This window comes from Peribacillus sp. NPDC097284, from assembly GCF_044761765.1.
GTDB lineage: Bacteria > Bacillota > Bacilli > Bacillales > DSM-1321 > Peribacillus.
Genome location: NZ_JBIWCZ010000001.1, coordinates 115343 through 173013 on the forward strand (window position 1 = coordinate 115343; position 57671 = coordinate 173013).

General features: G+C 40.8%; 53 protein-coding genes (2 of these 53 running past the window's edge). 8 read left to right on the forward strand and 45 right to left on the reverse strand.

Annotated features, from left to right (window positions below):
• Positions 1-363 carry the 3' portion of a C40 family peptidase gene (locus ACIQXU_RS00630; RefSeq protein ID WP_402986141.1) on the forward strand. 297 nt of this gene lie to the left of the window's left edge, so only the last 363 of its 660 coding nucleotides appear in the window; its start codon lies beyond the left edge, outside the window; its stop codon occupies positions 361-363.
• A 55-nt stretch (positions 364-418) separates the two neighbouring features.
• On the opposite strand, the gene ACIQXU_RS00635 is transcribed toward ACIQXU_RS00630, so the two are convergent.
• The 3 genes from ACIQXU_RS00635 to ACIQXU_RS00645 all read right to left on the reverse strand — a co-directional run bounded on the left by ACIQXU_RS00635 (position 419) and on the right by ACIQXU_RS00645 (position 2891).
• Positions 419-952 carry a DUF3221 domain-containing protein gene (locus tag ACIQXU_RS00635; protein ID WP_402869330.1) on the reverse strand — a complete coding sequence of 178 codons (534 nt, stop codon included), beginning with the start codon at positions 950-952 and terminating at the stop codon, positions 419-421.
• A 155-nt stretch (positions 953-1107) separates the two neighbouring features.
• Positions 1108-1899 carry an SDR family NAD(P)-dependent oxidoreductase gene (locus tag ACIQXU_RS00640; RefSeq protein WP_402986143.1) on the reverse strand — a complete coding sequence of 264 codons (792 nt, stop codon included), beginning with the start codon at positions 1897-1899 and terminating at the stop codon, positions 1108-1110.
• Positions 1896-2891: an MBL fold metallo-hydrolase gene (locus ACIQXU_RS00645; RefSeq protein WP_402869333.1), complete on the reverse strand. Its 996-nt coding sequence runs from the start codon at positions 2889-2891 to the stop codon at positions 1896-1898. The genes ACIQXU_RS00640 and ACIQXU_RS00645 overlap by 4 nt, the downstream gene beginning before the upstream one ends.
• A 521-nt stretch (positions 2892-3412) precedes the next feature.
• Between ACIQXU_RS00645 and proC the strand changes: the two genes are divergently transcribed.
• Complete coding sequence (proC, locus tag ACIQXU_RS00650) at positions 3413-4258, forward strand: pyrroline-5-carboxylate reductase (protein WP_402986145.1); 846 nt, start codon at positions 3413-3415, stop codon at positions 4256-4258.
• A 36-nt stretch (positions 4259-4294) separates the two neighbouring features.
• Here proC and ACIQXU_RS00655 read toward each other — a convergent pair whose 3' ends face one another.
• Positions 4295-4432 carry a hypothetical protein gene (locus ACIQXU_RS00655; protein ID WP_402986147.1) on the reverse strand — a complete coding sequence of 46 codons (138 nt, stop codon included), beginning with the start codon at positions 4430-4432 and terminating at the stop codon, positions 4295-4297.
• A 203-nt stretch (positions 4433-4635) separates the two neighbouring features.
• On the opposite strand from ACIQXU_RS00655, the gene ACIQXU_RS00660 reads away from it, so the two are divergent.
• Positions 4636-5187: a MerR family transcriptional regulator gene (locus ACIQXU_RS00660; RefSeq protein ID WP_402869337.1), complete on the forward strand. Its 552-nt coding sequence runs from the start codon at positions 4636-4638 to the stop codon at positions 5185-5187.
• A 172-nt stretch (positions 5188-5359) separates the two neighbouring features.
• On the opposite strand, the gene ACIQXU_RS00665 is transcribed toward ACIQXU_RS00660, so the two are convergent.
• The 5 genes from ACIQXU_RS00665 to rnz all read right to left on the reverse strand — a co-directional run bounded on the left by ACIQXU_RS00665 (position 5360) and on the right by rnz (position 10196).
• A complete protein-coding gene (locus ACIQXU_RS00665) occupies positions 5360-6154 on the reverse strand; it encodes an ABC transporter ATP-binding protein (protein WP_402986149.1) in 795 nt (264 codons plus the stop codon).
• On the reverse strand, positions 6129-7157 hold the full coding sequence (locus tag ACIQXU_RS00670; protein WP_402956603.1) for an ABC transporter permease: 1029 nt from the start codon (positions 7155-7157) through the stop codon (positions 6129-6131). The genes ACIQXU_RS00665 and ACIQXU_RS00670 overlap by 26 nt, the downstream gene beginning before the upstream one ends.
• Positions 7158-7190: 33 nt before the next feature.
• Complete coding sequence (locus ACIQXU_RS00675; protein ID WP_402986151.1) at positions 7191-8186, reverse strand: ABC transporter substrate-binding protein; 996 nt, start codon at positions 8184-8186, stop codon at positions 7191-7193.
• 194 nt (positions 8187-8380) lie between these two features.
• On the reverse strand, positions 8381-9199 hold the full coding sequence (locus tag ACIQXU_RS00680) for a squalene/phytoene synthase family protein (RefSeq protein WP_402869344.1): 819 nt from the start codon (positions 9197-9199) through the stop codon (positions 8381-8383).
• 64 nt (positions 9200-9263) lie between these two features.
• The gene (gene rnz / locus ACIQXU_RS00685; protein WP_402986153.1) at positions 9264-10196 is read right to left on the reverse strand and encodes a ribonuclease Z; all 933 of its coding nucleotides are present in this window, start codon (positions 10194-10196) and stop codon (positions 9264-9266) included.
• 215 nt (positions 10197-10411) lie between these two features.
• Between rnz and zwf the strand changes: the two genes are divergently transcribed.
• Positions 10412-11908, forward strand: a complete 1497-nt coding sequence (zwf, locus tag ACIQXU_RS00690) for a glucose-6-phosphate dehydrogenase (protein WP_402986155.1) — start codon at positions 10412-10414, stop codon at positions 11906-11908.
• Between the two features lie 42 nt (positions 11909-11950).
• Here the strand turns inward: zwf and ACIQXU_RS00695 are convergent, their stop codons facing one another.
• Positions 11951-12106, reverse strand: a complete 156-nt coding sequence (locus tag ACIQXU_RS00695) for a hypothetical protein (protein ID WP_402986157.1) — start codon at positions 12104-12106, stop codon at positions 11951-11953.
• Between the two features lie 271 nt (positions 12107-12377).
• Here ACIQXU_RS00695 and ACIQXU_RS00700 point away from each other — a divergent pair, with 271 nt between their 5' ends.
• Entirely contained in the window at positions 12378-12551 is a 174-nt protein-coding gene (locus ACIQXU_RS00700; protein WP_402869352.1) for an asparagine synthase, read from the forward strand.
• A 16-nt stretch (positions 12552-12567) separates the two neighbouring features.
• Here the strand turns inward: ACIQXU_RS00700 and ACIQXU_RS00705 are convergent, their stop codons facing one another.
• The 3 genes from ACIQXU_RS00705 to ACIQXU_RS00715 form a co-directional block, all read right to left on the reverse strand.
• Positions 12568-13245, reverse strand: coding sequence for a transposase (locus ACIQXU_RS00705; RefSeq protein ID WP_483878349.1), 678 nt, complete (start codon positions 13243-13245; stop codon positions 12568-12570).
• Between the two features lie 187 nt (positions 13246-13432).
• Entirely contained in the window at positions 13433-13981 is a 549-nt protein-coding gene (locus ACIQXU_RS00710) for a transposase (protein WP_402986159.1), read from the reverse strand.
• 660 nt (positions 13982-14641) lie between these two features.
• A complete protein-coding gene (locus tag ACIQXU_RS00715; protein WP_402986162.1) occupies positions 14642-15685 on the reverse strand; it encodes a YheC/YheD family endospore coat-associated protein in 1044 nt (347 codons plus the stop codon).
• 162 nt (positions 15686-15847) lie between these two features.
• Here ACIQXU_RS00715 and ACIQXU_RS00720 point away from each other — a divergent pair, with 162 nt between their 5' ends.
• Positions 15848-17068: an ATP-grasp domain-containing protein gene (locus tag ACIQXU_RS00720; protein ID WP_402986164.1), complete on the forward strand. Its 1221-nt coding sequence runs from the start codon at positions 15848-15850 to the stop codon at positions 17066-17068.
• An 812-nt stretch (positions 17069-17880) separates the two neighbouring features.
• Here the strand turns inward: ACIQXU_RS00720 and gndA are convergent.
• The 5 genes from gndA to mce form a co-directional block, all read right to left on the reverse strand.
• A complete protein-coding gene (gene gndA / locus ACIQXU_RS00725; protein WP_402986166.1) occupies positions 17881-19290 on the reverse strand; it encodes an NADP-dependent phosphogluconate dehydrogenase in 1410 nt (469 codons plus the stop codon).
• Between the two features lie 28 nt (positions 19291-19318).
• Positions 19319-20584 (reverse strand): DNA polymerase IV, encoded by a 1266-nt coding sequence (locus ACIQXU_RS00730; RefSeq protein WP_402986169.1) that lies wholly within the window; start codon positions 20582-20584, stop codon positions 19319-19321.
• Between the two features lie 328 nt (positions 20585-20912).
• On the reverse strand, positions 20913-22034 hold the full coding sequence (locus ACIQXU_RS00735) for a tripeptidase T (protein WP_402956969.1): 1122 nt from the start codon (positions 22032-22034) through the stop codon (positions 20913-20915).
• Between the two features lie 147 nt (positions 22035-22181).
• Entirely contained in the window at positions 22182-23732 is a 1551-nt protein-coding gene (locus ACIQXU_RS00740; RefSeq protein WP_402869359.1) for an acyl-CoA carboxylase subunit beta, read from the reverse strand.
• The gene (mce, locus tag ACIQXU_RS00745; RefSeq protein ID WP_402869361.1) at positions 23729-24151 is read right to left on the reverse strand and encodes a methylmalonyl-CoA epimerase; all 423 of its coding nucleotides are present in this window, start codon (positions 24149-24151) and stop codon (positions 23729-23731) included. Before mce ends, ACIQXU_RS00740 begins: the two co-directional genes overlap by 4 nt.
• Positions 24152-24320: 169 nt before the next feature.
• Between mce and prli42 the strand changes: the two genes are divergently transcribed.
• On the forward strand, positions 24321-24416 hold the full coding sequence (prli42, locus tag ACIQXU_RS00750; RefSeq protein ID WP_402869363.1) for a stressosome-associated protein Prli42: 96 nt from the start codon (positions 24321-24323) through the stop codon (positions 24414-24416).
• A 37-nt stretch (positions 24417-24453) separates the two neighbouring features.
• Here the strand turns inward: prli42 and ACIQXU_RS00755 are convergent, their stop codons facing one another.
• The 15 genes from ACIQXU_RS00755 to ACIQXU_RS00825 all read right to left on the reverse strand — a co-directional run bounded on the left by ACIQXU_RS00755 (position 24454) and on the right by ACIQXU_RS00825 (position 43299).
• Positions 24454-24969 carry a L,D-transpeptidase gene (locus ACIQXU_RS00755; protein ID WP_402869365.1) on the reverse strand — a complete coding sequence of 172 codons (516 nt, stop codon included), beginning with the start codon at positions 24967-24969 and terminating at the stop codon, positions 24454-24456.
• Between the two features lie 31 nt (positions 24970-25000).
• Positions 25001-25990, reverse strand: a complete 990-nt coding sequence (locus ACIQXU_RS00760) for an aromatic acid exporter family protein (RefSeq protein ID WP_402986171.1) — start codon at positions 25988-25990, stop codon at positions 25001-25003.
• Positions 25991-26177: 187 nt separating this feature from the next.
• Positions 26178-26900: an amino acid ABC transporter ATP-binding protein gene (locus ACIQXU_RS00765; RefSeq protein WP_402986173.1), complete on the reverse strand. Its 723-nt coding sequence runs from the start codon at positions 26898-26900 to the stop codon at positions 26178-26180.
• A complete protein-coding gene (locus tag ACIQXU_RS00770; protein ID WP_402869370.1) occupies positions 26893-27552 on the reverse strand; it encodes an amino acid ABC transporter permease in 660 nt (219 codons plus the stop codon). The genes ACIQXU_RS00765 and ACIQXU_RS00770 overlap by 8 nt, the downstream gene beginning before the upstream one ends.
• Positions 27553-27677: 125 nt before the next feature.
• A complete protein-coding gene (locus ACIQXU_RS00775; RefSeq protein WP_402956967.1) occupies positions 27678-28481 on the reverse strand; it encodes a transporter substrate-binding domain-containing protein in 804 nt (267 codons plus the stop codon).
• 337 nt (positions 28482-28818) lie between these two features.
• Complete coding sequence (locus ACIQXU_RS00780) at positions 28819-29256, reverse strand: BrxA/BrxB family bacilliredoxin (RefSeq protein ID WP_402869372.1); 438 nt, start codon at positions 29254-29256, stop codon at positions 28819-28821.
• Between the two features lie 127 nt (positions 29257-29383).
• Entirely contained in the window at positions 29384-30541 is a 1158-nt protein-coding gene (meaB, locus tag ACIQXU_RS00785; RefSeq protein WP_402956589.1) for a methylmalonyl Co-A mutase-associated GTPase MeaB, read from the reverse strand.
• Positions 30541-32733, reverse strand: a complete 2193-nt coding sequence (gene scpA / locus ACIQXU_RS00790) for a methylmalonyl-CoA mutase (protein WP_402956587.1) — start codon at positions 32731-32733, stop codon at positions 30541-30543. The genes meaB and scpA overlap by 1 nt, the downstream gene beginning before the upstream one ends.
• Positions 32730-34613: a methylmalonyl-CoA mutase family protein gene (locus tag ACIQXU_RS00795; RefSeq protein WP_402986175.1), complete on the reverse strand. Its 1884-nt coding sequence runs from the start codon at positions 34611-34613 to the stop codon at positions 32730-32732. Before ACIQXU_RS00795 ends, scpA begins: the two co-directional genes overlap by 4 nt.
• 333 nt (positions 34614-34946) lie before the next feature.
• Positions 34947-36221, reverse strand: coding sequence for a dihydrolipoamide acetyltransferase family protein (locus ACIQXU_RS00800; protein WP_402986177.1), 1275 nt, complete (start codon positions 36219-36221; stop codon positions 34947-34949).
• Between the two features lie 23 nt (positions 36222-36244).
• Positions 36245-37228, reverse strand: a complete 984-nt coding sequence (locus ACIQXU_RS00805; RefSeq protein ID WP_402869381.1) for an alpha-ketoacid dehydrogenase subunit beta — start codon at positions 37226-37228, stop codon at positions 36245-36247.
• Between the two features lie 12 nt (positions 37229-37240).
• A complete protein-coding gene (locus tag ACIQXU_RS00810) occupies positions 37241-38236 on the reverse strand; it encodes a thiamine pyrophosphate-dependent dehydrogenase E1 component subunit alpha (protein ID WP_402869882.1) in 996 nt (331 codons plus the stop codon).
• Between the two features lie 22 nt (positions 38237-38258).
• Positions 38259-39680, reverse strand: a complete 1422-nt coding sequence (gene lpdA, locus ACIQXU_RS00815; RefSeq protein WP_402869383.1) for a dihydrolipoyl dehydrogenase — start codon at positions 39678-39680, stop codon at positions 38259-38261.
• Between the two features lie 69 nt (positions 39681-39749).
• The gene (gene bcd, locus ACIQXU_RS00820) at positions 39750-40847 is read right to left on the reverse strand and encodes a branched-chain amino acid dehydrogenase (protein WP_402869385.1); all 1098 of its coding nucleotides are present in this window, start codon (positions 40845-40847) and stop codon (positions 39750-39752) included.
• 385 nt (positions 40848-41232) lie between these two features.
• On the reverse strand, positions 41233-43299 hold the full coding sequence (locus ACIQXU_RS00825; RefSeq protein WP_402986179.1) for a sigma 54-interacting transcriptional regulator: 2067 nt from the start codon (positions 43297-43299) through the stop codon (positions 41233-41235).
• Between the two features lie 173 nt (positions 43300-43472).
• Here ACIQXU_RS00825 and ACIQXU_RS00830 point away from each other — a divergent pair, with 173 nt between their 5' ends.
• Positions 43473-43709 carry a DUF2627 domain-containing protein gene (locus tag ACIQXU_RS00830; protein WP_402986182.1) on the forward strand — a complete coding sequence of 79 codons (237 nt, stop codon included), beginning with the start codon at positions 43473-43475 and terminating at the stop codon, positions 43707-43709.
• A gap of 45 nt (positions 43710-43754) precedes the next feature.
• Here ACIQXU_RS00830 and ACIQXU_RS00835 read toward each other — a convergent pair whose 3' ends face one another.
• The 12 genes from ACIQXU_RS00835 to folD all read right to left on the reverse strand — a co-directional run.
• Positions 43755-44486, reverse strand: a complete 732-nt coding sequence (locus tag ACIQXU_RS00835; RefSeq protein ID WP_402986185.1) for a glycerophosphodiester phosphodiesterase — start codon at positions 44484-44486, stop codon at positions 43755-43757.
• 74 nt (positions 44487-44560) lie between these two features.
• Complete coding sequence (locus ACIQXU_RS00840; protein WP_402986187.1) at positions 44561-46138, reverse strand: flagellar assembly protein A; 1578 nt, start codon at positions 46136-46138, stop codon at positions 44561-44563.
• A 355-nt stretch (positions 46139-46493) separates the two neighbouring features.
• Entirely contained in the window at positions 46494-47285 is a 792-nt protein-coding gene (spo0A, locus tag ACIQXU_RS00845; protein ID WP_402869392.1) for a sporulation transcription factor Spo0A, read from the reverse strand.
• A gap of 311 nt (positions 47286-47596) precedes the next feature.
• Complete coding sequence (gene spoIVB, locus ACIQXU_RS00850; RefSeq protein ID WP_402986189.1) at positions 47597-48898, reverse strand: SpoIVB peptidase; 1302 nt, start codon at positions 48896-48898, stop codon at positions 47597-47599.
• A 143-nt stretch (positions 48899-49041) separates the two neighbouring features.
• Positions 49042-50757, reverse strand: coding sequence for a DNA repair protein RecN (recN, locus tag ACIQXU_RS00855; RefSeq protein WP_402986190.1), 1716 nt, complete (start codon positions 50755-50757; stop codon positions 49042-49044).
• Between the two features lie 22 nt (positions 50758-50779).
• Complete coding sequence (gene ahrC / locus ACIQXU_RS00860; RefSeq protein ID WP_402869397.1) at positions 50780-51229, reverse strand: transcriptional regulator AhrC/ArgR; 450 nt, start codon at positions 51227-51229, stop codon at positions 50780-50782.
• Between the two features lie 334 nt (positions 51230-51563).
• Positions 51564-52391 (reverse strand): TlyA family RNA methyltransferase, encoded by an 828-nt coding sequence (locus ACIQXU_RS00865; RefSeq protein ID WP_402869399.1) that lies wholly within the window; start codon positions 52389-52391, stop codon positions 51564-51566.
• Positions 52392-52395: 4 nt separating this feature from the next.
• A complete protein-coding gene (gene dxs, locus ACIQXU_RS00870; RefSeq protein WP_402869401.1) occupies positions 52396-54288 on the reverse strand; it encodes a 1-deoxy-D-xylulose-5-phosphate synthase in 1893 nt (630 codons plus the stop codon).
• 247 nt (positions 54289-54535) lie between these two features.
• Positions 54536-55429: a polyprenyl synthetase family protein gene (locus ACIQXU_RS00875; protein WP_402869403.1), complete on the reverse strand. Its 894-nt coding sequence runs from the start codon at positions 55427-55429 to the stop codon at positions 54536-54538.
• A 1-nt stretch (position 55430) separates the two neighbouring features.
• On the reverse strand, positions 55431-55664 hold the full coding sequence (locus ACIQXU_RS00880) for an exodeoxyribonuclease VII small subunit (RefSeq protein WP_402869405.1): 234 nt from the start codon (positions 55662-55664) through the stop codon (positions 55431-55433).
• Positions 55661-57013, reverse strand: a complete 1353-nt coding sequence (xseA, locus tag ACIQXU_RS00885) for an exodeoxyribonuclease VII large subunit (protein WP_402986192.1) — start codon at positions 57011-57013, stop codon at positions 55661-55663. Before xseA ends, ACIQXU_RS00880 begins: the two co-directional genes overlap by 4 nt.
• A gap of 149 nt (positions 57014-57162) precedes the next feature.
• Positions 57163-57671 carry the 3' portion of a bifunctional methylenetetrahydrofolate dehydrogenase/methenyltetrahydrofolate cyclohydrolase FolD gene (gene folD / locus ACIQXU_RS00890; protein ID WP_402986194.1) on the reverse strand. It continues 367 nt past the right edge of the window, so the window shows 509 of its 876 coding nt (coding positions 368-876); its start codon lies beyond the right edge, outside the window; it ends in the stop codon at positions 57163-57165.

The following is a 57671-nucleotide window of genomic DNA, read 5'->3' on the forward strand; positions in this document are numbered from 1 at the left end:
AATACAAGCATGATTAATTATGCAAAAACATTGATAGGCTCACCATACAAATGGGCTGGCACGACACCAGCAGGATTTGACTGTTCGGGGTTCATCTATTATGTATTCCAAAAATCACAAGGAATTACCCTACCACGGACAACATCCCAGCTTTATGCGAATACCGGATTGAAAGTATCATCGCCATCAAAAGGCGATCTTGTATTCTTTGATACTTCTTCTGGAAAGACGGGTGTTTCCCATGCTGGAATCTACATTGGAAACAATCAGTTCATTCATGCTTCCTCTTCTAAAGGAATTACCATCACCGATATGAATAACTCCTATTGGGCGCCAAAATACCTGGGTGCAAAAACTTTATAAAAAAACATAAGACTAAAACGAAGCAGGGCAGAATCTATTTGATTCTGCCCTGTTATTATTTTAGATATAAGATTTCTTCAGTAGAATCGTCTACGGTCACAGTAAATGATGCGTCCAAGTTGGAGCGATTCATCATTTCAATATTGTATACATGCTCGGAAGGAAAATGAATGATTTCAAGAACCATGAAACGCTGACTAGGAGCTTTAGTCACATGCTCAAGTGCAGCAGTTACGGCCTTTTGCTCTTCTAGACTCTCTTCATCCTTTAAAATCCGTATCAATTCTGCATCCGCTTTCGAAGGAAATGATTCTTCGACCTCTCCACCGTACCATGGTTTAACTTTCATCCCGATTGCCAAGTCTGAATAACTGAGCTTTGCCCCATGTTCATCTTGTATATACGTATGATTTTTCACCTTGTAATACGTCCCTTTTATCAGAATCCGCTTATCATCTAAATCTGTAATGAATCCTTCTTCTCCCTTGCCAATGGACTTATGGGGTTGCTCTTCAGAGAAGGATTGACAGCTTCCCAGAATGAAAAAAAGGAATAAAAAGATAAAAGACTTTCCCATAACGAGCTTCATACAAAATCCCTCCTATAAAACAGACGAATTTACCAATGAAATGGTTACATAAAATGGAAAGTTGATCCAAATAAATTCAAAAAAAAGGGAATGTCAGATGACACTCCCCTTAATTTCTTATTAAAATAGTAATCTTCACTTATATTTAGAAGTATCTATTTTTTAAAAAATGCTTTTTTCCCAACGGTCTCAGTGATTCTTGGAAACAAGGTATAAAACTTACTCACCATATTCATCCAGGCGGGCAGATTGACTTCCCGTTTATTAGTTAGCATGGCAGCAACGATTTTGGCTGCTACATCCTCAGGCTTAAGCATGAATTTCTTAATGCCCTTCATATATGTCCCGGATTCATCCGCTATAGTAAAAAAGTTGGTTTCGATTGGCCCAGGATTGACGGTGGTCACATGAATGTTGTCTTCCATCAATTCAAGCCGGAGAGCATTCGAATAACCAAGCACCGCGAATTTAGTGGCTGAATAAAGTGTGGACTTAGGTGTTGCAATTTTCCCTGCCTGTGACGCAATATTAATGATGTGGCCCGCTTGTTTGCGCTTCATATGTGGAAGCACAAACTTCGTACAGGCCATCAAGCCGATTACATTGACAGCAAACATCCCTTTACTCTCTTCTAAATCCGTATCAAGGACTTCTTTAAACGTGCCGTGCCCGGCATTATTGACCAACACATCCACGGTGCCGACCTGGTCGTGGATGTCAACGAAGACCCTTTCCACTTGTTCTGTATCGGAAACATCCAACTTCCATACAAAAACATCGACCCCGTATTGGCTGGTCAGGCTCTCCTTCAGAGTCTGCAATTTATCCAGGCTCCTTGCCAAAAGAACGAGTCTTGCCCCAAGTCGGGCAGATTGAATCGCAATTTCCTTTCCAATTCCTCCCGAAGCCCCGGTAATGACAATGACTTTCCTGCTTAATTTACTCAATAGATTATCCCCTTAGAAACTGTCGTCGCACTTGAATATAAAATGACACCCGATTGCATTTCCAATTCGATTTCACCCAAATCCTCCAGATAATCCAACTGACCGACCGTTTCCGAGAGTGTCAAGTCGACTTCCTGACGATAAACTTTTGGGAAGAGACGCTGACACACTTCAAATCCCGTTAAAGGTTTTTCTTGGAGCATGCTTTTCACCTGCATGGCCCGATTATGCTGTCGTTCAAATCTATATCGAATCAAATCGGACACTTTCTCTCCATCAATTTCTCCCCCATGTCCTGAATAAACCTTAGAAATCGGAAAGTCTAATAGTTTTTGAAGGGAGGCATTGTATTGAAGCAATGGCCGTTGACGAACGCCACCCACAATCAAGGGTGGCTCCATTAATGGATTAGGCGAAATTCTTGCAAGTAAGTGGTCTCCTGCAATCATTAAGCCGTCACTCTCCCGATAAAAGGAAACATGGCTTTGCGCATGACCAGGAGTCTCGATCACTCGCCATCCTGGAAGGCCCGGAAGTTCGTCACCCTCAGCCAAATGTGCTTGCATGTTCCTTTTACTAAGGAATTGGATTTCTTCTTTGTCATGGGTCAATCTATGTTTCAATTCTTCAGCCACGCCCAATTTCCCTGCAAAGTCTAGAAAGAAAGAATTATGGGTGTCAAGGAACTCATCGCTTAGAGTCAGCCACCGCTGATTGTTTTTATGACCATACACCGGGACTTTCTTATCGAAGAAATCGAGTGCACCAGCATGGTCTGGATGATGATGCGTCAAGATTATTTGTTCAATATCAGATAGTTGCAGCCCTAATTCCCCAAGTCCAGCATTCAGTGCCTCTTTTGATTGTACGGTTTTAACCCCCGTATCAATTAAAGTTAAGGCATCTCCTTTAACTATGTAAACATTTACATCGCCCACTGCAAACGGCGTCGGCAGAGAAAGCTTTGCGATATCCCCATTCCAATTCACCATGTCTATTTCCACCTTAATATTATATTTAAATAAGCTTATATATCCGTAAAATTTGGTATTTCCTTATTTTATTAGAAAACTGTGTATGTAATCACTATTTTACATATAATCCTGAACATTGTCATTATTTTCACATAATTAACGACTATATTTTAAGGCTCAGCATATATTACTATTGACAGAGTACTCATGCATCCTTCATAATCACAAGTAATTAAAGACGGCACGGCTATGATTGAGGCCAAGTAAATAATGGATGGCGTAAAGAGAGTGAAGTTCTTAAATGTGCTGAAAAGCTTCACCGTCCTCTCTATTATTGAACCTACCTTATGAGCCTTCAGTAAAACTGACGTTCATCCCACGTTAGCGGATTCAAGTGCAACTTCCTTTTTATTTTGTAGGAGTTGAACAAAGGTGGTACCACGGAAGCCAGACCTTTCGTCCTTTATTGGATGAGGGGTCTTTTTTATTTTATTTGGGAAAACTGACCGTTACTAGTATGCATTAAAGGAGTGAGTGAAATGAAAAAAATAGCTTTTATCGGGGCTGGATCAATGGCCGAAGCAATCATTTCCGGTTTGGTCACTCAGCAAGTAATAAACCCGGCTGACATTTTTGTGACCAACAAGAAAAATGATGAACGATTCACTTATCTAACAGAACAATATGGGGTTACCCCAACACGGTCTCTTCCGCAACTACTAGAGAATGCGAACATAGTAGTACTTGCAGTAAAGCCAAAAGATATTTTAACCACGATGCAATCCATAAAGGAATACATCCGGGAAGATATGCTAATCATTTCCGTTGTGGCAGGGGTCCATACGGTAAGCCTTGAAGGGATTGCAGCCAAACCGGTCGCCATCGTAAGGGCTATGCCTAATACATCGGCAGCCGTCGGACAGTCAGCCACTGCCCTGTCGGCCAATGCACATACAACTGAATCGCAATTGCAGACGGCCATCACACTATTCGAAACGGTGGGCTCGGTTGCCATCGTCGAAGAAACACAGCTTGATGCCGTAACGGGCTTATCCGGAAGCGGTCCCGCTTATATTTATTATCTGGTCGAGGCTCTGGAAAGATCCGCGGAATCCATTGGCCTTGATGCCGTAACAGCAAAGCAATTAATCCTTCAGACATTAACCGGTGCAGCCGAAATGCTGCAGAAATCGCCAAAAACACCAGCGGTACTGCGAAAAGAAGTCACTTCACCGGGAGGGACCACGGAAGCTGGCCTGAAAGCACTTCAAGCCCATCAGGTACAAGAAGCATTTATCTCCTGTGTTCAAGATGCCACCGAGCAATCCAAGCGAATGGGAGATCAAATCAGTAAAGAGCTGGCTAAATATGTAGTTCCCCAATAATAATAAGTAAACAGGCTGTTGACTCCCAAATGGGAGTTAACAGCCTATTGTGTCTAAATGGCCATGACTAAGATAACGAAGAGAAGCTGTCATCCATTCTTCCTGATTAATTAACCCATATTTCAAATGGAATATTTCTAAATCGCCTTCCCGCTTATCCAGCTTACTTGGCAAATACGTTTTCCCCATCAAAATGATTATATTACGTCGGGAAGAACACCCACTGGAAATACGACGGTACCGGTAAATAAAATCGACATGGCAGCAAAAACAGGTAGGAAATCCACTATCTTTGGCGAATCAGTACTTGTTTTGTCAACGGCAAAGGAATCGCTTCTTTTATCTAGAATTCTACAACCAAAAGGAGGGGAATCTAGATGAATACAAGTGCAGTTGCCAAGTTATTGAACGTTTCTCATAGTACCATTCAACGCTGGGTTACTCAATTGAACATGGAAGTAGAACGGAATCAGCTAGGTCATTACCAGTTTTCGGAGGAAGATATTGACTTATTGAGGAAAATCCAAGACCAGCTGAACGAGGGAGTGGTCTTACAAAAGGTGAGCATTTCAGAAAAGAAGACCAGAAAGGCCACTGTTAAACAACCTATTGAGTCGGAAAAAGGACAAGATCACCTAAACGAAAGAGTCTCCAGGCTAGAAAAAAGTCTGAAAACAAAAGCGGATGACGTTGTTTCCTATCAACTATTACAGCATAGAAGTGAAATGGAAGACATGCATAAGCTCGTCACTAAACTTGAAGCCCGTATTGAAGCATTAGAAGCTGCCACCATTCCACCAGCAGATTTTTATCTCGCTACCGAAGAAGCTGCCGCCGCTAAAAAAACAAAGAAAAAGTCCTTCATGAAAAACTTTTTTGGAACCAAAAAAGATGACAATTCTCCTTGGAGCACTGCTGATAGCGATTAAGCAGGAGGACCTTGCATTCTCTCCGAACGTCCACTGTCCTCTGCAGTCAACCCGTTCTCTTGGCCTTCCGTAAGGCGAGACTCAGTCACTCGATAGTAAACCCTTCCTATTCCGCCGAAAAAAGAGGCCTCGGTCCAAGGTCATTCACCTTGAGCGCTAGGCCTCTTTCACTTTATATCAACACCGCACGGTCATTTAGCATTTTTTCACCCTTGATACGCTGGAATTCATTCAAGAGCTTATCAACAGTCAGTGCCTGTTTTCTCGGGCCTCTTGCCTCGAAAATGATTTGGCCTTTATCCATCATGATTAAAGAATCACCAAGATCGATGGCCTGCTGCATATTGTGAGTCACCATCAATGTAGTTAACCGGTTCTTTTCAACAATTTCCTTCGTCAGGCTTGTAACAAGCTCTGCCCTGGATGGATCGAGAGCAGCTGTATGTTCATCGAGAAGCAGGATTTTCGGATTGGTGAAGGTCGCCATCAATAACGATAACGCCTGACGCTCCCCTCCCGATAATAACCCCACTTTTGCATTCATGCGATTTTCCAATCCTAAATGGAGTGTACTCAGGCTATCGTTAAAAAGCTCTTTCCGTCTTTTCGTTACCCCAAAACCAAGACCCCTTCGATTCGTCCTGCCATACGCGATGGCCATATTTTCTTCGATGGTCATGTGCGGGGCCGTTCCGAGCATGGGATCCTGGAAAACCCGCCCAATCATTTTAGCCCGCTTATGTTCTTCAATCGATGATACATTTTGGCCATCAATGATGACATCACCAGCATCGGGAAGGGTCTTACCGGAAATCATATTCATCAACGTGGACTTCCCAGCACCATTACTGCCAATGACCGTTACAAATTCACCCTTTGACAGCTGTAAATCCAGATTGCCAAGGGCAAGCTTTTCATCCGGAGTCCCTTCATTGAAGACCTTATAAATCTGATTTAGCTGCAGCAAATTCCTCTTCCCCCTTTGTAGGCTCGATACGGTGCAGTTGCAATTCTTTGAGTCTTTTTTTCTTACGACCTTTTTCTTTTTGTTTTTCGGAAATTTGCGGGATGACTAAGGCACCGATTACAATAAGCGCAGTGATTAATTTCACATCACCCGTATCAAGGAATTTTACACGTAGCGCCAATGTAACGACGATACGATATATGATGGCTCCCCCAATGACAGCTAGCGTGGCGCGTACAATCGTTTTTGCGCCAAATAACGCTTCCCCGATGATGACGGAGGCCAGACCGATTACGATGATCCCGATTCCCATCCCAATATCGCTAAAACCATTGTACTGGGCAACTAAAGCACCAGAGAAAGCAACTAAGGCATTCCCGATGGCAAGGCCTAATATCTTCATATTCCCTGTATGAGCCGAAAAACTCTTGACCATCGCTTCATTGTCACCAGTTGCCCGAAGCGCAAGGCCTACATCCGTTTTTAAAAAGGCGGACATCCCCAGTTGAATCATTACTACTACAATAAACATGACAATGAGAATGCCCCATGTTTTTGGCAAACTTTCACCAAGGCCAATGATTGAAAAAATCCCATTAAACATTTGATCCAAACCAGTATGAGACCATGCTTCTGAGATGTTCGTGATAATCGTCGTTTGAGAAAGCAAGGGAATGTTCGAAGCCCCCATGATCCTTAAGTTAATGGAAAAGAGCGCAATCATCATTAAAATACCGGCAAGAAGCGGATTTATCTTCCCTTTTGTATGCAGCAGCCCTGTCATCGTCCCTGCCACAAATCCGGCAAGCATGGCGCAAAACGTGGCCATAATCGGCGAGAAACCATTGACGATCATAATAGCGGCGACAGAAGCTCCTGTCACGAAGCTACCTTCGACCGTCATGTCCGGGAAATCGAGAATTCTGAATGTCAAATAGACTCCAAGTGCCATGATCGCATAGATCATTCCAGATTCAAAAGAGTTAAATATGGCTGTTGGCATTTTTATCTTCCTTCCCTGGAATAACGCAAAAGCTTATTTAACAAACTCAGCATTTGCTTTCCATTCTTCTTTTATTTCAACACCCATTTCCTTTGCAGCTGTTTCATTAATCACCAATTTTAGTTTTTGAGGATATTGAACCGCGATATCACCTGGTTTTTTATCATCTTTTAATATTTCTACCGCTTTCTGGCCTGCTTCGTAGCCAATATCATAGTAACTGAAGCCATATGCTGCGAAACCGCCTGCATTCACGGAATCAAGTTCCCCGACAAATAAGGGGATATCCTGGTCATTCGCTACCGAAATCACCGATTCTAACGCTGAAACTACTGTATTATCCGTAATGATATAGAAAGCATCCGCTTTTCCAATCAACGATTCCGTTGCCTGCTTAACTTCGGCTGAAGTCGAGACGGATGCTTCCACGACTTTCAAGCCCGCTTTTTTTGCCTCCGCTTTCACATTTTTAATTTGAACGACTGAATTTTGTTCGCCCGTATTGTAAACCGTCCCTATTGTTTTCGCTCCAAGCTCTTCTGCCAGGAACTTCATGGAATTTTTGATGGCATCCGGATGAGAATCGGTCGTACCTGTCACATTTCCACCTGGTTTCTCCATGGACGTAACAAGTTCCGCAGCTACTGGATCAGTTACAGAAGTGAAGACGATTGGAATATCTTTAGTCGCATTCAATGAACTTAAAGCGCTTGGCGTCGAGTTAGCAAAAATCAAATCCACTTTATCCCCGACAAAGTTATTCGCTATCGTTTGGCTGTTGTTTTGATCGCCCTGAGCAATTTGGAGATCATATTTTGCTTTAATGTCACTATCCTTCAAAGCAGCCTGAAACCCTTCATATGCTTGATCCAAAGAATCATGCTGAACGATTTGTGTCACTCCGACTTTGAAAACATCCTTATCACTTTCGTTTTTTGCCGAGTCTTTCTCGTTTTCATTTCCACACCCTGCAAGTAAAATTCCAGTAATCAAGGTCAAGGCTGCCGTTGAATATAATCTCTTTTTCATAATGTTCCTCCGCTTTTCTCTTTTTTAAAATTCTGTCTCTCTAACGAAGTCAACTTTTCCGCTTTTATGTACTAAATTATAATCGTTTACTGCCACTATTCCAATATATTTTTTAAATTTTTAGAATTTTACAATTACATTTATGAAGTAATAAAAAAGCTACTGTATAAACTTTATACAGTAGCTGGCTCTTCTTAATTATCGACGACCTGGTTTACGATAGTGGTAACCGTTGACCGATCGATTTTTTCTTTTCCTTCTTTTAACGCCTTCAAAGTAGCTTTAGCCAATTCCAAAGGAATTTTACAGAAATGGACAATATCCTTTGTCTCAATGTCTTCAATGTACCTATCCGCCAATTCAAGATTATATTCTGTATGGCTCAGCATCTCTTTGAAGCCCCATCCATTCGGATAAAAATTCACGCCGCGTTCTGCATCTTCTTCACGGTTCCGTAGGATGTTGACCGTTTGAAGGCCCTGTCCAAATGCAATGGCAAGATTGCGATCCGTATCTGTTCCATCATACCATTTCCAAATATCAGAGAGCATCACCCCAACTAAACCAGCGACATAATAGGTATACTCATCAAGCTCTTCCTTATCATGTATTTGCCAATTCTTCGAAACCCACTTCGCCATGCCTTCAGCCATTTCCTTGGTAGACTCAAGGACCTTACCAAGCACACCTGGAGGACAATAATCCATCCAATCTCCAAGTTGCAAGGTCACTTCCGGAAGCACATCCTTATATGGTTCAAAAACAGCCTGGATGTCCTCTTTACGATAATCGGTTTTCAATAGGCTGCTAACAGCCTGCAATAGGGCGATTTTATCTTCGGCACCTAGATTCGGGTGGTCTTCAATTTCATCAATGGCCCGCATGCAAAGATATGCCGAACCAATGGCTTCCTGTAATCCTGATGGCAAGTAACTAATAGGGATAAAAAAAGTACGACTTGTTTTCAAAAGAAAATCCATCGCCTTGTTATGTAAATTATTTTGTTCAGTCATTTTTTCACCCTCCTATATCCAATAAGCAATTGAACTATTATACCAAATAATCGTAATGATTTCCCTATTCTTGTACATATAAAGGGATTTTAATCGACAATAAATCTTCTGCCATGGTTGTATTCGAAAGGATTGCACTACTTTCCTCTTTTAACCGTTCTGCATCCTCAAGAGTATAGCGTGAGGAGATATGTGTTAAAACAAGGTGCTTAACCCCCGCCTTTTTGGCAGTTTCAGCCGCTTGTATAGTAGTTGAATGGAAATAGGCCGTTGCCAATTCCGTTTCTTCCGCAGAAAAGGTTGCTTCATGGATGAGATAATCAGCTGAGTCGGCAAGGACGAGGGCATTGTCGCAAACCCTAGTATCACCAAGTACCGTAATAATCCTGCCTTTCTGCGGCGCACTAAGATAGTCTTTCCCATTAATGGTCCGACCATCTTCAAGACGGACCGATTCCCCATTTTTCAATGCTTTATAAAGGGGACCCGGTTGCACTCCTTGTTTACGCAACTGGTCAACCAGTAAACTCCCCTGCCGATCTTTTTCCACGATTCGGTAACCGACACTATAAATGCCATGATCAAGTTCCAGGGCGGTCACGGTAAACTGGTCATCTTCGAATATGACGCCTTCCTCAATTTCAATAATTTCCAATGGATATTTCAAATGAGTGGCACTCACTTGTAAACTCGTCGTGATATAAGCATCAATGCCTTTTGGGCCGTACACCGTCAATTTTTCGACTCCACCCTGAAAAGACCTGCTGCTTAAAAGACCAGGAAGACCGAAGATGTGGTCACCATGCAAATGCGTTATGAAAATCTTTTCAATTTTACGTGGTTTAACCGCCGTTTTTAAAATTTGATGCTGTGTCGCTTCCCCGCAATCAAAAAGCCATACTTTTCCCCGTTCTTCTAATAATTGAAGGGCGATTGCCGTCACATTACGCGCCTTTGCCGGAACACCAGCGCCCGTTCCTAAAAAAACAAAATCCACATTCCTACCTCCGTTGCAAAAACTTTATACCTTACTATAGCATAACAGAGGCCCTGATTCATTTTTCAACGTTTAAAATTCGACCTCTTTGAAGATTTTAATGAAATTACGAAAAAATGCGCAAATAGATTGCTTTGAGGGAAAGCTAACCGTAAAATTAAGAATTAGTACATATCCAACTTAAGATAGAAATTACGGAAAGTTGAGGTTCTAACATGACAGAAAATAAACCTACAGCATTAATCATGATTTTTGGCGCTACCGGAGATTTAGCGAAACGAAAACTGTTTCCTTCGATATATCGATTATTTCAAAAAGAAAAAATCAATAAATTCGCAGTGGTGGGTGTCGCCAGAAGGCCATTAACCAATATTGAGTTTCAAGCAAGTGTAAAAGACTCCATCCTGACGTTCGGACATGCGGAAGAAAAGGTCGATGAATTCGTTTCCCATTTCCACTATCATTCACATGATGTAACTAGTTCGGAGTCCTATTTACAATTAAAGCAGGTTGCTGATAATTTAGACGGTCAGTATGATTTGGAAGGCAATCGTATCTTTTATTTAGCGATGGCACCGGAGTTTTTCGGAACCATTGCCGAACAGGTAAAAGCCCAAGGCTTGACCGATACCAAGGGTTACAAACGCCTTGTCATCGAAAAACCATTTGGTCACAGTTTTGAAACAGCACAAATCTTGAATGAGCAAATACGTACCGCTTTTGCTGAAGATGAAATTTATCGAATCGACCATTATCTGGGCAAAGAAATGGTACAAAACATCGAAGTCATCCGTTTTTCCAATGCCTTATTCGAACCACTATGGAATAACCGTTATATTTCCAACATTCAAGTTACTTCAAGTGAAACACTTGGTGTCGAGGAACGGGGACGTTATTATGAAACAAGTGGCGCCTTACGAGATATGGTCCAAAACCATTTATTGCAAATGGTCGCCCTGCTTGCAATGGAACCTCCGATTGCCTTGACTACAGAAGAAGTCCGTAGCGAAAAGGTCCGAGCATTACGGTCACTCCGGCAAATGAAAGTGGACGAAGTCAAAAAATATTTCGTCCGCGGTCAATATGGCTCAGGTACAATAGGGGAACAAACACTCCCTGCTTATCGTGATGAATTGAATGTCGATCCTGAATCTAATACAGAAACCTATGTTGCAGGTAAATTGATGATTGATAACTTCCGCTGGGCGGGTGTTCCTTTTTATATCCGTACTGGTAAAAGAATGGATGTAAAATCGACGAAGATCGTTGTTCAATTTAAGGACATTCCAATGAATCTCTATTACAAAACCGAAGAAACCTTGCAACCAAACCTTCTCGTCATCCATATCCAACCTGAAGAGGGTATTTCCCTTTACTTAAATGTGAAGAAATCTGGAACGACGATGAATACGAAGCCAGTGAAGTTGACGGTCTCCAACAAAGGAATCGAACATATCAATTCACCTGAAGCTTACGAAAAGCTTTTATTTGATAGCATGCGTGGAGATGCCACAAACTTTACACATTGGGATGAGGTCGCCCTTTCATGGAAGTTTGTCGATACCATCTCGAATGCCTGGGAAAATACGAAAGAAGCGTCTTTCCCCAATTATGAAGCGGGTTCGACAGGACCAAAAGCATCCGATGAGCTTTTAGCAGAAGATGGACATGTTTGGTGGCAAATCGAAAAAGAAAAAAGAATTAATCAGTAAACTAATAAGAGGATGCAGTGAACCTGCATCCTCTTCTCTATTTTATGAGGCACTCTTTTTGATGATTTTCTCTCGAATGGCATGGATAAAATCCTTCGATTCTGAATCTGTTCCATGATTAAGCCAAAAAGTCACACTTGATTCAATAACCACAAAAAATAAAACAAGGGCTACGATCATCCAGATGAAGTGCATCAATTCAACCACTCCTTTTCTTGCTTCACTTATACGATCATCATCCCATACATTTTATACAGGTACATAAACTGTTAAAGATGGTTGCTATAAATCTTACTACTTTCGGCATAAAAAAGAAATATACCAAGTACCCATTTTTTCATTGAGTTCAGTTTATTATTTCATCTCTCCTTTTTCCGTATAGCCGAATGATAACGTCAAGCTGTGGTAACAATATAAATGGTGTTCTTTATCTGAATACCACTACTAACCGATGCGGAGGGATTTTACGATGGAAGTTCGTGAAGGGTTAATTCCAACAGCGTTAGGAACTGCCGTAACTGCTGCAGGTTATGCCATGAAGCAGAACCGTGGCTCAAACAAGATGGTTGCTAATACCGTTTTTGGTTTCGGTTTGGCACATGTTGTATTAGGGGTCATTGACCTTGTTGAGCATCGACGTTAGTAGAAGAAGGGGCTGTCTAATAAGTCCCTAAAATAAAACGGGTGAAGAAAAACAATTGTTTTTCTTCACCCGTTTTTCTATTTTTATAATAATTTACTGAAAGTAGCTGACGTAATCCAGCTATCTTCAGTAAATTATGTGCCATGGCTACGATGCCAAACTCCGTTTGGACTTTCGCTAAGCCCCGAAGCGAAAAGCGACGGAACGACCTATTGCCCTTGATATGACCAAAAACACTCTCTACCTCGATTTTTCGTCGAGCGTAAAGTTGTGCATTCGATTCAGACCAAAGGTTCACTTTTGCTTTCGCTTTTAATTCTTCATAAACTGGATTAACATGCACTTGGCGATTTCCTGTCGCCTTTGTACATTGAGATTTTAATGGGCAATCCGTACAATCCTCACATTCATAAATTTTAAAGTCACGTGTGAATCCATTTTTATCCGTACGGGTCGAGTAACGCTTAAATAAAACCTTACGGTTATTTGGACAGGTGTATTCATCCTTTTGTTCATCATATGCCCAGTTACTCGCATGACGAATATCTTTTTTATAGCTCCGTTTTTGTTCCGTTAAAAAAGTATTGTAAGGAATCAAAGCTTCAAATTCTTCTTCCAAAGAGTAGAGATAGTTTTCTTCACTGCCATAGCCGGCATCTGCGATGACGTTTTTCGGGAATGGAATGGTAGCGATGTATTCTTCAGTGCCTCTATATGGGGCTTAAAGTATCAGTTGGGCGCTGATGTATCGTATAAAAAAGAATGAATTGATTTTCCGTTGCCATTTGAATATTATAACCAGGTTTTAGTTGTCCGTTATTCATATGTTCATCTTTCATCCGCATAAATGTCGCATCCGTATCAGTTTTAGAATAACTATTTCAATCGCCAAATAGAGCTTTTTGTTGTTTAAATTTCACTAATCGTGGACCTAAGTCTTCGCGCACTAATTTCAATAGTTTCTTAACCGGACTGAGTTCCCGTCGTTTTTCTTTTCGTACCTGGACATCTTCTTCAAGCTGGATACCATTCGTTTCTTTTTCAACTTTCTTCACTAATGCTTTTTCTATTTGAGTTAGTTTTTCCTCTGCCGTTAAAAAGGACGTTTCGTCTTGAGCAGACAGTTCATGCCCTTCTTCATCTGTAATGGTCTGAATCTGTTGGTACGTTTCTTCAATTTTTTCTTGTAGCTTCGCCTCAAACTTTGTCGTCGCTTTTTTCCACACAAATGAATACTTGTTTGCGCTTGCTTCAATCTTTGTTCCGTCTAGGAAGTAATTCTCCATAGTGATGTGCTTTTCTTCTATTAGTTGATGAATCATTTCTTCAAAAAGTTTCGGAAGGAACTTTTCCATTTGTTGTGTGCGAAATCGATTAATCGTTCGATAATCCGGTTTCTGCAAGCCAGCCAGATGATATACATTAGTCACCCGCTCCTTTTCTCTCTTGCCTGCTATCTCCTACGCTCTTAGCTAACATTTACTAGACCATACCTTCATTCAAAGGTGTTTAAACTACAAGGATGAATAAAATAAATCATACTACTCTTTTCATAAAAATAAAAAATGCAAAGTTCCTATTTACAATTATACATATATTACCATCTCTACCGCATGGATTGTTGTTCAATAAATGAATGTTAATATCATACGGTGTTCACCTCCAATAGAGTTCATCAAACAGAGGGCACCGCTAACATCGGTTTGAAGGAATTAAACATTGGATGTTAGTTAATTCCTAGTATTGGGCACTGCAGTGTTGACTACAGTAATACTAGAAAGCAAAACCGCGGCATAAAACGCCCAACCTTGGATACTTGAAAAGGTCCTTGTCATTCATTCGTTTATAGCTGAAATATGGATTTTTTATGGATAGCTACGATATTTAATTCAAACCGTTCACAAAACTGACTAATGGAAAGTACTCTCCTATATGTATATGAATACACATAATATACCTTTTGAATACGACGCCCTTTATTGGCCACAGAAAATCCCCTCCCAGATAGACTTTTAAGAACACCCTCCATCATGTCCTTTTTTTACTGTCTATCTGTAGGGGAAAATATTAAGTAGAAAAGCGTAAATATCTTAATCAGAGATATTACGTTTACTATTAGTAGCCAAATGTTTAGCATAAAGAACCGTATTTCTTGCTACATCTAATTCACAATTAAATATCATAGGTGCCCCTGGTCTCCAATTTACTTCAAATAACCACAATTTTTGGTTCTCATCAATTCCTACATCAATGCCCAATTCATCAAACGATACATCTTCATATAAAGAATCAAAGTGGGTAGCAAAACTTATTGAGAAATGTTCAAGCGTTTTTTTTATATCAAACCAGGAATCTTCAAACTCATTTTTCAATAAAATATCAAGATAACAAGTATAACCACCGCTACCCATATTTGATGTAATGCTTCCTAGGGTTCCTACACGTGGATAAATAGCGGTAATGACCCACTTTCCTTCTCCATTTTTTTGTACATGCAATCGTAAGTCATATACCTGACCGGATTTAATTTGACATGAAATAAAACGTTGAACTAAATATTCTTGTTCTTGAATTTTATGAGATGCAAATTCGATCAATTCTTGTTTTTTATAAATAGAGATTTTCCCAGCTTCATTCACTCTGTATTTTTCAGTTCCTTCTTTTTCAATAAAAACGATACCCTGGCCCTGATGTCCAGACAATGGTTTGATAATCACTTTGGGATAAAGATGGACCATTTTCATTAACCTATTAACTTTGGTTAATTCATTAGTGGGTATAAGATATTGTTCAAATGATTTCCCTTTTTTAATTTGCTTAAATACATGTAATTTATCCCCAACAGAATGACTTGTAAACGGAATGATCTCGGATAAATAATCTACGATTATTTCACCTTTTTCAGTTAAGGGATAGCTAGCATTATAGATGACGTCAGGAAAAGGAAATTTCTTTTCAATCCAATTTCCGTTCTCGTAAATTTTCCCATTAATTGTTTGATTTTTTATATCTACTTGCCCTGGCGTAAAGTAAAAGAAATTTACCCCTTCTGCTTTTGCTACAACTGAGTAAGCATAGGCTCTCCTCACTTTTAGTGGATCCGCCCGATGATGAAGCATGCCAATTAAGGTCATAATAGTTGCATCCCACCTTTTATTAATGCTTTCCTCAATAATTATTAAATTAGGCCTGTCTTTATTCCTATTTTTTGACTTATTAAGAACAATCATTGTCCCAAATATATATTCTATTAAAGTAAATATAAAACAGCAAACACAGGTGGGATAAAATAAATTATGAAAACAATTGTTTTTATTGGCTCCAATAAATCAGGATCAAGCAGAGAAGCTCTAAAAGCTGCAGAGCGTCTTGGTTATTTTACCGTGCTATTAACGAATAGACCAAAATTCCTTGAGCAAAGATTAGAATTTCCTGATGTCCATCAAATGATATTGACAGAGTTATCTAATCATCAGACATTGAAAGAAACAATCTATAAATTACAAAATCAAGGAAAGGAAATACATGCAATCTTAAGTTTCATAGATCCTTATGTAAATGTTGCAGCGGCTTTAGCGGAAATATTTTGTACTAGCACTGTTCCTTCAAACCAAATTCTGAGCATGGAAGATAAAATTTTAACAAGGAATCTTCTTAAGAGCCTTCCATCTTCGCCTTACTTTGAAATTTATAATCCAGAAGATGCCCTAAAGGACTTTCTTAAGGAACAAAATAAACATATACCGTTGATTGTGAAATCTCCTATATCAGCTGGATCAAAAGATGTTCTATTGGCAAATAACAAATCTCAATTAAGAAAATCAATGAAAAATCTAATAAGAAAGTATGAAAATTCACCTATTTTATTGGAGGAATATTTAACAGGACCACAATATTTAGTTGAAACATTAGTGCAAGATGGACAGGTTTATATTGTTGCCGTTATTGAACAAGAAATTACGTTCGAAAAACGCTTTATCGTAACGGGTTATAGTTTGTTACCACATATGGAAAAACAGTTTTATGATGGTATTTATGAAACAGTAAGTAACATTGTAGAGGCATTTCAAATAAAAAATGGCGCATGTCATCTAGAATTGCGACTAATACAAGGTGAATGGAAATTAATAGAAATAAATCCTAGGATTTCCGGAGGTGCCATGAATCGAATCATTGAAGTAGGATATGGAATTAATTTAGTAGAAGAAACCATTCAATTATTTCTAGGAAATAAACCTAATCTTACTAAGAAACATAGCAAATACGTATATGTACATTATATAACTGTAGACACTATGGGGAAGTTAGTTAAAGTAACGGGCAAGAACCGAGCTGGTAAATATCCTGGAGTACAAGAAGTTTTTATAAAACCTCGTAAAGGAAAGATATTACGGCCACCATTATCAATGGGAGACCGTTATGGTTACGTTTTGGCATCCTCTGATGTGGAAGAAGAAGCAAAAAAAGTGGCCAAGGAAGCAGCTAAGGAAATTCATTTTAATCTTGAACAATTATAAATTTTGCGAACAGAACTTGAAAGACATTATATGTACAATTTAATGTGGGCATCCATCAGAATTAATATACTATGACTCAAATTAATATTGACAAAAACATTAAGGGGGAAATGCTGAAATGATAGAAAAAATAGTGTCTCACGAATATCAAACAGTCCTTAATTTAGTACGTGATTACAACGAAATAGATGTAATAGGAACTCTATTGGTTTTTTATAATATTAAAAAAATAATAAAAAGGCGCTTGGTTTTAAAAAGTTATAATTATTTCGATGACGACTATAAAGACTAAATCATTCTGCGAAGGTCCTATCAAAGACTTTCGCATTTTTAGTGAGGTTGAATAACGCTAAAAATCTCAAAAGGAACCAATTAAATTGTTTTTTTCAAATCCTTTCAGTCTAGGAAAAGAATATATGACTCCAAAAGAAGAGAAGAAAACCCTTTGATTAAAGCAGGCGGTTGTGGTTTCGTGAAAAAAGTAATCAAGAGAAATCAACTGAATCTATTTATAAAAGATTATATAAAGGGATATATGATCCTACTTGTTTGACCTTCCATGGTTTAAGACTATACTCTTCCTTACAATCAATTCGATAACCTTTTTTATAAAAAATCTTTAACGAATCTATATCTGAACATTCTGCGTTAAAAAGGCACAAAAAAACAGGGGCTGTCCCAAAAGGTGTAATTACACCGAAATTGAATAAATAGTAAAAGGCAGAAACGTTGATTTAACAACATTTCTGCCTCTTTGTTTTTGCGAAATTCACTGGAATAAGAACTTATTAGACAGCCCCTGCCTCCTACATTTATTTGTCCATCCAATCAGTGTGGAAGGTACCTTCTTTATCGATTCGTTCATACGTATGTGCCCCAAAGTAATCGCGTTGAGCTTGAATTAAATTGGCCGGAAGCGTTTCTGTACGGTAGCTATCGAAATAAGCGAGTGCAGAAGACAAGCAAGGAACTGGAATGCCGTTCAACACAGCGGTAGAGACCACTTCACGCAAAGCTCCTTGATAATTTTCGGCAATTTCTTGGAAATAAGGATCTAGAAGCAAGTTGTTCAAGTTTGCTTCGCGATCATATGCATCTTTGATTTTTTGCAGGAACTGAGCACGGATGATGCAGCCCCCACGGAAAATCATCGCGATGTCCCCATATTGAAGGTTCCAGTTATTCTCTTCAGATGCAGCCTTCATTTGAGCGAAGCCTTGTGCATACGAACAAATTTTACTCATATAAAGCGCTTTGCGAATGCTTTCAATCAAAGCCTTTTTATCACCGGTAAATTTAGCTTCCGGACCGCTGAGGACCTTGCTTGCTTCTACCCGCTCTTCTTTTATGGCTGAAATGTATCGTGCAAAAACGGATTCCGTTATGATTGGAAGTGGTACACCAAGATCCAGTGCACTTTGGCTCGTCCATTTACCTGTACCTTTTTGGCCAGCTTTATCTAAAATGACATCGACCATAGGCTTACCTGTCTCTTCATCATAGCGTTTGAAAATGTCAGCAGTGATTTCAATAAGATAGCTATCCAACTCTCCCTTATTCCATTCAGTGAACACCTCATGAAATTCTTCAGCGGACAGACCCAGAAGATTTTTCAAAAGGAAATAAGATTCCGAAATCAGCTGCATATCACCATACTCAATTCCATTATGCACCATCTTCACATAATGTCCGGCACCACCTGGTCCGATATATGTACAACATGCATCCCCATCAACCTTGGCAGAAATATCCTTCAAGATTGGAGCTACCAAATCATATGCTTCCTTCTGCCCGCTTGGCATGATGGAAGGACCAGTCAGGGCTCCTTCTTCCCCTCCTGAGACACCAGTTCCAATGAAATGAATACCAAGTTCACTCAATTCCTCATTGCGGCGCTGCGTGTCCTTGTAGAACGTATTCCCGCCATCAATGACGATGTCCCCTTTTTCAAGAAGCGGCTTAAGTTGATCAATGGTTGCATCCGTAGCGGCACCCGCTTTTACCATCAATAGAATTTTCCTTGGTGTTTGAAGCGAATTCACGAATTCTTCAAGCGTATATGCCGGTACTACATTTTTGCCTTTCGCTTCTTCCATCATTTCGTCCGTCTTTGCAGCGGAACGATTATACACGGAAATTGAATACCCTCTGCTTTCGATATTAAATGCAAGGTTCTTACCCATTACAGCAAGTCCGATAACGCCAATTTGTTGTTTTGTCATGATTACCTTCCCTTCATTTGGATGTATGTCACCTTAGTCCATTTTTACTTCTGGTTCGCTCAAAAAAGTCTTTGCTAAAACTGGTATTCGTACCAATTGACCGTTCTTTCAAAGTAAGGCCCTTTTTAATAATATTTTCTCCATACTTATTTTGCAAGTGTTCCATCACTTCGTATAAAGGTTCTTTGTCAGCATCCTCTTCAAAGGAAAAGATATCGAGTTGTTTGAATGAAGATTCTTTTTCAATGACATCATAAGCCGTTACACCTAACAGGCGAATGGCCTCTCCATTCCAATTCTTCAAAAACAGCTCAGTAGCCCAATCCGAAATATCCGTTTTTTCAAAAAATGGATTGGAAACCATCTTACTTCTTGTAATGGTCCTCCGATCTTTATAACGGATGGTCACTCCAATCTTCTGACCTAGCAAACGTTTATTCTTCAAACGTACTGCAACTTTTTCCGAAAGCTTCTCCAATACCCCGACCAGCTCTCTTTGATTGGTAGTATCCTTTGGCAGGGTTGTCGAATTCCCAATGCTTTTATGGTCAAAAATGGCCTCTGGATCAACAACTCGCGAATCCATTCCGTTAGCCCGTTCCTTCAAACGGATGCCATTTATCCCCAGCAACTGTTTTAACTGGGTTTCGTTGGCCTTGGCCAGGTCTCCAATTGTCTGGATACCGATTGTCTGAAGTTTTTCTGCCGTTTTACCGCCAATCCCATGCATCTCCACCACCTGTAAGGGCCAGAGAACCTTAGGAACATCTCTTTTCCTTAGAACCGTGATGCCCATCGGCTTTTTCATATCCGATGCTGTTTTAGCCAAAAATTTATTTGGGGCGATGCCAATGCTACAAGGGAGATCCATTGTATTATATATACGCTCTTGAATACTTTTGGCAATTTCCAAAGGTGAACCCCATTCTGCACACCCACTGATATCCAAATACCCTTCATCGATGGAAACAGGTTCAACTATTTCCGTATACTGCCGCAATACTTCAAATATGGCGAGGGAAGCCTTTCGATATCGCTCAAAGTTCGGCTTTTTAATGATTAATTGAGGGCATAGTTTTTTGGCCTGCCAAATGGGCATGGTCGTTTTAACCCCATACTTTCTGGCTTCATAACTACAGGTAACGATGATTCCCCTTCTTTCTTCAACATTACCGGCAATCGCTAATGGCTTCCCTTTCAATGATTCATCATAGGACATTTCCACAGATGCATAGAAACTATTCATGTCTACATGGAGAATGACCTTTCCATTTTTAGGATACATATCCTTCATGTGACTGTCACATCCTTGTTGGTACAAATCTCAGGAAATTGGGTCCATATAAACTAAATCTTCTTCTTTAAGATACCCCAATCTAACCTTGATAACCATTGAAGTAGTGCTTCCATTCTAAGAAAAACAGTCATCATATTACTGATGACTGTACATATATTCCTGTAGCTCTTTTATGCCCACTAAAGATGAACGAGTTTTTGGGATCATTATTAATGTGATAAGTGACTTCCAATATGCGCTACACCCTGCTTATATTCGGTTTTTTGGTGGCTAACACGCCAATTTACGATATTCTCGGGAAACTACTTCATCCATCTTCGCGTAATTATTCTGCGGAAACTTCCTGAATGATACTGATGACCATTTCAGCCAACTTTGTCAATTCTTCCACTGGAATTCTTTCATTCGTTGTATGAATGTCTTCATAGCCGACTGCTAGATTAACCGTAGGAATGCCAAATCCAGCAATTACATTTGCATCACTACCGCCGCCGCTTTTCACCAATTCGCATGGACGGCCAATTTTCTCTGCCGCTTTTCTTGCAACTTCCACCACATGATCACCTGCTCCATATTTAAAGCCTGGATACATGACATTGACTTTCACTTCGGCCCGTCCGCCCATTTCGATGGCAGCAGTCTCGAAAGCTTCTTTCATTCTTGCTACTTGTTTTTCCATTTTTTCAGGAACCAATGATCTTGCTTCTGATAAAATTTCCACATGATCACAAACGATATTCGTTTGTTGTCCACCTTGGAAACGTCCGATATTGGCTGTCGTTTCATCATCAATGCGGCCTAAAGGCATTCTTGAAATGGCTTTGGCAGCAATCGTAATGGCAGAAACCCCTTTTTCAGGAGCTACGCCAGCATGGGCAGTCTTGCCTAAAATGGTTGCAGCTACCTTTGCTTGAGTAGGGGCAGCAACGACGATATTCCCAACTTTACCATCACTGTCAAGAGCAAAGCCGTATTTTGCCGTTACAAGAGAACGATCTAGAGCTTTTGCTCCTACTAACCCTGATTCTTCACCAACGGTAATGATGAACTCAATTGTTCCGTGCTCAATATTCTGCTCCTTAATCACTTTCAACGTTTCTAACATAACAGATAAACCTGCTTTGTCATCTGCCCCTAGAATCGTCGTTCCATCTGACACTATGTATCCATCTTTAATAGACGGTTTGATACCGTTACCTGGTACGACCGTATCCATATGTGATGTGAAATAAATGGTATCTACGCCAGGTTTCGTGCCTTTCAGCGTACAAATTAAATTACCAGCCCCATGACCCGTAACAGACATTGTATCATCTTCAAAAACATCCACGCCAAGTGCCGTGAACTTTTCTTTTAAAACTTTAGCTATTGCTGCTTCATTTTTAGTTTCTGAATCAATTTGCACCAATTCAAAGAATTCACTAACTAACCGTTCTTCATTAATCATCATTTAAACCTCCATAAAAGTAATCCTTTATAAGTATATCTCTAAAGCCGTTACCCGGCAAATAATCCGATAGGAAGATCTCCTTTCAATAAAAACATATAAAAGCAAAAAAAGGAGCCTGGTTTCAGGCTCCCCTCATACTGGTACTTACAACGGAATATTCCCGTGTTTTTTCCATGGACGGGTTTCTTTTTTATTACGTAGCATTTCAAGCGATTGGATGATTTTAATTCTTGTTTCACGAGGGTCAATAACATCATCAACCATTCCAAGACTTGCCGCTACATATGGATTTGCAAACTTTTCACGATATTCCTCAATTTTCTCTGCACGTGTGGCTTCAGGATTCTCACTATTTTTAATTTCACGGGCAAATATGATGTTTGCAGCTCCAGCTGATCCCATCACCGCAATTTCAGCATTTGGCCAAGCAAACGTAAGGTCTGCCCCGATGGATTTACTATTGAGGGCCACATAAGCACCACCATAGGCTTTACGGAGAATGATCGTTAACTTTGGCACAGTTGCTTCTGAATAGGCATATAAAAGTTTCGCACCATGGCGGATGATCCCACCATGTTCTTGTTTAACGCCAGGGAAAAATCCAGAAACATCTTCAAAAGTGATCAATGGTATATTGAATGAATCACAGAATCGTATGAACCTGGCAGCTTTATCAGATGAATCAATATCGAGTCCACCAGCCAACACTTTAGGCTGGTTACAAATAAGCCCCACTGATTTCCCTTTAATGCGTGCTAGACCAACCACGATATTCTTCGCAAACCCTGCTTGCACTTCCATAAATGAATCCTCGTCGACAATTTGATTGACCACTTTTCGGACATCGTATGGACGAATGCCTTCATATGGGACAACGTCCGTTAGATCTGGACGATAGTCGTCTTCATCTGTCGCTTCCAGAGCCGGTGGCTTTTCTTGGTTGTTTTGCGGGAGATAGCTTAAAAGACGTTTAACATCAGCTAAAACCTCTTCCTCCGAAGCACCCATGAAATGAGCATTACCACTGACCGTGTTATGTACCTTCGCTCCACCTAATCCTTCAGATGAAATTTTTTCCCCTGTCACCGTTTCGATAACTTTCGGTCCTGTAATGAACATCTGGCTTGTTTTCTCAACCATGAAAACAAAATCCGTAATGGCTGGTGAATAAACCGCGCCACCTGCACATGGACCCAATATGACAGAAATCTGAGGGATCACACCAGAATATATCGAATTACGATAGAAAATTTGACCGTATCCATCAAGGGAGACAACCCCTTCCTGAATCCGAGCTCCGCCAGAATCGTTCAACCCGATGAAGGGAGCACCATTTTCCGCAGCCAAATCCATAACATTGGCAATTTTCAGAGCATGCATTTCTCCGAGCGCCCCACCAAACACGGTAAAGTCTTGAGAGAACAGGTAAATGTCACGACCATTGACTTTCCCATAACCAGTTACTACTCCTTCTCCCGGTCCTTCTGCTTTTTCCATGCCAAAATTGGTGTTCCGGTGTTTGATAAAGGGATTCAGCTCAACGAAGGTACCCTCATCCACTAGAAGTTCGATTCTTTCCCTCGCCGTTAGTTTTCCTTTTTCGTGTTGCTTTTCAATTCTATCTTCCCCGCCGCCCATTTCTACCTTTCGGCGTCGATCGTACAAGTCATTGATAGTTTCATAGATATCAGTCATTTTTGCTCCTCCTTTAATTCAGTTCTTTCACATAGCTCATATAGGACACCCGACGTCGATTTAGGATGGATAAAAGCGACATCTGCGTGATGTGCCCCTTTTCTTGAAGTCTCATCAATCATACGAAGACCGGATTCTTTTATTTCCTGGATTCGATCCTCTATTCGCTCTACACCCAAAGCCACATGGTGAATCCCTTCACCCCGTTTTTCAATGAATTTAGCGACGGCACTATCAGGAGATAACGCTTCCAATAACTCTAAACGAGTATTCCCTGCTAGGATAAATGCCACTTTAACGCCTTGGCTCTCAACCGTTTCTATTCCTTCAAGCTCCAATTTCAATGTTTCAGTGTAAAGCGGCAAGGCTTCCTCTATTGATTTAACCGCAATCCCGATATGATCAATATTCTTAATCATTTTACTATTCCCCCATACTATGTACTATTTTCACTCTATTGAATTTTCTATCAATTCATTATGTAACTATACCATTCTTTTGAATAATGAGAATATTGCACTTTTGCTTGTTTCTCCTATATGTTCAAGTTAAAATGAAAATAATCATACTGTTTGAGGAGAGAACATAATGAAAAATAAAAAAGTAAGAAAAGTTGTTGTCTATCTCATGCTTATCTCGATGTTATTGACGACCTTACTATCAGGCATCGCATTTTTATTGTAATAGGCTGCAGGAGGGGAGCTAAAAGCTTCCCTCTTTCTTATTTGATAGCCCCTATATTTCTGGCTAACGTGTTGAAACTTTCATTTGATAGAGTTATTAGAACCTTTGTCCCAATCGGAACCTTGTCATATAACCGCTCTACATCCGGTTTATGCATCCTAACACAACCATTGGAAATGTATTTCCCGATTGAGGATGGTTGATTGGTTCCATGTATCCCATAAATCCTGCCATCTGTATTCCTGGCATCAAAACCAATCCATCTTGACCCAAGCGGATTTCTGGGATCTCCACCAGGGATATTCTTTTTTCGATAGTAAGGATTAACCGCTTTTACTTTGACGGTAAATAACCCTTCAGGCGTCAATTCCTGACTCTTGCCTGTTCCGACTGGAAGTATCTCTTGTACCACGTTGTCGTCAATGAAAGCCAGTTTATTATTCGCTTTATTGATAATAATGAATGGCTCTCCGTGATTTACGGTTTGAGCAAGGGCCTGAGATGGTACAGCTGACAAGACAAGCAATAACAATAAAGAAAGGATTCGTTTCATTTCTATCAGTTCCTTTACTTTTTTGCTTAGTTTAAGCCAACGGCCTCTTTTTCATTCTATTATGACTCTCCTTAGGGAATCCCTTGAAAGAATGCTTAAGCAATAAATAGCGTTCCATTTCCTTCATAAGCTGCAATAAAGCTGCACGTGATTCAAACTCTTCCCGGGTTTGAGGAAGTTCCATCCCCTTAAAAAACTCTTCCATTTCCTCAAGTTTCCTCAAGTAAAGGATCGCCGTATTTTGAGGATGAACATTTTCAGCCAAATCCTCTATAAAGTCTGCCAATATACCGCTTTGCTTCACTCTTAAAGGAATATTTGTGACCAAAGGGAGAATCCTCTCAATAATTTCGAATTGCTTTTCCCTCATTTTGAAATAATGATAATGGAGATCTTCTTCCCGAAGAAAATGATTCTCCACATCCCTAAAGGCAAGACTTTTGGCTTCATTAAGAAGATTTGCTGTTTTTGTAATTTCCTTTCCATCCCATGTATGGTCATTATCCCGTAAATAGCGGACAACTGCCATTAAGATAGCACTAAAATTCATCTCAATTCTATCCTGGTAAGCAATTAATTTTTTTTCCACACTAGGCATGTATAGATTCATGATAAGTGCCACACCCACTCCAACGACAATCAAAATCGTTTCATTGACGAGCAGTGCAATAGTAATCTTTCCAGAGCCATAGAGATGTAGGATGATGACACTGCTTGTAACTATTCCCTGGCTAACATTCAAGGCAACTGTAGTCGGGATGAAGATGAGAAGGATTAGCCCGATTACAAGGGGATGGAAAGCTATACCCTGAAACAGTAAAGTAGAATAAAGCATTGCGATCATACAAGCCAAAAATCGATGCCAGGAGGCAAATACCGATTTCCTTTTTGTAACCTGTATACATAAAATCGTTATGATGCCAGCAGAAGAGAAATTATTCAAACCCAGCAATTGTGCAATAATAATTGCGATGGATGCCCCCATAGCAGTTTTAATCGTTCTATACCCGATTTTGAACATTGTTATGTATCACCCTGCTTCTTTCACTTCTATTATAATACTATCAGCTATTCAGATAATTTTACAGTCCTTTATGAAGGAAAATTCTAAATTATTAATAATTCGTTATACCTATGATACATTATTTGGATAAAATAAAAAAGGTAACTAAAGTTACCTTTTTTCACTACATGTTCATTTTTTCATTCTAAAGCACTTTTTGAAGAAAATCTTTGGCACGCTGGCTTTTCGGGTTGGAAAAGAACTCTTCCGGAGCACTTTCCTCAACAAGCAAGCCGCCATCCAAGAATAGAACCCGATCGGCCACTTCTTTAGCAAATCCCATTTCATGCGTAACAATTAACATTGTCATCCCGGTATGGGCCAGTGACTTCATAACGTCCAATACTTCTTTTACCATTTCCGGGTCTAATGCGGAAGTCGGCTCGTCAAACAGCATGACTTCTGGATTCATGGCCAATGCACGTGCTATGGCAACCCTTTGTTTTTGCCCGCCGGAAAGACGATTTGGATACGTTGTTTCCTTATCAGCCAATCCGACTTTATTCAAAAGCTCTCTTGCCTGTTTCACAGCGTCTGCTTTCGATAACTTTTTCACCTTCATAGGCGCATATGTCAGATTCTCAAGCACTGTCTTATGTGGAAATAAATGAAAATGCTGAAATACCATCCCGACATTCTCACGGACTTTCATAATATTAGTCTTTTTATCCGTAATATTTTGATCTTTGAACCAAATCTGTCCATCAGTAGGTGTTTCAAGCATATTGATACACCGGAGAAAAGTCGACTTTCCTGATCCGGAGGGACCGATTATCGCTAGGACTTCACCCTGTCCAATTTCTGTACTGATTCCTTTTAGAACGTTAAGTTTGCCATAACTCTTTTGAAGCTGATCTATTTTAATCACTGCGTCTCATTCTCCTTTCGATCACTTTACCTAAGATAGTGAGAATCATGACCATCACATAATAAATGAGACCGGCAAATAATATCGGCTCGAAGAATTTATAGGTCTCACCACCGACAATATAAGAACGGCGCATAATATCGCCTAAACCGATGATGGTTACCACGGCGGATTCCTTCGTTAAGGAAATGATTTCATTCACTAAAGAAGGGAGAATGTTCTTGATGGCCTGTGGCAAGATGATATTCAACATCATACTTGAATAAGGAACCCCAAGGGCAAGCGCGGCTTCACGTTGGCCTTTATCGACCGCTAATATACCACCCCTGATGATTTCCGAGATATACGCGGCAGAGTTTAAGCCGAAAGCCAAGAAAGCAGCCTGAAACGCTTCGATTTGAATCCCTAAAATTTGTGGGGAACCAAAATAAATAAGCATTAATTGTAAAACTAATGGTGTACCGCGGAAAATCGATGTATAAAAGTCAGCAATCCAATTTAACGGCTTAATTCTGCTGATTTTCAGTATGGATAAGATGATCCCCAAAACAAAACCGATTACAGCCGCAACCGCCACAACTTTTAGTGTAGTCGGTATTCCCTCCATGATATATGGAAGGGAAGGCATAATCCTTTCAAAATCCAGATTCACTCCATTCATCCTCTCTTATAAAGACCTATAAAGGCCTTCCTTATTCACTTTATACTCAATAAAGCGTGGAAAAACGCTCAGAAGGCGTATTTTATCACTTCTGAACGTTTTCCCTTTTCTCTGTACTATTTAGTTTCACTGCCACCGAACCATTTTAGAATTAATTTTTCCATTTCACCATTTTCCAACATTTCGTTCAGTTCAGCATTGAAATCTTCCGTTAAATCACTGCCCTTTTGGAATGCAATAGCGGAACCAGCGTCTTCTTCCCCAGTTTCCATCTCATATCCTACTAAATCCGGATTGTCTTTCAAATATCCTTTAGCAACTGTATCTTCAATAATCACGGCATCAAAACGTTTCGCAACCATTTCCTGGATGATTTCAGGAATACGATTCCGTTTTTCAATCTTCATCCCGATATTTTCATTTTTATTCAAGTCATTTGCCAATGTCTCTTGAATGGAAGCAAGCTGTACGCCTACCGTTTTCCCTTTTAAATCATCTACCGTTTTTATCTTGCTGCCATCTGTCGTAATGATCATGTTTTTCGCTGTATAATAAATATCACTAAAATCAACGGATTTCTCACGTTTCGGTGTTGGAGTCATTCCAGAGATAACAAAATCCACCGATTTATTTTCAAGTGATGGAACAAGACTGTTAAAATCAATATCCTTCACCTGGATTTCATATCCTAATTTCTTACCGATCGCTTTAGCGATATCTACGTCAAATCCTTTGATTTCATCGCTTTTGGATGTTTCAACATATTCAAACGGTGGATAATCCGCAGATGTTCCCATTACTAGCACTTTTTTATCTTTATTACCTGATGTATTCTCTTCTTTTTTCTCTGAGGTTCCACATGCTGCTAAAATACCTACTAATAAAACAGAAGTAAGCAACAATGCTACCCGCTTTTTCAATTTCATCATTATTCCTCCAAGTAGTTTTTGATTCTTGTATGAGCCAATGGCCAAATTACGATAAACTTAAACTCGTATGCGAACTAATATTCATGCACTCTTGTGTATTTTAACACATTCTTATAATTATTCAATAAGCTTAATGAAAAATTTATTTTTTAGAATATTATTTTAACCAAATTCTAATATAATACTCTACCTACTACAAAATACACCTGGTTAACTAACCAATTTCTTCCGTTTCCAACTGATTCCAAGCAAATTCACCAATAAAAAAACCGCCAAACTCGGCGGTTTTCCTAAAAGATACTAGTAAGCTTAATGCATAAGCAAAGTCTTACACTTCTTCACAATATTCATCGAAGTAAGCTTGCAATTTTTCCACTACAGACATTGGATGATGACCCTCGATTTCATGACGCTCAATCATCGTGATGATTTTTCCATCTTTCAGAAGAGCGAATGATGGTGATGATGGTGGATATCCTTCGAAATAATCACGGGCCTTCTCAGTCGCTTCCTTATCTTGACCTGCAAAAACAGTTACAAGCTGATTAGGACGTTTATCGTTATGAATCGCATGGGCTGCAGCTGGTCTAGCAATTCCCCCAGCACAACCACAAACGGAATTGACCATAACTAGCGTCGTACCCTTTTGGGCCAATACATCTTCTACTTCCTCAGCAGTCGTCAGTTCTGTATATCCAGCAGTCTTAATCTCATCGCGAGCTTGTTTGACCACGTCATTCATTAAAAAATTGAAATCCATATTCATAGTATAGTGCTCCTTCCAGCTTTTTCTCTTCACCACTATCATAACAATTGACGAAGCCCGATTCAATCAATTTAACTGGCCATGATTAAAAACATCAAGATTCCAATTGGTGATAAGAAAGGGAGAGCTATATCCGTTCGTTATCTGTGGGACCGCATTCATTCGAACTTAAGGATTCAGAGAACGATTGAAATGCTTGTTGTACGGCTTTAGTGACCGTTTTATTACCGGACATCACTTCATTTTCAAGCTTGGGCAGTAAGCCTTTGACAGTATCATTTTTATAGAACATGGTTTTAAGCTGATGGTCTATTAATGAATACAACCACTCTTTGGATTGCATTCTTCTCCGTTCCTGAAAAACACCCGATAACTTTGTTGTCTGCGAAAAGTCCTGTAATACGTCCCAAATTTCAGGAATCCCTTTTCCTGTAACAGAAGAACATGTATACGCTTTTCCAGCCCACCCTTTAGTGGCAGGCTGAAGGAAATGGAGAATACGACTGTATTCCGACCTTGTCCTGTTCGCAAGCGGAATGTTTTCACCGTCTGCTTTATTGACCACTATACCATCAACAAGTTCCATGATTCCTTTTTTCATGCCCTGCAATTCATCTCCGGCTCCTGTTAGGACAAGCAACATGAAAAAGTCGACCATACTTCGGACAATCGCTTCACTCTGCCCTACACCCACCGTTTCAATCAAAATCACATCAAAACCGGCCGCCTCACAAAGTAACATCGTTTCCCTCGTTTTCCTATGCACCCCACCCAAAGTTCCTTCTGATGGGGAAGGTCGGATAAAAGCTTGAGGATTCCGTGCCAGTTCCTCCATCCTCGTCTTATCCCCAAGGATGCTCCCTCCATTAATCGAGGAACTTGGATCGACAGCGAGTACCGCAACCTTATATCCTTTATTACATAAAAACGTTCCAAAGGTTTCGATGAATGTACTTTTACCAGCCCCAGGGACACCTGAAATGCCGATGCGGAGCGAAGCACCTGTGTGTGGGAGAATTGAGTGCAAAAGTTCTTGTGCCAACTCGAAATGATGTTCGGCATTGCTTTCCACTAATGTGATCCCTTTAGCAAGCTTTGCTCTCTCCCCTGTCAAGATTCCATCTTTCAATTGCGGTATCGAGATTCTCTCATTTTTCTTTTTGATAAATCTACTTTTTGATGCTTTATTATGACCAGCATCCAATTCCACACCTGGCTTTAACGAAGAAGCAAAACCATCCTGATTGTTAGGATCGACCCATTCCGGCTTCTTATCTTCACTCATTACTGTGCCACTTCCTCATATCCTAGGCGATGGTATATTTCTTGTAGCACTTTTTTAGCTGCCTGTGGGATGACCGTGCCAGGTCCAAAAATCGCTGATGCGCCGTTTTGCATTAAATAATCATAATCTTGTGCTGGGATGACTCCACCGACAATGACGATAATGTCTTCCCGGCCCAATTTCTTCAACTCGGCCATCAATTGCGGCAATAGTGTTTTGTGGCCGGCAGCGAGCGAGCTCATCCCAACAACATGCACATCATTTTCCACAGCCTGAAGAGCGGTTTCCTCCGGTGTTTGGAATAGTGGCCCGATGTCAACATCGTAGCCTAAATCAGCAAACCCCGTACCAACCACTTTCGATCCTCGATCATGGCCGTCCTGCCCCATCTTAGCCATCAATAAACGAGGGCGTCTGCCTTCATTTTCAAGAAATTCGTCAGTCATGGCAATTACTTCTTCAATTTCCGCCTCTTTCGAATAAGCTGAGCTATAAACACCACTAATAGAACGGATGGTGGCCTTATGGCGACCAGCCACTTCTTCAATTGCATCGGAAATTTCCCCAAGTGAAGCGCGGACTCGAGTTGCCTGTACTGCCAATTCAAGCAAGTTACCTTCACCAGTTCGTGCCGCTTGCGTCAATGCCTGAAGAGCTTCATCGACTTTCGCCTGATCTCTTTTTTCTTTAAGGATGCTTAAACGCTTAAGTTGACTTTCGCGGACGGCGGTATTATCTATCTCCAAGATTTCAATCGCATCTTCTTTTTTCAGGCGATATTTATTGACACCCACGATTGTTTCATCTTGAGAATCGATTTTAGCTTGACGTTTTGCTGCCGCTTCTTCAATCCTCATTTTCGGAAGACCGGTTTCAATCGCCTTTGCCATGCCCCCAAGACCTTCAATTTCTTCGATATGAGCCCAAGCCCTTTCAATCAGTTCATTTGTTAGCGATTCGACATAATAAGAACCTGCCCATGGATCGATGACCTTTGTAATGCCAGTCTCCTCTTGAAGATAAAGCTGTGTATTCCGGGCAATGCGTGCTGAGAAATCGGTTGGAAGGGCAATGGCCTCATCCAATGCGTTCGTATGCAAAGATTGGGTATGGCCCAAGGCAGCTGCATGCGCCTCGATCAGTGTTCGTGCTACATTATTGAAAGGATCTTGCTCTGAAAGGCTCCACCCCGATGTTTGGGAGTGTGTTCGTAAAGCCATCGCTTTCTTATTCTTCGGTTCAAACTGTTTCATTAGTTTTGACCATATGAACCGTCCCGCTCTCATTTTTGCCACTTCCATGAAATAGTTCATTCCAACAGCCCAGAAGAACGACAAACGAGGGGCAAATTTATCAATATCGATACCGGCTTTCATTCCTGTCCTTGCATATTCCAGGCCATCCGCCAACGTATAAGCAAGCTCGATATCTGCAGGTGCTCCAGCTTCTTGTAGGTGATAACCGGAAATGGAAATAGAATTGAACTTTGGCATATATTTTGAAGTATATTCAAATATATCAGCAATGATTTTCATCGACATCTCGGGTGGATAGATATACGTATTCCTAACCATGTATTCCTTTAAGATATCATTTTGAATGGTACCAGAAAGCTTATCCTGGGTGACTCCCTGCTCCTCGGCTGTAACGATATAAAAAGCAAGAATAGGTAAAACCGCTCCATTCATTGTCATGGATACCGACATTTGATCGAGTGGTATTCCATCAAATAGGATCTTCATATCCAAAATCGAGTCTATCGCCACACCCGCTTTTCCTACATCCCCAACAACACGAGGATGATCCGAATCATAGCCGCGATGTGTTGCCAAATCGAAGGCCACCGAGAGACCCTTTTGACCCATCGCTAAATTCCTGCGGTAAAATGCGTTGGATTCCTCTGCAGTTGAGAACCCTGCATATTGTCGTACTGTCCATGGCCGGTTCACATACATGGATGGATAGGGTCCCCTTGTATATGGAGCAATTCCCGGTACACTTTCCATGTGCTCCAAATTCTGACTATCTTCTTTCATATATAATGGTTTAACCTTGATTTGTTCATTCGTTTCGAATAAAAGTTCCTCGATGTTTTGTTCAACTGCTGCTTCTGCCTCTTGTTTCCATAATTCAACTGTTCCTTTACGCTCAGACTTAGCAGGATTTATGGTAGAGAAATTTGGTTTTTTCATTGTTCATTCACCCCTAGCTCTTGTAGTAGTTCTGTCAAGACCGCCACAACATTCGTTTTAACATGGATAAAGTCGTCCGCTCCAGACTCCAATAAAACGGTCTCCAATTCTGCCGATTGCTTTCCAGCGACATATAGCTTGATGTGTGGGTATTGCTGTTTAATCTCTTTTATGATGGATTCCGCCTTATCCGAGTAATCAAGATCACTTCCACATACACAGTATATGGAAAGCTTAGTTTCAGCTATATAATCCACCGCTTCCTTACTATCATGGCATCCTTCACTTTCCATCGTTTCAATTCCACCGGCTGCAACAAAGCCTTTTATAAAATCAGCACGAGGCTTATAAGATTTAAGTTCATTCAAGTTAATAAGGCCGATTGTCGGTGCTTTCCCGCCATTTTGTTTACACTCTTCACTTCGTAATCTTAACTGTTCAAATTGGGATGATATACGATCTAACTTGATTGGTGTAATATCTACTGGCCCCTGAACCACCATATATGATCTCTGTGTTTCAGTTGTAGGAACTTTGATTTTATCGGTAGGGTTCGGATAAACGTTGGTACCAATAATACTTTCTTTCCGTAGTGCCGCATTCTGGACCCTTTCCTCGTAGACTTTTGCTATGTCTGCTTGTAAAGCCCCTTGCATAATGGCATCAAGTACCCCGCCTGACTCGTCAATCTCAAGGAACTTCACCCATGCTTTATCAGCCAATTCATCCGTCAATTGCTCGACATACCAAGATCCGCCGGCAGGATCGACCACCGTTGTGATATTCGTTTCCTCTTTAAGGATTAAATGCGTGTTGCGTGCTATTCTTTCCGAAAATTCATTACACTCACCTGAAGCATGATTAAATGGATGGATCTGCAAGTACTGAATCCCTCCAATTGCTGCAGCAAATGCTTGATTCGTGGTCCGCAGAATATTCACGTGTTGATCATAGAGCGTTTCTGTCAACTCGGATGTAACTGCATGTATAACCATTTTAAAATACTCGGCATCCTCTTCAAAAGCTTCCGCTAGACCAGCCCAAAGTCTTCTAGCCGCCCGTATCTTCGCAATCGACATAAAGTAATTGGAATCCACTGCAAAGGAAAACACGATCTTTCCGACAATATCCCGTACGGAAATCCCTTGTTTTTGCCCTTCCCATATATATTGGACAGCAACTGCCAATCCATAGGCAAGCTCTTGAATTGCATTGGCTCCTCCATTATGAAAACTAGCCGTGTTAACAAGAATTGACTTTAAGTCCGGACCAATCTGTTGATAATCTTGGATTGTTTTTGCCCATTCTGCAAAATATGTTTCTGTATCTTCAGGAACTTGACCACCGACTAACCATTCTGCAATCGGATCTTCTGCAAGCACACCCTTAATTTGCGCATTTTGTTGATTTGCAACAGCTTTGAATTGAGGGAATAGTTCCTTTTGCTTTCCCTTCAGGTCAATGAAAACGGGAAGTTCATTTAATGATAGGCCATTAAAAAGTTTTGAAACCCTCGCACCCTCCGCAAGAAGATGAGCTGGATAGACGATAATATTCTGACCGCGCTCTAGTGCGGCGTGCATCTTTTCATTTGCCTCGTCAGCCGTGATACCGCTTACAGGCTGTACGACAAACCATGGCTGCTCGTAATAACCGGTCGGAGCAATTCCACGTGTAAAGGGAGCAAATCCGGGAAGCTCTGTTTGTTCTCCATCTGAAACAGATTCCTCTGTATAGAGGGGATTTAAAGTAATGCCTTCATATGTATTCGTTTTTAATTTTTCGACACTTCTGCCTTTTAAACTAGTTTCTGCCGCTTCCTTCCACTCTTCTAATGAAGGTCTTGGAAAGGATATGTTTTTTACATCTTTCAATTCCATTTTAATCGCTCCCTTATATTTTGCTTTCCTACTGGTTCAATCGTCAATACGTAGACCGAACGCTCAGTCAATTACATAAGAAAAACACTCTCCCATCAATTTATATATATTCTATCATAATATTCTTATAATTTTAGCTAATATCAAAACCTGTTAAAAAAACCATATGATAGAAGATGGAGAATAATTATGAGAAGAGCCTCTATAAAATAATAGCAAAAATAAAAATATTGTCGACTATTTTCTAAATACTCTTATATTTCTATTCATAAACAGTTAAAGAGGCACAGAGAAAAGGAAGCACCTTTATGGTTACCTCCTTCTTTCTCCCTATTAATAAACAGATGTATTATCTGAGGTTATTTTTTCAATAATTTCTTTTACTCGCGCTAAGAATCTGCCGCATACAAGACCGTCCAATACCCGATGATCTAGTGATAAACATAGGTTGACCATATCACGGACCGCTATCATGTCATTGATGACGACAGGTCTTTTTACAATGGTCTCCACTTGTAGAATCGCTGCCTGGGGATGATTTATAATTCCCATGGACTGGACCGAACCAAATGAACCAGTATTATTGACAGTGAAAGTGCCGCCTTGCATATCCTCGACTCTTAACTTTCCTGCTTTCACCTTTGATGCCAGGTCATTGATTTCCCTAGCAATCCCTTTGATCGACTTTTCATCTGCATTTTTTATGACCGGAACAAATAAAGCATCTTCCGTTGCGACCGCGATTGAAATATTAATTTCTTTTCTTTGAATGATTTTATCGCCTGCCCACATTGAATTGATCTGAGGAAATTCGGTTAGAGCCTGCGCAATCGCTTTAACAAAGAATGCAAAGTAGGTTAAGTTATACCCTTCTTTTTGTTTGAAATCCGCTTTAAGTGAATCCCTAAGTTTAACCATATTCGTCGCATCAACTTCAACCATTGTCCATCCATGTGGAATCTCATGCTTACTTTTCGACATATTCGAAGCAATTGCTTTCCTTACCCCAGTTACGGGTATTTCTCTATCTCCAGTCATGCTAGGAATGACAGTTTCTTTCTCATTTGATGGCAATGATTGGGGCAGATGTTCTTTTGGCTCGGAAGCAGTTCTTACTTCAGCTACCGATTGAGGGAGGTTTCCGGACTCAATGAGTTTCAATAAGTCTTTACGCGTTATCCTTCCTTCATTCCCCGTCCCATTCACTTGAGAGAGATCGATATCATGTTCCTGGGAGAGCTTTAGTACAGCGGGAGAAAACCGGACTTTATTCGGAGTCGGAGTTTCTACGTTAGGCTTCATGCTATTAACTGCATCATCATTTTTCTCTGCTGGGTCTTCTTTTTCCTCTTCCTTGGGCTTGGTTGATTCGACCTCAATGGAACATATAACTTCCCCCACAGCCAGCGTTTGATTCTCATCCGCCTTTAACTCCTTAACAATCCCCGTAAAAGAAGAAGGAACTTCAGCGTTTACTTTATCCGTCATCACTTCAGCTAGTGGATCATACTTCGTCACGTGATCTCCTGGCTGAACAAGCCATTTACTTATGGTCCCTTCTGTCACGCTTTCACCAAGCTGGGGCATTTTCATTTGTTCTATCGCCATCATTTAATCCTCCTTCTTTTCTATTAAAATTCAGCCAGTTCTCTCATCGTCTTCTCCACTTTATCAGGGGTAACCATAAAATATTTTTCCATTGTAGGTGCATAAGGCATTGCAGGGATGTCCGGACCAGCCAGTCGCTTGATTGGGGCATCCAAATCGAATAGGCAATGCTCGGCAATGATGGCTGCAACCTCACTCATGATGCTACCCTCTTTATTATCTTCTGTAACCAATAAGACCTTACCCGTTTTGGAAGCCGCTTCTATGATGGCTTCCTTATCCAACGGATATACGGTGCGCAAATCTAAAATATGCGCTGAAATACCATCCATTGCTAGTTTTTCTGCCGCTTGGAGAGCAAAGTGAACACAAAGACCATAGGTTATGACCGTAATGTCCTCTCCCTCTCTTTTCACATCAGCTTTACCGATTGGCAGTACATAATCATCATTCGGAACTTCGCCTTTAATCAAACGGTACGCACGCTTATGTTCAAAGAAAAGTACCGGATCCTCGTCGCGAATGGCAGCTTTAAGCAAGCCTTTTACATCATATGGGGTGGAAGGCATCACAATTTTCAATCCTGGTTGGTTCGCGAACATAGCTTCCACGGATTGGGAATGATATAACGCTCCGTGAACTCCGCCACCATACGGAGCACGGATGACCATTGGGCAGTTCCAATCATTATTGGAACGATAACGGATCTTTGCCGCTTCGGAAACAATTTGATTTACAGCGGGCATGATAAAATCCGCAAATTGGATTTCGGCAATAGGTCGTAGTCCATACATGGCTGCCCCAATTCCTACACCAGCAATCGCTGACTCTGCAAGGGGCGTATCGATGACCCTTGATTCACCGAATTGCTCATATAGACCATTTGTCGCCTTAAAGACTCCGCCCTTTTTCCCGACATCCTCCCCCAAAACGAATACTCGCGAATCTCTTTCCATCTCTTCGCGCATTGCCATTGTCACCGCATCTATATAAGAAATTACCGACATCCTTTTCCCCCCTTACTTTTGTTCGTAAACATGATCCATAGCGCTTTCAGCTTTCGGATATGGAGCATGTTCGGCGTAATCTGTAGCTTCGTTCACTATTTTCATCACTTCATCATTAAGTTGTTTTTCAAGGGTTTCATCCATGATACCCGCTTCCTTTAAATACGCTCCAAAAGTCATGATGGAATCTTTTGTTTTCGCTTCAGCCACTTCTTCAGCTTCACGATAACTGCGGTCATCGTCATCACTTGAATGGGGAGTCAGCCTATATGAAACGGTTTCAACTAAAGTGGGGCCTTCTCCTCTACGAGCGCGATCAGCCGCTTCTTTAACCGCTTTATATACCTCCAACGGATCATTGCCATCCACCGTGATTCCAGGCATGCCGTATCCAATTGCCCGGTCCGATACCTTTTCACAGGAAAGCTGTTTGGATATAGGAACGGATATGGCGTATTGGTTGTTTTCACACATAAAGATGACTGGAAGCTTATGGACGCCTGCAAAGTTGGCCCCTTCATGAAAATCACCTTGATTGGATGAACCTTCCCCAAACGTGACGAATGTCACCAAATCCTTTCCTTCCATTTTCCCTGCAAGGGCAATTCCCACTGCATGTGGTACCTGTGTAGTTACCGGAGAAGAACCCGTAACGATCCGGTTTTTCTTTTGTCCAAAGTGACCTGGCATTTGCCTTCCCCCGGAATTGGGATCCTCGGCTTTGGCAAATCCTGATAGCATCAATTCTTTCGCCGTCATTCCAAATGACAAGACGACTCCGACGTCCCGATAATAAGGCAATACGTAATCCTTTTGCCGATCCAAGGCAAATGCAGCTCCAACCTGTGCAGCTTCTTGCCCTTGGCAGGAAATCACAAAAGGAATTTTCCCTGAACGGTTCAACAGCCACATCCGCTCATCCATCCTACGTGACAGCAGCATGGTCCGATACATATCTAATACAGTTTCATCATTCAAGCCCAATTGTTCATGACGTGTTTCCACCATTATCAAAAAACCTCCTCCTTTTTTATGAGTGAATGGCAAGGCCATCCACTGCGAGAGCTGCCTCTCCGATTGCTTCCGAAAGACTCGGATGGGGGTGAATCGTCTTTGCCACTTCCCAAGGGGTGGCATCCAGTACCTTTGCCAGGCCAGCTTCGGAAATCATATCCGTAACATGCGGACCAATCATGTGGACACCCAGAATATCATTCGTTCTTTTATCCGAGATGATTTTGACAAATCCATCCGATTCCCCATAAACAAGGGCTTTACCGACAGCCCGGAATGGAAACTTTCCAATTTTCAATTCATATCCATCTTTTTTGGCCTGTTCCTCTGTCATGCCGACGCTTGCTGCTTCTGGACTGGAGTAGATGCATTTCGATATAAGCGAATAGTCGATCTTTTCCGGTTTTTTTCCTGCCATGTGTTCAACTGCCGTCAATCCCTCATGTGAAGCAACATGGGCCAACTGCAAACCGCCGATGCAATCTCCAATCGCGTACATATGCGTCTCTTTCGTTTGGAAAAATTCATTGGTGACAATATATCCATTTTCAATGACGATATCCGTATTATCCAAACCAATCGATTCAAGATTAGCCATTCTTCCAACGGAAACCAATAGTTTATCTGCCTCGAACTCCTCGAGTTTTCCGTTGATTTCTGCAGTGATGGACACTGATTTATCTTTTTTCAGCGTCTCTGGCAACACCTTAGCGCCTGTATGAAAAGTAATGCCTTTTTTCTTCAATAAGCGAAGCATTTCATCCGAAATTTCATGATCTTCTGTGGGAATGATTTTATCTGCATATTCTAGTACCGTTACTTCCACGCCAAAGTCATTTAACATCGAGGCCCATTCAATACCTATCACGCCTCCACCAACTATAATGATTGATTTTGGCAAGCTGTCTAGCTGAAGTGCTTCATCGGAAGAAAGGACAAGATCCCCATCAATCGATAAACCTGGTAATGATTTTGGGCGTGAACCGGTAGCAATGATAATATTTTGTGGAATCAGCATTTCATTTTCACTACCATTATTCATTTCCACGGAAATTGTTCCTGGCATTGGTGAAAAGATGGAAGGTCCAAGTATTCGGCCTATTCCTTCGTAAACGTGGATCTTACCTTGCTTCATCAAGTGCTGGACCCCTCTATAAAGCTGGTCGACCACCTTGTTTTTCCGTTCCTGGACTTTGCTGAAATCCACATTCACGTTTTCTGTGAAAATACCGAATTCCTCACTTTTGATAGCCGTTTGGTAAACCTCTGCACTTCTTAGCAAAGCTTTGGAAGGAATACAGCCTTTATGTAAACATGTCCCGCCTACCTTTTCTTTTTCAACGACTGCCGTTTTTAAACCAAGCTGTGCCGCCCTTATTGCTGCAACATACCCTCCGGTTCCTCCGCCAAGAATGACAAGATCATATTCTTCAGCCATGTTCATTCCTCCTTGTTGGAAATTCCCATGTCCATCCTGATAACACAGGAATCCAAGTTGTTTTTTAACTCATCTACGTCGGTTCAAGATATGTTTCTCGTCTCGTAAAAATTGACTTCTGGAATTTCTCATTCTTTCAATCCGCTCTTCTGCCATTCTATCAGCTGCTTTATAGGTCGGGATTTTATCCCGTTTTGCTATTTCAATGACTCTTTCAATGCTATCATAAACACCTTCAACTTTTTTCAAGGCTCTTTCCCGATTGTACCCTTTCAGTTCATCCGCAACATTAATGACACCGCCCGCATTAATGACATAATCAGGTGCATAAATGATTCCTTTTTCATGTATTTGGTCCCCATGAATCGGTTCCTTTAACTGGTTATTGGCCGCGCCTGCAATCACCTTTGCCTTGATTTTACCGATTGTTCCATCATTTATGACAGCCCCTAATGCACAAGGTGCATAAATATCACAGTCCACTCCATAAATCTCATCCGGGTTTACAGCTTTGGCACCAAATGTTTCAACAGCACGATTTACACTCTCTTTATTAATATCAGTGACAATCAGTCTCGCTCCTTCTTCATTCAGGTGACGGCATAGATTATAAGCTACATTCCCTACCCCCTGAACGGCAATCACCTTTCCTTCCAAGGAATCACTTCCGAATGCTTCCTTTGCCGCTGCTTTCATGCCCCGGTACACACCATAAGCGGTGACCGGCGAAGGGTTCCCTGATGAACCGAACTCAGGTGAAATGCCTGTGACATAATCTGTTTCTTCATGAATAAGGTCCATATCTTCCACTGTGGTTCCGACATCTTCGGCAGTAATATAGCGGCCATTCAATCCCTGGATATACCTACCGAATGCCCTAAACATTTCTTCATTTTTGTCTTTACGTGGATCTCCGATAATCACGGTTTTTCCACCACCTAGATTCAAGCCTGCTGCCGCGTTTTTATAAGTCATTCCTTTTGAAAGTCTTAGCGCATCTTCTATGGCTTCTTCTTCTGAAGCATATGTCCACATGCGAGTACCACCAAGGGCTGGGCCAAGTGTCGTATCATGTATCGCGATGATCGCTTTTAAACCTGATTGTTTATCTTGACAAAATAATAGCTGCTCATAGTCATATCGTTCTAAATAGTTGAAAATTTCCATAATGGAATCCCCCTCAGATGTTTTCAAAGTTGCCAAAAAAGAGAGGCCCATCCTTTATCCTCATTCTTTTCTGACATATAAAGGTTAAAGTCAAATTGTTAATTAGTGTTCTCTTGCCTATATGATAGTGCGCATTTCGCGATTTGTTACCCAAAAAATCCATATTCCATTCAATAACATGCAAATTACATGCCAACAAAATAAATATGGTGGATATATTCCTGTGAAAAGGGAGTGGGAATTGATGTAAAACGTGGAAGCAGAAGAGAAATCCAATCCTATAAGTTTTTTAATTTAATACATTCCATCTGCTTATCGAAGAATAATAAACGCCAAGAACGTGCATTTTTTTGCACACTATGCAATTATTTGCATGCATTTTTTTTCACACTCCCATTTTCTCCATTTTGTAATATAAACTTCTGACTGAAATGCCAAGCGCCTTTGCTGTAAGGGTTTTGTTCCCCTTATACGTATATATCGCCTCTTGAATAACCTTCGCTTCATACCTGTCCATTATTTCCATGAGCGTTTCTCCCGATACGTACGCTTCATTTCTTAATGATTTCTCTTGTATTAAAGGAATGTTATCTTCAATAAAGTCCGGAATGTGTTGGACATCCATGATGGTCTCGGTTAACTTCATGAAGATAATTGCTCTACCCAGGATATTTTCCAGTTCCCGAACATTACCTGGCCAATTATACATTTGCATTTTATGAATTGCTTCATCTGTAATTCCTTCGATGCTTCGCCCGTATTCCTGGTTGATCTTGTGAATCAAATGTTCTGCCAGTTCTTTTATATCTCCCTTTCGCTTCCGCAATGGGGCGATGAAAATGGGCATCCGGTTCAAACGGAAATAAAGATCTTCACGGAATGTCCCTTTTACTATGGCTTGTTCAAGGTTAATGTTGGTTGCAGCGATCACCCTGACATTAATAGGTATGGGATTGGTACCACCCACCCTTATCAGTTCTTGTTCCTGGAGAACCCGAAGTAATTTAGCCTGGATACTCGCCGGCAACTCACCGATTTCATCCAAAAATATACTTCCATGGTTGGCCTCCTCAAACAGTCCGGTTTTTCCGCCTCTTCTTGCTCCCGTAAAAGCACCCTCTTCATACCCGAATAGCTCACTTTCCAACAAAGATTCCGAAATTGCTGCGCAATTAACACGGACGAATTTATTGAACTTTCGATCACTTTCATTATGGATAGCATGGGCAAACAGTTCCTTGCCTGTTCCTGATTCACCTCTTAATAGAACGGTAGCAGGGGTTCTCGCAGACAATTTAGCCTGATCGATAGGTAACTTCATCTCTTCCGAAGTGCCAATGATATCATCAAAAGAATATTTTGCCTGAAGAGTACGGATGATTTGCCTTGCACGGTTCAATTCATGAGTTAACGATTGAATTTCAGAAACGTCATGAATGACTCCAACGCTTCCTTTCAATACTCCTTCAACAATGATTGGTGCAACATTCACAATTACTTCCTTATGTTTAGGACCAACACGCATGTTAACTCCGCGAACAGGCTTTCTAGTCTTAAGGACCTTCATATGCATGCTTTCCCCTTCATAAATATCAATGGCAGCCGGTTTGCCAATTACTTGATTTTTCGTCAATCCTGTTATCCTAGAGTAGGCTGGATTGATCAATAAACCATATCCCCGTTCGTCCACCACCGAAATTGCTTCATCACTAGACTGAATGATGGCCTCAAGCATGGTCTGAATCTCTTTTAAATCCGTTATTTGTTCAGCTAGTTTTACCGCTTCCGCTTCCGTTCTTTTCTTAAACAGCGAGAATGCGCCTATCATTTCATTTTCGTGACTTACCAAGGGAATCCTGGACGTAATGAAATCCATACCCGATTTACTGGTGGATATATGTTGGTTTTCTTCTCGTTCCCTCGTCTCCATCACCCTTAATAACCCACTGGAAGGAACAAGATCGAGGATATGTCGGCCAATTACCGTTTCCCGTTTTGTATTGGTTATTCGTTCAGCATTATGATTGAATAAGGTGACATAGCCGTCCTTATTGATCACTAACATGCCCTCACTCGCTGCATTCAATATCAAGTCCATTATGGAGGATGAATTTTCCAACTTATTAATCAGATGATTTTTCTCTTCGATGAGTTTAACAAGAATATGGGCTACACTACCAGGAACCAGTATCGTTTGCTGTCCCGTCTTCTTTTTTATCTCCTTAAAAACAGCAGGGTCACCGGTTGTATCAATAATGATATCCAATTCCCTATCCATCGCACTTTCCCAATTTGATACTGTACAAATTTTTCGTGCCTTTGCAGCCAGGATCCCTTCAGCAGCCTCATTCGTATCAGCCATACAATCAATGAAAAGGGTTTTGCTTTCCAGTAGGAGCTCCAATACAGCACTGCCCCCTTTTCCTCCACCAACGATCATCACCTTTTGCATGACTTCCTCCTTATTCGATAGTAAGTTCCCGCCTATGATATCTTTGATTTTACCATATTGATTCCAAAATGACCGTTCACACATTCCAATGATTTTCTCAATTACCCATACTTGACAAAAATATATTATCCTTTATCATTTTTTATATGGAATTTCTGGAAGGGACTTGACACATGAAACGTTTAATCGCTTTTTCCATCCTTTTTATCCCGGGAGCATTTGCCGCGTACGGAATTAAGATAATGCGGGATATGGTATTTGGCATTCTCCAACCTCCCTATCCCATGCTTTGGATCCAATTTTTAATTGGACTGCTGATAACGATAGGAGGGATAGCCTTTATCTCAGGGTTTATTCTTCACCGGGATCGTAAAAAAGACAAAGTTCAAAGTAGATTTAACAAATTTTAAACACGTCGAACAAGGGGGCATGAATCACATGGCCCCCTGTTTTTTTTACTTTTCATAATTTGCCCTTACTATTTTTGCTTTTTCCGGAAAATCAGTGATGATGGCACTGCAACCCAATTTGAATAACCGCTTCATATCTTCTTCTTTATTAACGGTATAGGGCCGAACCAGGATCCCATCGTCCATGGAAGATTGAATGATCGAGTCTGGGGCTGATTGGATACTAGGATGTATCGCACTTCCACCAATCGCACGTGCATATACCCAGGGCATATACATAAATTCCCGGTACAATGGTGCAGTTTCTATTTCTGGTGCCAACTGATGGCAAAAAACCAGACTATAATGATTAAAGGAAGAAATAATGATTCGTTCTTCCATCTCATACGCCCGGATGAGCCTAATGACCTTTGCTTCTAGTCCCGGATACATAAAAAAGGTGTTCTTCAACTCAATAATGCAAAAGAGATGGGTATGGTACAACCACTTCAACAGTCCATCAAGCGTAGGAATTCGCTCTTCACACCCTTTACCCGCATAGGATGAAGCCGCATTCAAGGTTTGCAACTCTCTTAATGTCCTGTCTTTCACAAAGCCAGAGACACCTGTGGTTCGATCAAGCTTTTCGTCGTGAATAACGACTACTTCGCCATCCTTTGAAAGCTGCACATCCATTTCAATTCCCTCCGCTCCAACACGAGCAGCCTCTCGGAAAGCCACCATCGTATTTTCAGGATGGGTTCCTGCCGATCCTCGGTGTGCGAAAATTAACGTCATAAAAACTGCCCCCCACAAAAATTTCAGTAGATCTTCAATTTTATGAAAAGGCGCAGTCGGATATTAATTTAAGATTAATCAAAATGCAAATAATTATTTTCCGCATAGAACGTTCCTTTTGTTAAGTCGTTCAATTTTTTCTCCATGCTTTTAATTTGCAGTCGAGTATCAGGAAATGCCATTTGCCCGATGGTAATTTCCCCATCCCCCTTGGATTCAAGTGTATCCATCAATGATTTACGTTTTTCATCGATTTGAAAAATCTCACCATTCAAGCGTTCAAGCTGTTCTTTGGTATGTTCATATTGATAATTTTGCGAAACATTCAATTGTCCGACGAACATTTCATAGACCTCCAGCTTTTCCTTCATTAATTCCAGCTCTTGAACCTTTGCCTTATAACGGAGTAAAGTTTCATTCAATTCCTCTTTTAAATTCATACGATTAAAGCCCTGTACATTTACGATAGTCTTCCGTTCCATTCTATTCCCGATGACGGCAGCCCTGACTTTTCCATGAGCTTCAATAACGCCCCCAATCAATTTTCCTTTCTTTTCATCTGTATAGATATTTTTTGCTTTCAGAAAACTTCCAAGCGAATAATATCCGATATGTATGCTTTCCCCTGCATGTAAATGGCTTTCATTAGCATGCTTTACGTAAATATTTCTACCTGCAGAGATTTCGGAAACCCCTTTTCCAAAAATACCGCCTTTAATGAATACATCCCCCTTTTTCGAATAAATTCCTTTTACATTACTTATCCCCAGCTCACTTAAAATGGATATATCCTTGGTAGCCGTTACCGAAAAATTGTCAAGAACCGATCCTTTTATGGTAACGCTTCCTTCGAATTCGATATTACCTGTTTCGATTCCGACATCCCCCTCAATGACAAGGTGATTTCCTACACTGATTTTCCCGCCTTTGAACTCCACCACTCCATCTGTCATGGCCCTGAGAACGATTTTACCTTCACTTTCAATTGCCTCCACAGTTTTTTGGTCATATTGAAGCTTTTTATTTTTCCCCTTCTGTGCGAGAACAAAGTCCCCTGTAATGGACCTTCCCATCGTCCCTTCTGTAGGAGGGGTCTTTTCACCAAGCCACTCTCCCTTTTTTACTTCATCAAGGAAATTCATATCGTAATAATCGGCCTTTCCATCCTCCCGTATCACAGGCTTTCTATCCGACCTTTTGTAATAGGTGACCACAGCATCCGTTCCATGAACCGGCTCAATGCCTTTAGCCACAACAATTGATTCTTTCACTTGTAACTGATTTTGCAAGACATGCATTAAGATTCCTTCTGAAATATTCTCACGTTGTAGATCCTGTAAAATCATCCCCACTATTTCTGACTGGTGATTCATCAAATAATCCGCAGAACACTTAATCTTTACACTTGCTGTCAGCTTGTCTTCCGCTATCTTCCACTCCAAGAGTGGTTTTTGTTTACCCACTTTGATTTTTTCCCCGCTAGCCTGTATAAGTGCATCCTTTAAATCTTTAAAATTATCCAGTGAGATTTGTGGATATTTATTCAGGATTGGATTCATTTGCAGAATGGAAAAACCTTTTTGAAAAACGGTCATATATACTATTTCTTCTTCCATTTCCAAGATGAAATATTGATTTTCTTCATAAATCACAAACTTTCCTCCTCGTGCCTACGAATATATACCTATAATTATAAGCCACAATCTATAAAAAAATCTAAAAACATACATATTTCACTAAGTAATTTGATATTTGCAAAAACTCATCCTATATGAAGCCCTATATCCAAACAAAAACGCCTTTTATTTATTGGATTCTTCAGGAATAATCCAATAAATAAAAGGCGTTTAATATAAAAAACTCATGGACTTACTCATACTTGCCTAAAAAAGGCAACTACACCTTATCAACTTAAAAGCGCCACGAGTTCTACTATATTTTATTTAGCGGCTCTAGCCTCTTTATGGTCAGTTGTTCTTTAAAAACAATCCGTAGCCCCTAACCCTGTCAAGAAGCTTTGTGTTCAAGACGTAGCTTATCTGCGACCATCGCAATGAATTCCGAATTCGTAGGTTTCGCCTTTGTCATGCTGACGGTATAACCAAATAAAGACGAAATCGATTCGATATTCCCACGACTCCATGCCACTTCTATGGCATGACGGATGGCACGTTCAACCCGGCTAGCCGTTGTATTATATTTTTTCGCGATATCCGGATACAGCACTTTTGTTATGGATCCCAATAACTCAATATCATTATAAACCATTGAAATGGCTTCCCTTAAATATAGATAACCCTTAATGTGTGCCGGCACTCCAATTTCGTGGATAATGCTTGTGATACTTGCATCAAGGTTTTTCGGTTTTGACTCATTTTGAGGACGGTAACTAAACTGACTATGGTTCTTTAGAACCGACTGTCCTTTGTTGCTCACTTGACGTATATGGTTGGACAAGTTCTCCATATCGAAAGGTTTCAGGATGAAATATGAAGCGCCTAAGTCCACAGCCTTCTTCGTAACATCTTCTTGACCGAATGCAGTAAGCATAATTACATTAGGCATGTTTCCCCGTTTAACTTCACGAAGTTTTTCCAATACCCCTAATCCGTCTAAATGAGGCATAATAATGTCAAGAATCAAAATATCCGGATCAACGCTTTCTAGCATCCCCATGCAATCTTGACCATTATGTGCAACACCGATTACTTCCATGTCATCTTGTGCAGAAATGTATTCTTCCAGAAGACCAACCAGCTCTCTATTATCATCTACCACGCATACCTTGATTTTTTTCACTCTTGATTTCCTCCTCAACTACAATGGTCTTTTTTCTATATGACTAAATTCTATTGTAATTGAACTTTTCGACAATGGAAACTAAATTCCTTTTATTTTCGAAAAAATAAAAGGAATTCAATATTATTCTCCGGATATCTCTTGTTTTCGACTTCGTTTGCTACCTGAAGAACTGCTTTGTCGAAAAATCTTCATTTATTTTCATTTTAGCACAATTCTTTCAAAAAACCTCTTTTCCAAGATAAATCATTTTAGTTGCCATTGATATTGAACCAAGTAAAAAAAGGTATCCAGTTGGATACCTTCGATGGTTAGCTTGCTTTCTCATAATCCTCTTTGTCATATATATTGATACCGGCTTCGTTTAGCATCCATTCAATATGAACTCCATACCCGCTTGTAGGATCATTGACAAATACATGGGTAACGGCACCGATTAATTTACCATTTTGTATGATTGGGCTGCCGCTCATTCCTTGAACGATCCCGCCCGTTTTTTTGAGTAATTCTTTATCAGTCACTTTTAAAACCATTCCTTTAATTGCAGGAAACTTTTGTGGAATGGAGCTGACTATTTCCACATCAAAGGCTTCTACTTCTGAACCATCCACCACCGTAAGAATTTTGGCTGGCCCTTCCTTCACCTGGTGAGAAAGGGTGATGGGTAATGCCTTATCCATAACACCATTTTTGAAATCTTGATTTAGTTTCCCAAAAATCCCAAAAGGACTATTACGATTAATGTTACCTATTTTTTCTCTGTTAGCCGAAAAACGCGCCAATTTTTCTCCTGGGTCCCCATTACTCCCCTTTTCGATGGAAGTGACCATTGATTGTACAATCTGCCCATCTTTCACGACGATTGGTTTTTTTGTATCCATATCCGATATGACATGTCCCAATGCTCCATACTTTTTCGTATCCGGGTGATAAAATGTCATCGTCCCGATACCCGCTGCTGAATCACGGATATACAGACCTAATTTGAAGATTCCTTCATTTTTATCTTTTAGAGGCATGAGCGAACTGTGAAGCACTTCATTATCACGATTGATCACGATCTTCAACGGTTCTCCCTTTTCACCTGCCTGCTGGACAAAAGGAGTGACGTCGCCCATCTTTTTTATGGTTTGGCCATTGATTTCCGTAATGATGTCCCCGACTTCCACTTTTGCTTTTTCACCAGGGGATTTTTTTCCTTGAGGTGTATCAACAAGATGATGACCGACCACGAGCACACCCAACGTGTTAAGTTTAACCCCTATGGACTGCCCACCGGGGATGACTTTAAAATCTTTCAGCACTCTTATATCAACCTTCTTGGCAGGTAAGCCCGCCACATCAAGCAACACTTCGTTCGTACCTGGCTTTTCGGCACCTAGTGTAATGGAGGCTTTCTCATCATGGACCGAAATTCCTTGACTTGAATATGAAGCTTTTGCTGAAACAGGTAATGACTTGGAAATACTATAGTGACTACCCTCAAAGAGTACAAGCTGATTTGGAATTAAAAAATATTCACGAAATGGCTGGTATAACCCTAATGTTAATAGCGAAACAAGGAGAATTCCACCGATGATTCTGTTGATCCATACTAATTTCAATCCATTCACTCTCCTCGCTCTCTAAAACTTTATGGCTACCCCTTTAATTTAGCCCTCATGACAATCATTTATAACAGCTGGACAAAATAAAAGCTATCCGTTTTTGGATAGCTTTACAATGAATGCTTATGATACCTTCTTACTTAGAAACATCATGAAGTGATTTTCATCTTTTTAGCAAGCTGAATCAATTCATTGGCATGCTGTTTGGTTAAATCCGTTATCTCGACACCGGATATCATCCGGCCAATTTCTCGGATTTTTTCGGTTTCTACCAGAGGCTTCACCGAAGTGTTGGTACGACCTGCCTTCACATTCTTGGCGATGAATAGATGAGTATCCGCCATCGCGGCAACCTGAGGTAAATGAGAAATGCAAAGCACTTGGGAACCCGTGGCCACTTTGTAAATTTTTTCGGCAATGGATTGAGCCACCCGGCCACTTACACCTGTGTCTACCTCATCAAAAATGATGGAGGTAATCCCTTGGTGCTTGGAGAAAATACTTTTCATCGCCAACATAATCCGGGACAACTCTCCTCCAGATGCAATCTTTGACAATGGTTTTAAAGGTTCACCAGGATTGGTGGATATATAAAATTCCATGTGATCGAGACCAGATTGATTAATCCCACGTTCTGATAGCTCATCAAAAGTATAGGCCGTTTGATGAAAATGTGGTTCGAATATGGTCTTTTCCATATATAGATCCTTTAATTCCTGATGAATGCTCTTCGTTAATTGCTGGGCGAATGTTTGTCGGAGCTCAGACAGATTTTTCGCTTCAATAATCAAATCCGCCTTTATTGATTTAAGTTCCTTTTCCAGTTTTAAGATATGACTTTCCCGATTTTGAAGCTTTTCGATTTCTTCTTCAATACCTGCACCATACTCTAAAATCTCTTCGATGCTGCGCCCATATTTGCGCTTCAATTGGTTAATTTCATTTAGGCGGCTTTCGATGAACTCCACCCGTTCAGTATCGTAATCCAAGGAATCCAATTGATCTCTAATAGTAGAAACCGCTTCCTCAAGCAGGAAATAACTATTTGAGACGGTTTCGGAGCTTTTTTTCAGTGCTTCATCCAAGTTGGCCGCTTCCTCCATATTACTCATGGCAACTGAAAGCCAATCCACGGCATGTTGCTCTCCATTTAAGGCATTATAACTTGTCTGGAGGGCCTCATGAATCTTCTCGAAATTGTTAATCCTTTTTCGTTCTTCCATCAACTCTTCATCTTCATGAAGCTTCAACTCCGCGTTTTGGATTTCATCGGCCTGAAACTGGATCAAATCTAATCGATGGACCATTTGCTGTTCGTTCTGGCTCAAATTATTTAACTGCTTGGATGTCATTTCATAATTCTTATATAGCTTTTGGTATTCAGCAAGTGCGGCCGCGATTTTTTCCCCGCCAAACTGGTCCAGCAATGGAAGATGAAGTCGTTCATCCATTAATTCCTGATGTTCATGCTGACCATGAATATCGATTAATGTCCGCCCTATCTCTCGCAATATCGCGATCGTAACCAATTTTCCATTGACCCTGCATACACTTTTACCACTCAGTGAAATATCCCTTCGCAGGATAGCCATTCCATCGTTCATATCGATGCCAAATTCTTTCGCCTTAACAAATACCGGATGGGTATCATCTTCTATTTGAAATAGGCCTTCTATCTCAGCCTTCGATTCACCATGGCGTATGAATTCTGCCGAACCACGCCCTCCAACCAATAGATGCACGGCATCAATGATAATGGATTTACCTGCCCCTGTTTCCCCCGTTAATACCGTCAATCCTGTTTCAAAAGAGACGGACAGGCTATCAATGATCGCAAAATTCCTAATCGAAAGTTCTGTTAACAATCTAGATCACCTCTTCAAAATATTAGAGCATGTCCAAGAATTTGCCGGAAATGATCTTTGCGTCTTCTTCGGAACGGCAAATAATTAAACATGTATCATCACCGCCGATGGTTCCGAGTATTTCTTGCCAATTCAAATTATCTATCAGTGCACAAATTGCTTGGGCATTGCCTGGTAACATCTTCATGACTAGCAAATTATTTGCAGCATCAATGCGAACAAAAGCATCAACCAGCATTCTTTTTAATTTCTGTAATGGATTAAAACGTTGGTCAGCCGGTAAGCTGTATTTATACCTGCCGTCAGATAACGGTATCTTTACAAGGTGAAGTTCCTTAATGTCTCTTGAAACAGTTGCTTGTGTAACGTTATACCCCGCATTTTTAAGTTCTTCCACTAAATCGTCCTGTGTCTCAATATCATTATTCGTAATTATTTCCCTTATTTTTATATGACGCTGTCCTTTATTCATAAGTAGAAGCACCTCTCAACTGTTGCTCATTTTAATTATCATCGTTGCCCTAACTTTAGCAAGCTGACCATATGTAATTGCTTTACTTTTCCTAATCCTCACAAACGTCCCTAACACACAAGAAAACCGTCGAAGAAAGAGGCTAATATTAATGTTAGCGGATTTTTATACAATTGTACAACTTTTTTCTCTAATATACATTTCTTATCCCTTATTTTGTACTAAAACTTTCTTTGCATACTTTTCTAAACCTTGGTGCATGAACATGAACCATTTCAAGAAAAAAAGCTCCTTTAGCTAACCATTCAGCCAAAGGAGCCATACGAAGACTTATCTATTCTTTTTTAAATTGGGCATGAGCTTCCCCAACGATATCATCCACCGTTTTGGATAGTAGCATATCTCCCACTTCTTTTGGGCCCTCCCAAAATAAATGGAGCAGAAATTCTATGTTGCCGTCCCCACCAGTAATAGGAGAGAAGGAAGCATCTTTAATATCGTATCCTTCCATTTGTGCAAAGGAAATAATCTTGTTCAACACTTCTTTATGAATTTTAGGCTCACGGACAATCCCTTTTTTGCCAACTTGACCCTTCCCCGCTTCAAATTGAGGTTTTACAAGTGCCACGACGTCGCTTTTTGGAACAAGCAAGGTTTTTAACACAGGTAAAATCAAAGTGAGCGAGATGAAAGATACATCAATGCTTGCAAAGTTAGGCATCTGTCCATCTAAATCAGCAGGTGTGACATAGCGGAAATTAGTCCGTTCCATGACCTTAACCCGCTCATCTTGTCTTAGCTTCCATGCAAGTTGATTATAGCCAACATCAAGAGCATAAGACATGATGGCGCCATTCTGTAAAGCACAATCGGTAAAGCCCCCAGTGGATGAGCCGATATCCAGAAGGATCTTTCCATCGACGTGTAAATCAAATTCTTTCAATGCCTTCTCAAGTTTCAGACCACCTCTTGATACATAAGGCATCACTTTCCCTTTTATCGTCAATTCAAGATCAACCGGCACTTTTTCCCCTGGTTTTTCATATCTTTCTTCATTTGCATAGACAAGCCCAGCCATCACCATACGCTTTGCTTTTTCACGTGTTTCGGCCAATCCTTGTTCTACTAATAAAACATCTAATCTTTCTTTCGCTACTTTCATATTGTCAGGCCCTTTTTTCTTTTTTTGGCGTTATCATTTTAATCTTTTTCTTAACCGTATCCGTTGTTAGGCCGATTTCTTCCAGTAACTCGTCCACACTACCGTGTTCAACGAAGTAATCTGGTATGCCCATTCGGTCAATGATTGCCCCGTAGAACCCTTGGTCATGTGCATATTCAAGTACTGAACTACCGAATCCACCTTGAAGAATGGCTTCTTCAATTGTCAATATTGGCATTTTCTCGCCAAGTAAGCTGCTAAGCATCTTTTCATCAAGAGGCTTTATGAAACGAGCATTGATAACCTTTACAGAGTAGTCCTCTTTTTCAAGTTGGGCTGCTGCTTCAAGAGCCATCGGAATAGTTGTCCCAAATGTTAAAATGGCAACGTCCGATCCTTCTTTCAATACTTCCCATGAACCAATCGGGATTTGTTGTAATTCTGTATCCATGACGACCCCCTGTCCATTTCCGCGCGGAAAACGCATGGCTATGGGACCATCATCATAATTAATGGCTGTATTGACCATATGCTGACCTTCATTTTCATCTTTAGGCATCATCAATACCATATTAGGAACATGGCGTAGGAACGCGATATCGAACACACCTTGATGCGTTTCCCCATCAGAACCGACAAGACCGGCACGGTCAATGCCAATAAAGACATTCAAGTTTTGACGGCAGATATCATGTACCACCTGATCATACGCTCTTTGCAAGAAGGTTGAGTAAATCGCCAAAAACGGTTTCATTTTCTGGGTTGCCAACCCGGCTGCGAAAGTAGCGGCATGCTGCTCAGCAATTCCAACATCATAAAAACGCTCAGGAAATTCATTCGCAAAACCGACTAACTTCGATCCAACGGGCATCGCAGGAGTTATCGCGACGATACGTTCGTCATTTCGTGCAAGCTTGCGTACCGTTTCACTTACTAACGCACTCCAAGCCGGCCCTTTACTAGGTGATTTAACGAAGTCACCCGTTTCAATTTTGTATGGGCCTGTTCCATGCCAATTGCCTGTCGTATCAAGCTCAGCAGGTGAGTACCCTTTTCCTTTTTTGGTAATTACATGCAATAGAACAGGACCCTTAGTTTTCTTGGCAAACCTCAAGTTATCTAACAGTTCTTCATAATTATGGCCATCTACTGGTCCAAGATAGGTAAAACCTAACTCCTCGAAAAACATGCCGGACACCAACAGGTATTTCATACTGTCTTTCAAGCGTTCGGCCGTTGCTGCTAGTTTGCCACCGACTGCGGGAATCTTTTTCAAGAACATTTCCAACTCGTCTTTTGCCCAGTTGTATTTTCCTGCTGTCCTTAATCTTCCCAGTACCGAGTGCAAGGCGCCTACATTAGGGGCAATGGACATTTCATTATCATTCAATATAACGATCATGTCCTTTTTCTCATCACCGATATGATTCAAGGCTTCAAGAGCCATTCCACCTGTAAGGGCGCCATCCCCAATCACTGGTAGGATAAAACTCTTTTCACCTTTGATATCACGGGCTGCAGCCATCCCCATGGCAGCGGAAAGAGAGGTCGAGCTGTGTCCCGTTTCCCATACATCATGAGGGCTTTCAATCATTTTTGGAAAACCACAAAGCCCTTTGTATTTCTTTAACGTATTAAACTCTCCGGCTCTTCCTGTTAAGATTTTATGAACATAAGATTGATGACCTACATCCCATAAAATTTTATCATTCGGACTATCAAATTCTTTATGAAGCGCGATTGTCAACTCGACCACGCCTAAATTGGGACCGATATGCCCACCAGTTACAGATAATTTTTCCACGAGGAATTTACGAATATCCACACTTAATTCGACAAGCTCTTCATTATTCATTTTCTTCAAAAATGAAGGGTCTTTTATAGATAGAAGATCCAAACAGGACCACTCACTTTCTGTCATTTCCGGTTGTAAGCATAATCAGAGCCTCAAAAGCGACTATTATAGAAGGCTTGACCGAAAAATTCTTTTTAAGTTAAAAAATAGCCGCCAACACCCAGGTGATTTCGGCGGCTTTATATACCTATTTTATCACGTATCGTCATTTATGAATTCATTTTCTGTTGCATAAATTTTCACAATGAGTATACCATAAAACTTTGTTTGATAACAAATTTGGTAATGCTCAATGATCTCGATTCGCTATTAGATCCGTTAATTCATTCAATAGGCCCGTTTGTAATTTCGTTTCCGCTAAGGAAGCATGCGCCAATTGGATATGATGATTCAACTTGTCCTTGGCTCCCTGTAGCGTCAGCAGGGAAGGATAGGTGCTTTTGTGGTTCGCCGCGTCACTGCCGACAGGCTTACCAATAAGCTCGACCGAACCTTCAATATCCAGGATATCATCCCGGATTTGAAAAGCAAGTCCCAAGTGATAAGCAAAATCGCGGAGATGCTGACGTTGATTGGCATCGGCTCCAGCTAAGATGGCACCTGAAAGGATGCTTGCCGCCAATAGTTTCCCCGTTTTATGTTCATGAATATACTCCATTTCACTAAGGGTCAACTGCTTTTCTTCGCCTTCCATATCTGCTACTTGTCCTCCAACCATTCCTTCTGCACCGGCGGATTTTGCAATTTCAGTTACTAAATCCAACTTCATCTCCGCACTCACTTCGGGATCAGACATTTCAGCCACCAATTGGAAGCTATATGTAAGTAAGGCATCACCCGCGAGTACGGCCACCGCTTCACCGAAAACTTTATGATTCGTCGGTTTTCCGCGTCGGAGATCATCATCATCCATCGCTGGCAGGTCATCATGAATCAAAGAATACGTATGAATCATTTCAATTGCCGCTGCAGCCGGAATCCCCAACCTCAAATCTTTTCCGAATGCCGACAATACCGAGAAGACCAATAAAGGACGGATGCGTTTTCCGCCTGCCTCCAAGGAATAGGCCATAGCTTCTTTGACACTTTCTGGAGCGTTCAATTTCTTCACATATTCAACGACTTCTTTCTCTATTAACGCTTTATACTCTTTCGAAAAAGTTTCGAACGTTGCCGTACTCATATTATTCTTCCTCCTGAACCGCAAAGTTTTCCAGTTCTCCATCTTCGCGTAAAATTTGCGTTAATTGATCCTCGACAGTTTTCAACTTGGTATGGCATAGTCTGGATAAATCCATTCCTTGTTTATAAATGGAAATGGCTTTTTCCAATGGTACATCTCCTTCTTCCAACTGTTCTACAATTTTCTCGAGGTTCTCCATCGCTTCTTCAAATGTAATATCCTTTTTGTTAGTCATGGCTCAATCCGCTCCTTTATTTCGGTTATCTCACATTCAAGTGTTCCGTCTTTTATCGAAACAGCTATCTTATCTCCAGTGGATACTTGCTGTGTGCTTTTAATTAACGTCTCATCTTCAGTAAAGACTAACCCATAGCCCCGCTCCATGATCTTCAGTGGGCTTAGGGCCGATAGAGTGGCAGTCATTGAAACGAATCGCTGTGATTTTTGACGATAGATGGCTTCCATAGTCTTACGCAGCGCTTTTTCGTACTGCTGCAGGCTTTCCTTTGAAGTCCTGACCAATTGCTCAGGATGCTGTTTATTCAGAACTTCAGTCATCTGATTCAATTCATCCCTTTTCTTCAGGAAATATCGCGTACTGGTTTTCCCTAACCTCTCTGTTGCCCTATCCAACTGTTCAAGTTTTTGTTCGTACATTTTATGAGGGTAACGGAATGCGTAAGACCTTTCAAGCCTACTCAAATGTGTACGATTGGCATTCACTTGCTCCTGGATGGAACGTGTCAAACGATTCTTGCGATTCATCAACCTTTCCAATATTTCATTCAGGTGAGGCACTGCAAGCTCTGCTGCCCCCGTAGGAGTCGGCGCACGCATGTCAGCAACAAAGTCAGCAATCGTGAAATCCGTTTCATGCCCCACTGCTGAGATAATGGGAATATCCGAATCATATATCGACTCAGCTACTATCTCTTCATTGAAGGCCCAAAGTTCCTCGATGGAACCACCGCCCCTCCCAACTATCAGCACATCGGATTCTGCTCTTGCATTGGCCAGTGAAATCGCCTGTGCAATCGATTTAGCAGCATTATTTCCTTGTACAAGAGCTGGATAAACAATGATTTTAGTAATGGGATAACGCCGCTTGATGGTCGTTATAATATCCCTTAAAGCTGCCCCAGTCGGTGATGTAATGACCCCCACCGATTTGGGGTATTGCGGAATCGCTTTCTTATGTTTAGCCAGGAATAATCCTGCTTCTTCCAGTTTTTTCTTTAACTGTTCATATGCAATGTATAGATCCCCCACACCGTCAGGAGCCATGCTTTTCACATAAAGCTGATACTGTCCACTGGCTTCGTATAGGGATATATCTCCCCTTACAAGTACCTTCATCCCATTTTCAGGTGTGAATTTCATCCCTTTGTTGTTAGCCGCAAACATGACAGCCAGCAAACGGGCTTTCTCGTCTTTTAAAGTAAAGTACATATGCCCGCTTGTATGCTGTTTGAAATTGGATATTTCCCCTTTTATGTATGCATTTTGCAAATGCGGATCCACATCGAACTTTCGTTTTATATATTTTGTTAAAGCCGACACACTTAAATATTGTTGGTCGCTCATATAATGTCTCCTTCCGACAGAATCGGATATAAAGGGAACCAGCCTTTACTGCAGACTTATAGTCCCAGTTAATCTTTACATAGAAAAAAGCGGTCTCTTGTTATTATAAAACAAGAGGTCCGCTTCTTTAAAATAATTTGGCATTTTTTTTAACTTTTCATTGTTTGTTTATCCAAGTTAAGTGTTTTCTGAGCAGATTTAACAGTATTCTTCATGAGCATCGTAATCGTCATCGGACCTACGCCTCTAGGTACAGGGGTAATGTAAGAAGCTTTTTCCTTCACTTCTTCAAACGAAACGTCTCCACAAAGCTTACCTTCATCATTTCTGTTCATGCCAACATCAATCACGACGGCACCCTCTTTAATGTGGGCACTGGTGATTGTATCTCTTTTACCGACGGCAACCACGACCACATCAGCTTGTTTAGTAAAGTAAGCAAGGTCACTCGTCTTAGAGTGGCAATATGTAACCGTTGCATCCGCATTCAAAAACAACTGTCCTGATGGTTTCCCTACGATATTGCTTCTTCCGACAATAACGACGTGCTTGCCTTCAAGGTTATAATCGATATATTCAAGCATGACCATAATTCCATACGGCGTGCACGGCAAGAAAGCATCCTGTCCCGTCATCATCCTGCCGATGTTGATTGGAT

Excerpts from the sequence above, each read along its gene's own strand:
- zwf (WP_402986155.1), top strand. The coding sequence starts at position 10,412 with ATGACAGAAAATAAACCTACAGCATTAATCATGATTTTTGGCGCTACC.
- xseA (WP_402986192.1), bottom strand. The coding sequence starts at position 57,013 with ATGAGCGACCAACAATATTTAAGTGTGTCGGCTTTAACAAAATATATA.
- ACIQXU_RS00680 (WP_402869344.1), bottom strand. The coding sequence starts at position 9,199 with ATGACTGAACAAAATAATTTACATAACAAGGCGATGGATTTTCTTTTG.
- meaB (WP_402956589.1), bottom strand. The coding sequence starts at position 30,541 with ATGAGTGAAGATAAGAAGCCGGAATGGGTCGATCCTAACAATCAGGAT.
- ACIQXU_RS00635 (WP_402869330.1), bottom strand. The coding sequence starts at position 952 with ATGAAGCTCGTTATGGGAAAGTCTTTTATCTTTTTATTCCTTTTTTTC.
- ACIQXU_RS00795 (WP_402986175.1), bottom strand. The coding sequence starts at position 34,613 with ATGGAATTGAAAGATGTAAAAAACATATCCTTTCCAAGACCTTCATTA.
- ACIQXU_RS00735 (WP_402956969.1), bottom strand. The coding sequence starts at position 22,034 with ATGATTAATGAAGAACGGTTAGTTAGTGAATTCTTTGAATTGGTGCAA.
- prli42 (WP_402869363.1), top strand. The coding sequence starts at position 24,321 with ATGAAAAATAAAAAAGTAAGAAAAGTTGTTGTCTATCTCATGCTTATC.
- ACIQXU_RS00715 (WP_402986162.1), bottom strand. The coding sequence starts at position 15,685 with ATGACCTTAATTGGCATGCTTCATCATCGGGCGGATCCACTAAAAGTG.
- ACIQXU_RS00830 (WP_402986182.1), top strand. The coding sequence starts at position 43,473 with ATGAAACGTTTAATCGCTTTTTCCATCCTTTTTATCCCGGGAGCATTT.
- ACIQXU_RS00670 (WP_402956603.1), bottom strand. The coding sequence starts at position 7,157 with ATGCCAACAGCCATATTTAACTCTTTTGAATCTGGAATGATCTATGCG.
- ahrC (WP_402869397.1), bottom strand. The coding sequence starts at position 51,229 with ATGAATAAAGGACAGCGTCATATAAAAATAAGGGAAATAATTACGAAT.
- gndA (WP_402986166.1), bottom strand. The coding sequence starts at position 19,290 with ATGACAAAACAACAAATTGGCGTTATCGGACTTGCTGTAATGGGTAAG.
- ACIQXU_RS00730 (WP_402986169.1), bottom strand. The coding sequence starts at position 20,584 with ATGAAGGATATGTATCCTAAAAATGGAAAGGTCATTCTCCATGTAGAC.
- scpA (WP_402956587.1), bottom strand. The coding sequence starts at position 32,733 with ATGAAAAAACCAAATTTCTCTACCATAAATCCTGCTAAGTCTGAGCGT.
- ACIQXU_RS00825 (WP_402986179.1), bottom strand. The coding sequence starts at position 43,299 with ATGCAAAAGGTGATGATCGTTGGTGGAGGAAAAGGGGGCAGTGCTGTA.
- lpdA (WP_402869383.1), bottom strand. The coding sequence starts at position 39,680 with ATGGCTGAAGAATATGATCTTGTCATTCTTGGCGGAGGAACCGGAGGG.
- ACIQXU_RS00800 (WP_402986177.1), bottom strand. The coding sequence starts at position 36,221 with ATGGCGATAGAACAAATGAAAATGCCCCAGCTTGGTGAAAGCGTGACA.
- ACIQXU_RS00675 (WP_402986151.1), bottom strand. The coding sequence starts at position 8,186 with ATGAAAAAGAGATTATATTCAACGGCAGCCTTGACCTTGATTACTGGA.
- ACIQXU_RS00865 (WP_402869399.1), bottom strand. The coding sequence starts at position 52,391 with ATGAAAGTAGCGAAAGAAAGATTAGATGTTTTATTAGTAGAACAAGGA.
- ACIQXU_RS00880 (WP_402869405.1), bottom strand. The coding sequence starts at position 55,664 with ATGACTAACAAAAAGGATATTACATTTGAAGAAGCGATGGAGAACCTC.
- ACIQXU_RS00760 (WP_402986171.1), bottom strand. The coding sequence starts at position 25,990 with ATGTTCAAAATCGGGTATAGAACGATTAAAACTGCTATGGGGGCATCC.
- bcd (WP_402869385.1), bottom strand. The coding sequence starts at position 40,847 with ATGGAAATTTTCAACTATTTAGAACGATATGACTATGAGCAGCTATTA.
- ACIQXU_RS00780 (WP_402869372.1), bottom strand. The coding sequence starts at position 29,256 with ATGAATATGGATTTCAATTTTTTAATGAATGACGTGGTCAAACAAGCT.
- mce (WP_402869361.1), bottom strand. The coding sequence starts at position 24,151 with ATGATTAAGAATATTGATCATATCGGGATTGCGGTTAAATCAATAGAG.
- ACIQXU_RS00805 (WP_402869381.1), bottom strand. The coding sequence starts at position 37,228 with ATGTCGGTAATTTCTTATATAGATGCGGTGACAATGGCAATGCGCGAA.
- proC (WP_402986145.1), top strand. The coding sequence starts at position 3,413 with ATGAAAAAAATAGCTTTTATCGGGGCTGGATCAATGGCCGAAGCAATC.
- ACIQXU_RS00660 (WP_402869337.1), top strand. The coding sequence starts at position 4,636 with ATGAATACAAGTGCAGTTGCCAAGTTATTGAACGTTTCTCATAGTACC.
- ACIQXU_RS00720 (WP_402986164.1), top strand. The coding sequence starts at position 15,848 with ATGAAAACAATTGTTTTTATTGGCTCCAATAAATCAGGATCAAGCAGA.
- ACIQXU_RS00875 (WP_402869403.1), bottom strand. The coding sequence starts at position 55,429 with ATGAGTACGGCAACGTTCGAAACTTTTTCGAAAGAGTATAAAGCGTTA.
- ACIQXU_RS00645 (WP_402869333.1), bottom strand. The coding sequence starts at position 2,891 with ATGGTGAATTGGAATGGGGATATCGCAAAGCTTTCTCTGCCGACGCCG.
- ACIQXU_RS00810 (WP_402869882.1), bottom strand. The coding sequence starts at position 38,236 with ATGGTGGAAACACGTCATGAACAATTGGGCTTGAATGATGAAACTGTA.
- ACIQXU_RS00755 (WP_402869365.1), bottom strand. The coding sequence starts at position 24,969 with ATGAAACGAATCCTTTCTTTATTGTTATTGCTTGTCTTGTCAGCTGTA.
- ACIQXU_RS00740 (WP_402869359.1), bottom strand. The coding sequence starts at position 23,732 with ATGACTGATATCTATGAAACTATCAATGACTTGTACGATCGACGCCGA.
- ACIQXU_RS00835 (WP_402986185.1), bottom strand. The coding sequence starts at position 44,486 with ATGACGTTAATTTTCGCACACCGAGGATCGGCAGGAACCCATCCTGAA.
- ACIQXU_RS00700 (WP_402869352.1), top strand. The coding sequence starts at position 12,378 with ATGGAAGTTCGTGAAGGGTTAATTCCAACAGCGTTAGGAACTGCCGTA.